This window comes from Patescibacteria group bacterium (assembly GCA_041667185.1).
Taxonomy (GTDB): Bacteria; Patescibacteriota; Patescibacteriia; order SG8-24; family SG8-24; genus JBAYFM01.
Genome location: JBAYFM010000001.1, coordinates 56,692 through 113,531, shown reverse-complemented (window position 1 = coordinate 113,531; position 56,840 = coordinate 56,692). Strand labels below are relative to the sequence as shown.

The 56,840-nt window shown below is 60.8% G+C and carries 55 protein-coding genes (2 of these 55 only partly in view); 10 read left to right on the top strand and 45 right to left on the bottom strand.

The features are described 5' to 3' along the window. The 3 genes in view from WCT10_00570 to WCT10_00560 are tightly spaced (at most 26 nt apart) and all read right to left on the bottom strand, a layout consistent with a single transcriptional unit that may run on beyond the window. Positions 1-1,337, bottom strand: the 5' portion of a protein-coding gene (locus tag WCT10_00570) for a hypothetical protein (GenBank protein MFA6603316.1). Its footprint begins 1,228 nt before the window's first position; the window shows 1,337 of its 2,565 coding nt (coding positions 1-1,337); the start codon lies at positions 1,335-1,337; its stop codon lies off the left edge, out of view. Between the two features lie 26 nt (positions 1,338-1,363). Beyond that, entirely contained in the window at positions 1,364-3,478 is a 2,115-nt protein-coding gene (locus tag WCT10_00565) for a hypothetical protein (GenBank protein MFA6603315.1), read from the bottom strand. A 21-nt stretch (positions 3,479-3,499) separates the two neighbouring features. Continuing rightward, positions 3,500-4,291: a hypothetical protein gene (locus WCT10_00560; GenBank protein MFA6603314.1), complete on the bottom strand. Its 792-nt coding sequence runs from the start codon at positions 4,289-4,291 to the stop codon at positions 3,500-3,502. A gap of 230 nt (positions 4,292-4,521) precedes the next feature. Here WCT10_00560 and WCT10_00555 point away from each other — a divergent pair, with 230 nt between their 5' ends. Further along, the gene (locus WCT10_00555) at positions 4,522-5,178 is read left to right on the top strand and encodes a hypothetical protein (GenBank protein ID MFA6603313.1); all 657 of its coding nucleotides are present in this window, start codon (positions 4,522-4,524) and stop codon (positions 5,176-5,178) included. Between the two features lie 215 nt (positions 5,179-5,393). Here WCT10_00555 and WCT10_00550 read toward each other — a convergent pair whose 3' ends face one another. The 15 genes from WCT10_00550 to WCT10_00480 form a co-directional block, all read right to left on the bottom strand. Beyond that, positions 5,394-5,975: a hypothetical protein gene (locus tag WCT10_00550; protein MFA6603312.1), complete on the bottom strand. Its 582-nt coding sequence runs from the start codon at positions 5,973-5,975 to the stop codon at positions 5,394-5,396. 125 nt (positions 5,976-6,100) lie between these two features. Continuing rightward, positions 6,101-7,222 (bottom strand): molecular chaperone DnaJ, encoded by a 1,122-nt coding sequence (gene dnaJ / locus WCT10_00545; protein ID MFA6603311.1) that lies wholly within the window; start codon positions 7,220-7,222, stop codon positions 6,101-6,103. A gap of 94 nt (positions 7,223-7,316) precedes the next feature. After that, positions 7,317-7,601: a DUF3467 domain-containing protein gene (locus tag WCT10_00540; GenBank protein MFA6603310.1), complete on the bottom strand. Its 285-nt coding sequence runs from the start codon at positions 7,599-7,601 to the stop codon at positions 7,317-7,319. 137 nt (positions 7,602-7,738) lie between these two features. After that, entirely contained in the window at positions 7,739-9,664 is a 1,926-nt protein-coding gene (gene dnaK / locus WCT10_00535) for a molecular chaperone DnaK (GenBank protein ID MFA6603309.1), read from the bottom strand. Between the two features lie 48 nt (positions 9,665-9,712). Beyond that, positions 9,713-10,240: a nucleotide exchange factor GrpE gene (locus tag WCT10_00530; protein ID MFA6603308.1), complete on the bottom strand. Its 528-nt coding sequence runs from the start codon at positions 10,238-10,240 to the stop codon at positions 9,713-9,715. A gap of 5 nt (positions 10,241-10,245) precedes the next feature. Continuing rightward, a complete protein-coding gene (locus WCT10_00525; GenBank protein ID MFA6603307.1) occupies positions 10,246-10,959 on the bottom strand; it encodes a DeoR family transcriptional regulator in 714 nt (237 codons plus the stop codon). Positions 10,960-11,249: 290 nt separating this feature from the next. Then, a complete protein-coding gene (locus WCT10_00520; protein MFA6603306.1) occupies positions 11,250-12,533 on the bottom strand; it encodes a hypothetical protein in 1,284 nt (427 codons plus the stop codon). 322 nt (positions 12,534-12,855) lie between these two features. Continuing rightward, positions 12,856-15,636 (bottom strand): ATP-dependent Clp protease ATP-binding subunit, encoded by a 2,781-nt coding sequence (locus WCT10_00515; GenBank protein ID MFA6603305.1) that lies wholly within the window; start codon positions 15,634-15,636, stop codon positions 12,856-12,858. After that, positions 15,633-16,022, bottom strand: coding sequence for a hypothetical protein (locus WCT10_00510; GenBank protein MFA6603304.1), 390 nt, complete (start codon positions 16,020-16,022; stop codon positions 15,633-15,635). Before WCT10_00510 ends, WCT10_00515 begins: the two co-directional genes overlap by 4 nt. Positions 16,023-16,119: 97 nt before the next feature. Further along, positions 16,120-16,473, bottom strand: a complete 354-nt coding sequence (locus tag WCT10_00505; protein ID MFA6603303.1) for a hypothetical protein — start codon at positions 16,471-16,473, stop codon at positions 16,120-16,122. Between the two features lie 5 nt (positions 16,474-16,478). Then, on the bottom strand, positions 16,479-17,387 hold the full coding sequence (gene rsmH, locus WCT10_00500; protein ID MFA6603302.1) for a 16S rRNA (cytosine(1402)-N(4))-methyltransferase RsmH: 909 nt from the start codon (positions 17,385-17,387) through the stop codon (positions 16,479-16,481). Positions 17,388-17,403: 16 nt separating this feature from the next. Further along, positions 17,404-17,835 (bottom strand): division/cell wall cluster transcriptional repressor MraZ, encoded by a 432-nt coding sequence (gene mraZ, locus WCT10_00495; protein ID MFA6603301.1) that lies wholly within the window; start codon positions 17,833-17,835, stop codon positions 17,404-17,406. A gap of 273 nt (positions 17,836-18,108) precedes the next feature. Next, positions 18,109-18,570, bottom strand: coding sequence for a hypothetical protein (locus WCT10_00490; protein MFA6603300.1), 462 nt, complete (start codon positions 18,568-18,570; stop codon positions 18,109-18,111). 10 nt (positions 18,571-18,580) lie between these two features. Beyond that, complete coding sequence (locus WCT10_00485) at positions 18,581-19,777, bottom strand: hypothetical protein (GenBank protein ID MFA6603299.1); 1,197 nt, start codon at positions 19,775-19,777, stop codon at positions 18,581-18,583. Beyond that, positions 19,774-21,057, bottom strand: a complete 1,284-nt coding sequence (locus tag WCT10_00480) for a UvrB/UvrC motif-containing protein (GenBank protein ID MFA6603298.1) — start codon at positions 21,055-21,057, stop codon at positions 19,774-19,776. The genes WCT10_00485 and WCT10_00480 overlap by 4 nt, the downstream gene beginning before the upstream one ends. A gap of 217 nt (positions 21,058-21,274) precedes the next feature. Here WCT10_00480 and WCT10_00475 point away from each other — a divergent pair, with 217 nt between their 5' ends. Beyond that, entirely contained in the window at positions 21,275-22,000 is a 726-nt protein-coding gene (locus tag WCT10_00475; protein ID MFA6603297.1) for a hypothetical protein, read from the top strand. Positions 22,001-22,055: 55 nt separating this feature from the next. Here the strand turns inward: WCT10_00475 and uvrA are convergent, their stop codons facing one another. Next, on the bottom strand, positions 22,056-24,590 hold the full coding sequence (uvrA, locus tag WCT10_00470) for an excinuclease ABC subunit UvrA (GenBank protein ID MFA6603296.1): 2,535 nt from the start codon (positions 24,588-24,590) through the stop codon (positions 22,056-22,058). A gap of 126 nt (positions 24,591-24,716) precedes the next feature. On the opposite strand from uvrA, the gene WCT10_00465 reads away from it, so the two are divergent. Both WCT10_00465 and WCT10_00460 read left to right on the top strand, forming a co-directional pair. Then, positions 24,717-25,121 carry a hypothetical protein gene (locus tag WCT10_00465; GenBank protein MFA6603295.1) on the top strand — a complete coding sequence of 135 codons (405 nt, stop codon included), beginning with the start codon at positions 24,717-24,719 and terminating at the stop codon, positions 25,119-25,121. After that, positions 25,114-25,311 carry a hypothetical protein gene (locus WCT10_00460; GenBank protein MFA6603294.1) on the top strand — a complete coding sequence of 66 codons (198 nt, stop codon included), beginning with the start codon at positions 25,114-25,116 and terminating at the stop codon, positions 25,309-25,311. Before WCT10_00465 ends, WCT10_00460 begins: the two co-directional genes overlap by 8 nt. Positions 25,312-25,419: 108 nt before the next feature. Here WCT10_00460 and uvrB read toward each other — a convergent pair whose 3' ends face one another. Next, the gene (gene uvrB, locus WCT10_00455) at positions 25,420-27,501 is read right to left on the bottom strand and encodes an excinuclease ABC subunit UvrB (GenBank protein MFA6603293.1); all 2,082 of its coding nucleotides are present in this window, start codon (positions 27,499-27,501) and stop codon (positions 25,420-25,422) included. 167 nt (positions 27,502-27,668) lie between these two features. Further along, positions 27,669-29,702: a prolyl oligopeptidase family serine peptidase gene (locus tag WCT10_00450; GenBank protein MFA6603292.1), complete on the bottom strand. Its 2,034-nt coding sequence runs from the start codon at positions 29,700-29,702 to the stop codon at positions 27,669-27,671. Between the two features lie 270 nt (positions 29,703-29,972). Here WCT10_00450 and WCT10_00445 point away from each other — a divergent pair, with 270 nt between their 5' ends. Next, positions 29,973-30,818 carry a hypothetical protein gene (locus WCT10_00445; protein MFA6603291.1) on the top strand — a complete coding sequence of 282 codons (846 nt, stop codon included), beginning with the start codon at positions 29,973-29,975 and terminating at the stop codon, positions 30,816-30,818. A gap of 55 nt (positions 30,819-30,873) precedes the next feature. Here WCT10_00445 and WCT10_00440 read toward each other — a convergent pair whose 3' ends face one another. The 12 genes from WCT10_00440 to WCT10_00385 form a co-directional block, all read right to left on the bottom strand. Further along, positions 30,874-31,272, bottom strand: coding sequence for a hypothetical protein (locus tag WCT10_00440; protein MFA6603290.1), 399 nt, complete (start codon positions 31,270-31,272; stop codon positions 30,874-30,876). 11 nt (positions 31,273-31,283) lie between these two features. Then, positions 31,284-32,630: an MBL fold metallo-hydrolase gene (locus WCT10_00435; protein ID MFA6603289.1), complete on the bottom strand. Its 1,347-nt coding sequence runs from the start codon at positions 32,628-32,630 to the stop codon at positions 31,284-31,286. A gap of 96 nt (positions 32,631-32,726) precedes the next feature. Beyond that, the gene (locus tag WCT10_00430; GenBank protein ID MFA6603288.1) at positions 32,727-34,070 is read right to left on the bottom strand and encodes a glycoside hydrolase family 1 protein; all 1,344 of its coding nucleotides are present in this window, start codon (positions 34,068-34,070) and stop codon (positions 32,727-32,729) included. Between the two features lie 238 nt (positions 34,071-34,308). Next, positions 34,309-34,743: a rhodanese-like domain-containing protein gene (locus tag WCT10_00425; protein ID MFA6603287.1), complete on the bottom strand. Its 435-nt coding sequence runs from the start codon at positions 34,741-34,743 to the stop codon at positions 34,309-34,311. Positions 34,744-34,847: 104 nt separating this feature from the next. Beyond that, a complete protein-coding gene (gene typA, locus WCT10_00420) occupies positions 34,848-36,668 on the bottom strand; it encodes a translational GTPase TypA (GenBank protein MFA6603286.1) in 1,821 nt (606 codons plus the stop codon). A 253-nt stretch (positions 36,669-36,921) separates the two neighbouring features. Further along, entirely contained in the window at positions 36,922-37,371 is a 450-nt protein-coding gene (locus WCT10_00415) for a hypothetical protein (GenBank protein ID MFA6603285.1), read from the bottom strand. Between the two features lie 144 nt (positions 37,372-37,515). Continuing rightward, on the bottom strand, positions 37,516-38,280 hold the full coding sequence (locus tag WCT10_00410) for a thioredoxin domain-containing protein (GenBank protein ID MFA6603284.1): 765 nt from the start codon (positions 38,278-38,280) through the stop codon (positions 37,516-37,518). A gap of 153 nt (positions 38,281-38,433) precedes the next feature. Then, entirely contained in the window at positions 38,434-39,015 is a 582-nt protein-coding gene (locus WCT10_00405; GenBank protein MFA6603283.1) for a YbhB/YbcL family Raf kinase inhibitor-like protein, read from the bottom strand. Positions 39,016-39,083: 68 nt separating this feature from the next. Then, positions 39,084-39,353, bottom strand: coding sequence for an acylphosphatase (locus WCT10_00400; GenBank protein MFA6603282.1), 270 nt, complete (start codon positions 39,351-39,353; stop codon positions 39,084-39,086). Positions 39,354-39,483: 130 nt separating this feature from the next. After that, complete coding sequence (locus WCT10_00395; protein ID MFA6603281.1) at positions 39,484-40,401, bottom strand: L,D-transpeptidase; 918 nt, start codon at positions 40,399-40,401, stop codon at positions 39,484-39,486. A gap of 229 nt (positions 40,402-40,630) precedes the next feature. Beyond that, entirely contained in the window at positions 40,631-41,263 is a 633-nt protein-coding gene (locus tag WCT10_00390; protein MFA6603280.1) for a phosphoribosyltransferase family protein, read from the bottom strand. A 102-nt stretch (positions 41,264-41,365) separates the two neighbouring features. After that, positions 41,366-41,791, bottom strand: coding sequence for a hypothetical protein (locus WCT10_00385; GenBank protein MFA6603279.1), 426 nt, complete (start codon positions 41,789-41,791; stop codon positions 41,366-41,368). Between the two features lie 133 nt (positions 41,792-41,924). Here WCT10_00385 and WCT10_00380 point away from each other — a divergent pair, with 133 nt between their 5' ends. Continuing rightward, the gene (locus WCT10_00380) at positions 41,925-42,392 is read left to right on the top strand and encodes a hypothetical protein (protein MFA6603278.1); all 468 of its coding nucleotides are present in this window, start codon (positions 41,925-41,927) and stop codon (positions 42,390-42,392) included. A 349-nt stretch (positions 42,393-42,741) separates the two neighbouring features. Here the strand turns inward: WCT10_00380 and WCT10_00375 are convergent, their stop codons facing one another. Next, positions 42,742-44,565, bottom strand: a complete 1,824-nt coding sequence (locus WCT10_00375; GenBank protein ID MFA6603277.1) for an adenosylcobalamin-dependent ribonucleoside-diphosphate reductase — start codon at positions 44,563-44,565, stop codon at positions 42,742-42,744. A gap of 169 nt (positions 44,566-44,734) precedes the next feature. Next, positions 44,735-45,211, bottom strand: coding sequence for a hypothetical protein (locus tag WCT10_00370; GenBank protein ID MFA6603276.1), 477 nt, complete (start codon positions 45,209-45,211; stop codon positions 44,735-44,737). 108 nt (positions 45,212-45,319) lie between these two features. On the opposite strand from WCT10_00370, the gene WCT10_00365 reads away from it, so the two are divergent. The 3 genes from WCT10_00365 (at position 45,320) to WCT10_00355 (ending at position 46,901) form a co-directional block, all read left to right on the top strand. Further along, positions 45,320-46,051 carry a DUF6390 family protein gene (locus WCT10_00365; GenBank protein MFA6603275.1) on the top strand — a complete coding sequence of 244 codons (732 nt, stop codon included), beginning with the start codon at positions 45,320-45,322 and terminating at the stop codon, positions 46,049-46,051. Positions 46,052-46,129: 78 nt separating this feature from the next. After that, a complete protein-coding gene (locus tag WCT10_00360; GenBank protein MFA6603274.1) occupies positions 46,130-46,486 on the top strand; it encodes a four helix bundle protein in 357 nt (118 codons plus the stop codon). 43 nt (positions 46,487-46,529) lie between these two features. Beyond that, positions 46,530-46,901, top strand: coding sequence for a hypothetical protein (locus WCT10_00355; protein MFA6603273.1), 372 nt, complete (start codon positions 46,530-46,532; stop codon positions 46,899-46,901). 80 nt (positions 46,902-46,981) lie between these two features. Here WCT10_00355 and WCT10_00350 read toward each other — a convergent pair whose 3' ends face one another. From WCT10_00350 to tgt, 10 genes are all read right to left on the bottom strand, one after another. After that, positions 46,982-47,398 carry a cytochrome b5-like heme/steroid binding domain-containing protein gene (locus tag WCT10_00350; protein ID MFA6603272.1) on the bottom strand — a complete coding sequence of 139 codons (417 nt, stop codon included), beginning with the start codon at positions 47,396-47,398 and terminating at the stop codon, positions 46,982-46,984. Between the two features lie 108 nt (positions 47,399-47,506). Next, the gene (locus WCT10_00345) at positions 47,507-48,034 is read right to left on the bottom strand and encodes a peroxiredoxin (protein MFA6603271.1); all 528 of its coding nucleotides are present in this window, start codon (positions 48,032-48,034) and stop codon (positions 47,507-47,509) included. Positions 48,035-48,049: 15 nt separating this feature from the next. Next, on the bottom strand, positions 48,050-48,466 hold the full coding sequence (locus tag WCT10_00340; GenBank protein MFA6603270.1) for a transcriptional repressor: 417 nt from the start codon (positions 48,464-48,466) through the stop codon (positions 48,050-48,052). 135 nt (positions 48,467-48,601) lie between these two features. Further along, positions 48,602-49,894: a Ni/Fe hydrogenase subunit alpha gene (locus WCT10_00335; protein MFA6603269.1), complete on the bottom strand. Its 1,293-nt coding sequence runs from the start codon at positions 49,892-49,894 to the stop codon at positions 48,602-48,604. Between the two features lie 8 nt (positions 49,895-49,902). Beyond that, positions 49,903-50,397, bottom strand: coding sequence for a hypothetical protein (locus WCT10_00330; GenBank protein MFA6603268.1), 495 nt, complete (start codon positions 50,395-50,397; stop codon positions 49,903-49,905). A gap of 12 nt (positions 50,398-50,409) precedes the next feature. Next, entirely contained in the window at positions 50,410-51,648 is a 1,239-nt protein-coding gene (locus tag WCT10_00325; GenBank protein ID MFA6603267.1) for an FAD-dependent oxidoreductase, read from the bottom strand. A gap of 9 nt (positions 51,649-51,657) precedes the next feature. Further along, on the bottom strand, positions 51,658-51,936 hold the full coding sequence (locus WCT10_00320; protein ID MFA6603266.1) for a ferredoxin: 279 nt from the start codon (positions 51,934-51,936) through the stop codon (positions 51,658-51,660). 63 nt (positions 51,937-51,999) lie between these two features. Then, positions 52,000-54,357: an amino acid permease gene (locus WCT10_00315; protein ID MFA6603265.1), complete on the bottom strand. Its 2,358-nt coding sequence runs from the start codon at positions 54,355-54,357 to the stop codon at positions 52,000-52,002. Between the two features lie 103 nt (positions 54,358-54,460). Beyond that, positions 54,461-55,495: a tRNA preQ1(34) S-adenosylmethionine ribosyltransferase-isomerase QueA gene (queA, locus tag WCT10_00310; protein MFA6603264.1), complete on the bottom strand. Its 1,035-nt coding sequence runs from the start codon at positions 55,493-55,495 to the stop codon at positions 54,461-54,463. 8 nt (positions 55,496-55,503) lie between these two features. Then, positions 55,504-56,640: a tRNA guanosine(34) transglycosylase Tgt gene (gene tgt, locus WCT10_00305; GenBank protein ID MFA6603263.1), complete on the bottom strand. Its 1,137-nt coding sequence runs from the start codon at positions 56,638-56,640 to the stop codon at positions 55,504-55,506. 168 nt (positions 56,641-56,808) lie between these two features. Between tgt and WCT10_00300 the strand changes: the two genes are divergently transcribed. Continuing rightward, positions 56,809-56,840, top strand: partial view of a hypothetical protein gene (locus WCT10_00300; GenBank protein MFA6603262.1) — the start only. Its footprint extends 544 nt past the window's final position; only the first 32 of its 576 coding nucleotides appear in the window; the start codon lies at positions 56,809-56,811; the stop codon falls past the right edge of the window.

The window sequence follows — 56,840 nt, the reverse complement described above, 5'->3', positions numbered from 1 at the left end:
GCGGAGTAATAACCGATATTGGCATCGTCCCAATAATCCGAATAACCGTAGCCGGCGCGGAAAGCGCCTTTCACGGGAATCCACATCAACCGGAAACCATTGCCTGATGTCGGCGTGGCTCCGACGTTGCCGCTGAACAACACCGACCCTCCCTGAACCTCGAACGCGGGGTTGCCGGCGGCCGGCGTCGTGCCGCCCACGACCACGATACCGCTATCCTTGACCGTCAGTTTGGTATTCGCGCCGACATCGCGCAGCTGCAGGATATCCTTGCCAGCCGCACCATCGACAATGAGGGCGATGTTGGGATCCGCGATGGCGTGCGCATTGCCGGAAGCGTCAACGAAAAGACCGCCGTCAACCGACAATTTTTGCTCAGGCGTCGTATCACCGATGCCGACATTCACGCCGTCATCCGTAATGGTCGAGTCACCGAGGGTTGAAACACCCGTGAACTTGGCGACCTGATTCGTCGTGCCATTGCCGCTCAGACCAGACGCGAAGGTCTGCCAGGTCGCTATACCGGTCGCATCCGAGGTCAGGACCTTGCCGGCACCGGCGTCAGTCGCGAGCTGCAGAGCAGTCAATTGAGCGAGGCCATCGACGATCAGATTGAAAGTCCCGCCGCCCCAGTTGCCTAAATTCAAGATCGAAGGACCAGCATCATCAACGCGAATCGCCTTGCCAGAGGGCAGATAGATGTCGCCCTGGCCATTGGCGGTGCTGGTCAAGACAAGATTGCCAGCCGTGGACTTGATGTCGCCCTGGACGATGGCCGAACCGGAGTCGCCGCTCGGCAAATTCTTCTGGATGAACGGAGTATCGCAAGCGCAGGTCGAACTGTTGAAAATAAAACCCGGCGAGCAGGAAGTCACCATGCAGGTGTTATTGCCGCTGCAAACGCTCTGGCCGGACGGACAACCCATCTGGCTGCACTGACCGGTGAAGACGCCGTTCACGGGACAACCGGAGGTGCCGGAGCAGGACGCGTAGGCGACCGAAGTGGCCGCGGTGCAGTTGGGAACGCTGCCGCAGGGATAACCGGTATTGCAAACGAGCGGGCAATTCGCCTGGCCGCAGTCACGCTTCTGCGAATCCGGACACATGGTCTTGGCGTCCAGGTAGCAAGAATAATTCGGGGCCGAACCGCAAACCGCTTTGCTCGGAGTCGAAGGACAGCTGAACGGCGTGGTCTTCGGACTCCGATTCTCGGCGCGACAGGCATCCAGACAATCCCACTCCGCCGCCGCCGGAACCGGCAAAACCGCGAATCCAGAGAGGGTCAGAAGACCCGTGATGAGAAAGGCTGTCAGACGCGGAGATGACGGATTAGCCATAGGATCGGAGTGAAAAATTGATGAGATCAGGGTTTGCAACAGGCGACCGGCAAAGCGACAGCGCAAGAGGTCGCATAACCGATGCCGCCGTTCGCATCGAAGGACCAGAAAGCGCCGTAACCGGTCGATGTCGTCCAACCATTACAGTCGTTGACGGCTGGCGCGGTAAAGCCCGGCGGACCGGAAGCGACCCAAGCCGACTGGCCGACGAAGAGCGACCATTCGGCCGCGGACAGACAATAAGAGCTGCGCAGAACCTCGTCCGGCGTGCAGACATGCTGTTTCTCATCCGGTTCGGCGCCGCGGCAAATGGTGTCCAGACCTTTGTATCCGCCCTGGCTGCCGTTATAGGCCGCCGCGGTCAGCTTGTAGATCTTGCCGCCGGTGCATTCGTCAGCCGCCAGCATGTAAGCCCAGTCGGCATTGCCGGAAGCATCGCTCTGCATGACGAAACCGTCAGTGGTGGGTTTGGCCAGTTTGAACTTGTTGGCGGACAGCGTGCCATCGGCCGCTGAGATGCGCACGGCGTTCTTCAGATCGTCGGTCACGCCGAGATTGACGTTGCGGAAAAGAAGATCCTCTGTGGCGTCATCCATGCCCATGTACCACTGCTCGGCATCGCGCGCGCGGTCAAGCCGCAAGCCGGTCCACACTTTGGCCAAGGGCGGGCCGGAAAGACGGGTGATGGGCAGGACGGCTTCGCTGCCGCTGATATCTAGGCGGAAACCTGGCGTTGTCTCGCTGATGCCGATCCGGGATCCGTCATTATATAAGAAACTATTCTTGATCCACGCGGCCCCGTCATAACGGAGCGTGTCGCCGGCCGCGGCCGTTTCCGGCAGACCGACCAGATTCTGCCAAGTGCCAAAACCGTTCGCATCCGAAGTCAGAACATATTTATCCGCGGCGCCGCCGGACATCTGAAAACCCTGCATAGCGACGGTTCCCCGAACATCAAGCTTCTGATCCGGCGTGTCGGTGCCAAGACCGACATATCCGGCCGTGCCAGCCGCACTGCTGATGACCAGATCGTTAGTCGTGGCGTTGCGGCGGATGATGAACCGATCGTCAAAGGTCTCGAGTCCCAGGAACCACTTCTCCGCTTTCTGTCTCGCGAGCGACAGGCCGGTCCAGAGAGCGCTGCCGGTATCCTGATTCAGGCGCAGGATGACGCCGCCGGTCTGACCGAAGATGTCGAGGGTTTTTTCCGGAGCGACCGTACCGATGCCGACATTGGCCGTATCATTGGACAACAGGGTTGAGGCGGTCCAGTTGGAACCGTCGTAGCGCAGTGTAGCATTCGCAGCCGCGGATTCCGGCAAGCCGAGCGGCCAATAGTCGCGGCAGACCGGAGCGGTCTTGCCGAGACACAACCGATCGGTCTCCAGAGTTTCAGGTTCCGTCGTAAGATCGCCGCTCAGCGTCGAAATGCCGTTCGCCATGAGCGAGCCGTAGACGACCGCTCTGACGCCGGTCGCGCCGGCGCCCCAGTTGCCGATGTTCAAAATAGTCTCCCCCGCACCGTCGGCACGAATAGCCTTACCGTCAGAAAGAGTCAGATCGCCGGCTGTCAGAGACATGTTGCCCGCGATCTTGATATCAACATCCTGCGGCACGACCGTGGTCGGCAGAGCATAAGAGGCTTTGGTCAGGACATACTTCTCCACACATTTCTCGGTACAAGGATCGTACACTGCCGGCGACGGACACGAAGCGCTGGTCGTCGCTTTACAAAGATCGCCGGGGCACATCGTGAAACTGGCCTTGCACCCGCCGCAAACCATAGTGTCGTCCGCGGCGCTGCAGACCGAAACCTTATTCAGAGGATCGCAAGTCGCATTGCTCTTCTGGCAGATGTACGCGCCGGAGCAGCTGTTCGGTTTATCATCCGGGCAACCGCAGGCGCAGGTGCCGCAGATCAGCTTGGTCTTCTGGGTGTCGGGCGCGATGGGACAGGTCGGCTCCAGCTGACAGGTATTGCCGCACCAGCGATTGGAGCCGGTGCAGCTGATGGCTCCCGTCGGATCCGTGGCGGGACAAACAAAAGCGCTGGCCGGAGCCATGACGACGAAAACCGAACAAACCATTGTTCCGATAATAACGGCGGCTTTGGCGGCGAGATGATCGGTCAGACGCTTCATAGACAAATAATGGTTTGATGCTCAACGGCAGCAAGCGAAAACGACATCCTGGTTGCAGGTGGTCAGGAATCCCTGGCCGCCGTTCGACGACTGGAACCGCCACATGCGTCCGAGATGATTCGCTAGTTTGGATTGCCAACCCTGGCAGTCGTTGGCTGGCGCCGTGTAACCGGGAGGTCCGTCCTGGATCCAGGCTTCCTGTCCGTTGATGGCGACATCCTTGATCTTCGAACCGGCGCCGGCGCACTTGATGCTGTTCAGGATCTCGGCGGTCGCGCAGACGTGGGCTCCGGCGCCGAATTGCGGCACGCACAAAGTGTTGGCCGTGAAATAACCGCCGGCGGTGTCGTTCAGATTGCCATTGAATTTGAGAGTGGTGACGCCGCGGAAGACGGGACCGAAACAGCCGCTCACGGAAAGATTGCCGTCGCGGTCGAGGGAGGCGCGGTCGGTCCAGACGCCGGCGTCCGAAGTCTGCAGGAGCAGCAGGCGGTCGCCAGCGTTCATGTTCGCGTAGGGCGCGAAACCGTAATAAAGATTCTGGCCGCCGAGGTTCTTGCCCAGATCGAGGCCGATGTCGCCGACGGAAATGCCGACGGGTTTGCCAGCCTCAGCCGGACCACCGCCGTCAATCTCGATCGCGGCCGCGGCCTGCTTCGCGGTGGTGTCGGTGCGATTCCAGACCGTGACCGGAATGTTGCCTTCCGGCGGCTGGGCGCTGGGCGGATTGAAGGTGGCGGCGAAGACGGAGCTATCGCTGGCACCGAACAAGATCTGAAAAACCGCAGCCGCAAACACGAAAACAACCGCCATCAACGCGATGTGAGATCTTTTTCCTGCACCCCCCGGCTTATTGTCTCGTTCCGACATATGACGACATCCGATCTTGCCTCAAGACCGGCTCTTATCTGAGTGGCTCTACTATATCATATGGACGAGCCAAAAAGCAGGCGCATCATTTCAGTTATCCACAATCTTATTCGAGCCTCAAAAAGAGCCGGTGGTATACTGAAATCAATCTGAATCTTAAGCCGGATCTATCTATGCAAAATTATAAGTCTGCGGTGGCCGCGCTGGTCATTGGCGCGCTGGTCATTGGCGGAGCCGGCGGTTATTACCTGGGCCTGAACAAAGCCAGCGCCTTGGCCGCTGTTGCGACTAAGAACAAAATCCAGGAACTGGAAGCCAACTGGCTGAAGGTACAGGGTCTGGATCTGCAGCAAGGACAACAGAAAGTCGAAGTGAAACTCATCAACGGACGGATAGTGACCGTCGGCCAGGACTATCTCGAGATCGAAACTTCGACCGTGCCGACGAATCCCTTTGCCGACCCGCTGCCAGCCAAGCGGCGCATCACGCTCGCCGAGGGCGGCAAGGTCCTCCTGGTCTCGCTGAAGTCGGACAAAGAGATCGCGGGAGAGCTGGCGGCCTTCGAAGCGGCGCAAAAGAAACTACTGGCTGAATCGCTGAGCGGCAAAATTACGGAACCGCTGATCATACCGTCGAGCGAGAAACTGACGGAGATCGCGATCAAGGATCTTCAGGCGAACACCAACATCCAAGTCGTGGCCAGCCAAGACATCGAGTACGCGGAAACGATCAAAGCCGTGGAAATAAGAGTGGCCGCCGCCGCACTGGAAGAGATCATCGCGCCGCCCAGCGCGCCGCCGGCTGCCCCGGTTGAGGAAAAAGTCCCGTAAACATTACCGCCGGACGCTGACCGAAGCGAACAAATATCTTGATCAGCGAATAGCGTCCCTCGCGGACGCTATTTGTTTTCAGGCGGACTCGAAGCGAGAGTCGTGATACGAACAGCTGGTGCGAGAATGAGACTGCGCGGTAAAAATCTGGCGCGTCTCGCCCAAGCAAAAAACCCGCGGCGAGCGGGTTCGGTCGTATGTTTTTGGTCGAGCGCTCAGTCCCCTTTCAACGTCACCATCGCCATGATCGGAGCGACGATCCAGATGAACTTGCCGCCATCGGAAAGGAAAAGCGAACGGGTGAACGGCGCGAGATGGCTCACGGCGTCGGCGGGCAGGAGCGAAAGCGTGATGCTCACGAGCAGACCGACGTGCAGGATCGAGAACGCCAGGACCTGCCACCATTTGCCGGACGCGAGATTCGAAAAAGTCTTGAGCAGCACCGAGCGCGACAGGAGGAAGAACAGCAGCACGAAGATGCCGACGAAAGCGCCGATGCGGAAAGCCGCAATCTGGCCGCCGGCCCTGGAGAAGCGGAGCTGGTCAATGAACGGCGCGTTCGAAACCACCGCGAGCGCCATGTAGATGGAGACGAGGATCACGACGATGCGGTCGCGGCCGAGCGACAAGCCGTAGAGGAACACCGTCACGACGAAGAACAGGACGATGAACAGGTCCCAGGAGGGCGCCGACCAGTTGATCTGGTTGACATAATCAGCCGTAGCGTTGCCGACTTTGACGACTTCGGCGACGACGTCCGGCGAATTGGTCACGACTTCGGCTTGGAAGAGAAACATGGCTGTTGGATGCGCCAATTGATTCAAGTATCTGAATTATACCATCTCCAGGCAGCCTTGGCTATACCGAAAAGCGGGCTGACGCCCGCCTTATTTGCCGTCGTTGCCGCTCGCGACGCGCGCACTTACAGATCCTCCCACTTTTCCAGCAGCCGGCGCTGTTCGCGGGTGAGCTTTTTGGGGATAGCGACCGTGACAGTGACCAGATGGTCGCCGCGACCGGAGCGGCGCAACAGCGGGACGCCCTTGCCGCGCAGGCGGAATTCCTGGCCCGGCTGGGTGCCGGCCGGAAGTTTCAGTTCGACCTCGCCGTCCACGGTCTCGACGCTGACCGCGCCGCCGAGCGCGGCCTGGGCGATCGTGGCCTCGAAGCGGCTGCGGATGTCGGCGCCGTCGCGGGTGAAGCGAGGATCGGCGGCGACGCGCAGGTTGAGATAGAGATCGCCGGAGCGCGCGCCACGCTTGCCAGGTTCGCCCTCGCCGGTAACGCGCATCACCTCGCCGTCCGAGACGCCGGCCGGGATCCTGACACTGAGTTTCTTCACGCCTTTGACGATGCCGTCGCCGCCGCACTGGCGGCAGGCTTTCTCCGGCGCGCGACCGGCGCCGCGGCACTTGGGGCAGGTCACGGCGCTCTGGAAGTTGCCGAGAATGGTCCGTTGAACGGTCATGATCTGGCCGGAACCGCCGCACTGGCTGCAATCCACGACCTTGCTCCCCGGCTCCGCACCGGAACCATTGCAAGTATCGCAGGGCAGATGCTTGTAGACCTCGAGGTCGCGCTCGGCGCCGAAGACGGCTTCGAGGAAAGTGAGGCTCAGATCCATCTCGATGTGCCGGCCGCGGGATTCACGGCGGGTGCGGGTGTGGCTGCCTCCGCCCGCGGCGCCGCCGAAGATGTCGCCGAAAATGTCGCCGAGGCCGCCCATGCCACCGGCGTCGCCGAAATCGAACTTGATGCCGCCGGGGCCGCCGAAGCCCTGGGAGAAATCGAAACCGCCGAAGCCGCCCGGTCCCCCGCCGGCCGCGCCGGCCTTGTAGGCCTCGTGGCCGAACTGGTCGTACTTGGCGCGCTTGTCCTTGTCGGAAAGCGTCTGGTAGGCCTCGTTATACTCCTTGAATTTCTCGGCGTTGCCGCCCGGCTTGTCCGGGTGCCACTGGTGCGCGTGTTTGCGAAAAGCGCGCTTGATGTCTTCTTCAGAAGCGTCTTTGCCGACCCCTAGAGTTTCGTAGTAGTCCTTGGACATGGGCTTGGAGTGTAGGAGCGCGGGAGTGCGGGAGTGATGGAGCTCTTAAGAAGTTTGGGCCTCAGCGCTCCAGTACCCCCCCCCACTTCAGCACTTACTTCTTCGTATTGAATCCGACCTCTTCCTCACTAGTCGTGCCTTTCGCGACCTGGGCGAGCGCGGTCTTGAGTTCGCCGAACTTGGCCTCGTAATCGGCCAGCTGTTTCTGCAGGAGCAGCATCAGCCGCTTGGCGTGCTTGGGCGACAACATATACAGCCGCGCCGGTCCGCCCGACATCATAAGCAACTGGAACTGCTCCTCGTCGTAATTGACGATCGTGTTCATGAGCGCATGCGCGTGGCCGTCAATCGGGATTTGTTGTGGTTGGGGGTCGGACATAACAAGTTAGTGATCAAATTAATGAGCTGTTTAATCAGAGGTGTCCGGTGACACGGGCCGAGCCAGAAGGCGGCTTCGGTGCCAGGCACCCGCGGGGAGCCAGGCACCTCGCCGCGCTATGACCTGCCTGCGGCAGATCACTTCTTCTCCGTGAACTCGGCGTCGATGGGGCCTTGTTTGTCATCCTTCTTCGGCGGCTCCCCGGCTCCCGGTTGCGCGCCCGGCGCGGCGCCGGCGGCACCCGCGGCCTTCGCGGCCTCGGCTTCTTTCTGATACATCTCCCCGCCGACCTTGGTGGCGACGTTCGTCAGTTCGTCGGCGGCTTTCTTGATGGCTTCCTTATCAGTGCCGTCCTTCACTTTCTTCAAAGCCTCGACTTTCTCCTCGACCGACTTCTTATCGGCCTCCGGGATCTTGGCGCCGTACTCCTTGAGCATCTTCTCGGTCGTGTAGATCATCGTCTCGGCGTTGTTCTTGAGTTCGACCAGCTCCTTCTTGGCCTTGTCCTCTTCGGCGTGGAGCTCGGCCTCCTTCTTCATCCGCTCGATCTCGTCCTTCGAGAGGCCGGTCGAGGCGGTGATGACGATCTTCTGTTCGCGCTTCGTGGCTTTGTCCGAAGCTTTGACGGACAGGATGCCGTTCGCATCAATATCGAAAGCGACCTCGACCTGCGGAATGCCGCGTGGCGCGGGCGGGATACCATCGAGGATGAAGCGGCCGAGCGTCTTGTTGTCGGCGGAGAAATCGCGCTCGCCCTGCAGCACGTGGATCTCGACCGAACTCTGGCTGTCAGCCGCGGTCGAGAAGACCTGCGACTTCGAGGTCGGGATGGTGGTGTTGCGATCAATGAGTTTGGTCATGACGCCGCCCAAGGTCTCGATGCCCAAGGACAACGGCGTGACGTCGAGCAAGAGCACGTCGCGGACCTCGCCCTGCAGCACGCCGGCCTGGACAGCCGCGCCCAAAGCGACGACCTCGTCCGGATTCACGCTAACGTTCGCCTTGCGGCCAAAGAATTTCTCGACGGTCTGGATGACGAGCGGCATGCGCGTCATACCGCCGACGAGCACGACTTCCGACAGATCACCGACCGCGAGCTTGGCGTCGGCGAGCGCTTTCTTGCACGGCTCCAGCGTCTTCTCCACGAGGTCGCCCACGAGCTCCTCGAGCTTGGCGCGGGAAAGCTTGATCATCAGATGTTTCGGGCCGGCGGCGTCAGAGGTGATGAACGGCTGGTTGATCTCGGTATCCATGGCGGTCGACAGCTCGATCTTGGCCTTCTCGACGGCCTCCTTGATGCGCTGGACCGCGAGCACGTCCTTCGAGAGGTCGATGCCCTCGGACTTGCGGAACTCGTCGATGACCCATTTGATGAGGCGCTGGTCGAAGTCGTCGCCGCCGAGATGAGTGTCGCCATTCGTGGACTTCACCTCGACCGTGTCCTCGTTGATCTCGAGCACGGAGACGTCGAAAGTGCCGCCGCCGAGATCGTAGATGGCGATCTTGCCGCCCTTCTTCTTGTCGAAGCCGTAAGCGAGCGCCGCGGCGGTCGGCTCGTTGATGATGCGTCTGACGTTCAGGCCCGCGATCTCGCCCGCGACTTTGGTCGCCTGGCGCTGGGCATCGTCGAAGTAGGCCGGCACGGTGATGACGGCTTCAGTGATCTTCTCGCCGGTCTTCTCTTCGGCGTCGGCTTTCATCTTCTGGAGCACCATGGCGGAGATCTCCTGCGGCGTGTGTTCCTTGCCGCCCATCATGACCTTCACGCCGTCGCCGGCCTGGGTGATGCGGAACGGCAAAAGTTTGGCCTCATGCTGAGTCTCGGGGTCGGTCCAGCGGCGGCCGATGAGGCGCTTGATGGAATACAGGGTATTCTCCGGATTCACGACCGACTGGCGCTTGGCGAGCTGGCCCACGAGGCGTTCGCCGGTCTTGGTGATGGCGACGACCGACGGCGTGGTGCGGGCGCCTTCCTTGTTTTCCACGACCTTGGGCTGACCGCCTTCGATGATGGCCATGCAGGAGTTCGTCGTTCCGAGATCGATACCGAGGATCTTTGGCATATTGATGATGGATCGTTAGTGGTGGCTATGGGGAAATTTTCATTATTATCATTCCGCGACGATGACCTTGGCCGCGCGCAGGACGCGATCGTGGAGCCGGTAGCCGGTCTCGAGCACTTCGACGACCTGGCCCGAGGCGACCCCTTCCTGTCGGCGCGTCATCATGGCTTCATGGAGCGCCGGATCGAACTCGGCTCCCGCGGCTTCGATCGCCGTGACGCCGGCTTTCTTCATGACTGTCTCGAGCTGCTGTCGGATCCGGTCCACGCCGCCGACCCACTGCTGGAGTTGCGCGACGTCCGGCGGTCCGCCATCAGCGCCGGTCGGCAGCCCTGCGGCCGCCTTGCGGAAACTGTCGAGCACGGGCAGGAGTTCGGCGACGAGCGAGCCACAGGCGAACTTCGTGAACTCCTCGCGCATGCGTTCCATGTCTTTCTTCAGATTCGCGTAGTCGGCGTTGGCGCGCTTCCAGCCGGCGAGATTGTCGACGGCTTCGGCGCGGGCCGATGTCAGCTCTTGGCTATCATCGGCTGCTGACGGCTCCGAAGCGGCGTGTGGTTGCTGTTGCTCTTCCATAGATATTATTTTTTGGACAAAAGATCGCGGATGAAATTCGCGAGCGCCACGTTGGCGTCGTAATCCATACGCTGGGCGCCGACGATGCCGAACAGCCCCTCGCCCGCCTCCGGCGATTCGAGTTTAGTGAGGACGCAGCTCAGCCGGTCGCCGAAAGGATTCTCGCGGCCGATGAGCACCGAGACGCCGGACGAGAGCCGACCGGTCGCTTCGGCGACGACATCGTCGATATCATCGATGACCTTGGAGAATGCGACCGGCAGATCGCCGTCGCGCGATTCCGGTTTCTGGAACAGGTTCGAAAGGCCGCAGAGATAGGTCCGGTCGGGACCGAAACTCAAGAGCACCGCCTCGTCGGTGAAGCCGGAAACGGTCCGCGTGAATTTGCGCACGGCCTGCTCGAAACTCTGTTCGAGCTCACGCACAGCCTCGACCATGAGCTGTTGCTCGTTCTTGGGCACGCCGCCGCGGCCGACGAATTCCTGGACGTAATAACGGTAACCGCGCTCGGTCGGCACGCGGCCGGCGGAAGTGTGCGGCTGTTCAAGCAAGCCCGCCTGCTCCAGTTCGGCGAGGTCGTTACGGATCGTGGCCGGCGAGACGCCGAGATGGTATTTCACGACGATCGTCGAAGAGCCGACCGGTTCGGCCGATTCCACGTACTCGCGCACCACGGCGCGGAAGACCCTTTTTTTGCGCTTGTCCGCCTGATCTGGCATAGGCTCGCCGAGTTAGCACTCGATACCTCTGAGTGCTAATCAGGATATATCGGGGCGGGAAAGGTGTCAATAAGAGGAGTTGGGAGTCAGGGAGAGACGGAGTGCGGGAGTACAGGAGTGCTGAAGTGCAGGAGTACAGGAGTACAGGAGTGCTGGAGTACAGGAGTGCTGGAGTGGTGATACTCCCCCACTTCGTCTCTCCCTGACTTCGTCTCTATAAAAAAATCGGGCGCGTCCAGAGAGGAACGCGCCCGAAAGCCTATCTTATCTTACTGACCGCTGTTGCCGGCCTACTTGCTGCCGGACAAAGCCTTGATCGTCAGATCAACGATCTCGTCTTCCGTGAGAGCGACTGCAGCCGCGCGCGGATTAGCCCGGAAGGCGTTCCCGAAAGCGGTGCGATACTCCGCAAGATACATCGCTTGAACCTCGGCATTCTGGCTGTTCGTGAACATCAGATGTCCGGTGTTGCCGAGCTGGTCCTGCTGCGCCTCATCAAGCTTCACGCCCTTGCGCACCAGGTCGAGGCGGCGGATGGCTGCGGCGACCTTGCCGAGCTCGATGCCCTTGGTCGAAACCAGGAACCGGCCAGGACCGTAAAACTGGATGGTGACGTCAGCCTTCGGACGCTCGCCGATCTGCCGATACGGCCGGCCGCGATGTCCCTGCGACTCGTTGCCGAAGCGAGTGACCGCTCCGAAGCGCGACGAATCGGAGGACCCGTAGACGATCGCGATCTGGCGGCAGACCGTCGCGCCTTCGACCTCTTTGCTGTAGGCCGTGCGCACGATCTTGGTCCGCTTCAGATAATCCCGAGCACCGAGATCCCACTCTTTCTCCATGGCGTCGAGACCGGCCTCGACCTCCTCGCGGAACTCAACCGACTCTTTCTCGGCCGCCGAGGTGTCGAACCCGCCAGCTTCGCCGAACGCGAGGTCGGAAAACGCGCCGTGCACGATCTCGTCGGCCAGAAACAACTGCCGAACTTCCGCCATCGGAATGTCGCGATCCCCGTTGAGATGCTTCTCGACGAGCAGACGCCCGATGCTGCAAAAAGCAGTGTTGGCCAATGCGACCACATACTCGGGATAGCCGAAGTACATCAGGTTCCAGCCCAGCACGACGTTGCGCAGGTGGCGCGGCGTATGCGGTGTCTGGCTCTGGCGATACTTCTGGTCGCGGACGATGTCCTGACCACTGAGATCGTTCTGCGAGATGACGCTCACGATCGGCAGGAGTTCCGGACGGTTCTTGTCGATCTCGGCGTAATGCACGAGGAGATCGAGCGAACTCATCGAATTCCGGAGAAGGCTCTGCTTGCCGTGCTGGTCAAGCAGACCGCCGCCGCAATCCAGGAACAGGTAGCCACGAGCCTCGAGCTCTTCGACCGTGAGATCCATCTCGGTCTTGGACCAATCGTCGGCCGAGAGCGGACCCGCCGGGATGAACTTCAGTGCGGGGCAGTCCTCGACATCGAGGCGCTCGCGCACGCGTTCGTCGCTGCGGATCAGGTGGATCATGAACAGGACTTCGAGATCAGGACTCAGATGCGCTACCAAAGTATGCTTCTTCATCGGACGCTCCTTGGGCCAAAAAGCCCCGCCGGTCTACCGGCGCTCGGTTTTCGGGACAACACGCACCATGCGCGCTGTCCGGCTGTTATCACTATCTTTCAAAGATCATTCAACAAGCTTTGAGCTTGAAGAACTAGATAAAATAGCATAAAAGAGGCGTTTTGTCAATCCCGGCGGGAGTTCCAGAGTCAGGGAGAGACGGAGTCAGTGGAAATATAAAATTTGGCCGAAACATGGTAAAAAACGGCGGCTGGAGGCCTCCGTTTTATCGTTCATATACGATCGCTCCGTCTCTTCGTCACTCCCTGACTCCGTCACTTACTCACAACCTCGCCGCTTTCTCCACCCGGATCGCGCCGTCTTTATCCAAAATGATGCGATCGCGGCGGCCGAGCTTGCCAGCAAGCAAAGCTTCGGCGATGACGTTGTCCACCTTGTCCTGAATGACGCGACGGAGCGGCCGCGCACCGAAGACCGGATCGAAACCGGCGGCAGCCAGATCCTTGACCGCGGCGTCCGTAACCTCGAGGGCGATCCCCTTTTCATTCAGCCGCTTCGCGACCTTGGCGAGCATCAGCCGCGCGATCTGTTCAATCTCCGGCTGCGAGAGGGGCGAGAAGACGATGATGTCGTCGAAACGATTCAGGAACTCCGGCCGGAAATAGGTCTTGAGTTCGCGGCTGATCAGACCTTCTTTCACGGCCGCCACGGCCGTGCCGCGGCGCAGCTCGTCCTGGAGATACTGGGCGCCGGCGTTCGAAGTGGCGATCAAAATGACGTTGGTGAAATCCACGGTGCGGCCCATGTTGTCCGTGAGCCGGCCGTCGTCCATCACCTGCAGGAAGACGGTCAGGATGTCCGGGTTGGCTTTCTCGATCTCATCGAGCAGGATCAGCGAGAACGGCTGTTTGCGGACCGCCTCGGTGAGGATGCCACCGGCCTGGGCGCCGGCCGGTTCGCCGACGAGCCGGTACAAGGACTGCTTATCCTGGTACTCAGACATGTCGAGCCGGATCATCGCCTCCTCGTTGCCGAAATAGACCTCGGCGAGTGTCTTCGCAAGCTCGGTCTTGCCGACGCCCGTGGGACCCAGGAACAGGAAGTTGGCGATCGGCCGGGTCTGTTCGCGCAGCTCGGCGCGGGCGCGGCGCATGGCCGAAGCCACGGATCGCACGGCCGCCTCCTGGCCGATGATCCGCTCATGCATGCGCGCTTCGAGATTCAGGAGCTTGTGCGATTCTTCCTCGGTCAGGGTCTTGAGCGGGATGTGCGTCTTCTCGGAAATGACGCCGGCGACGTCGTCGCGCCCGACGACCGCGTTCGCGCCGCGCGCGGCTTTGGCCGCGGCCGCGGCCTCGCGGGCCATGAGAATGCCTTTCTCCGGCAGGAACTTATCGTTCAGGTAGCGGTCGGCGAGCGTCACGGCGGCCTCGACGGCGTCATAAGAAAAATAAACGCCGTTCTGATACTCGATGACGCCGATCTTGGCTTCCAGGATCCGGATCGCTTTGTTCACGTCGGTCTCCGGCAGTTCCAATTTCACGAGCGAGCGGCCGAGCGGCGAATTCTCGATCGCGGAAGAATATTCCCGCGGCGTCGCGGTTGTGATGGCGAAGAAATAACCCTTGGCTAATTCGTTCGCGAAGACGCGCGACAGGTCCATGCTGTCGCCGGAACCAGCGGTGATCCCGGTCATGCCGGCCACGTCCGGGACCGCGAGCACGATATTGCCGGCGCGCGCCACTTCGTAGAGCGCGTTCAACAGCCGCTCCTCGGCCTCGGCCGCGCTGGCTCCGGACACGAGCTGCGCCACGTCGAGCCTGAGCAGCCGCCGATCCTGCAGGATCGCGGGGACGTCCTCTTCGACCATCATCTGCGCCAACCCCTGGATCAGAGTCTCCTTGCCGACGCCGGATTCGCCGACGATGACCAGGCTGCGATGACCGCCTTCCATGATCCGGAACATCGCCTCGAACTCCGGGTCGCGATCGATGACCGGCGCGAAATGCCCGTAAGCCGCCGCGAGCGTCAGGTCCCGGCTGATGCTGTCGAGATACGGCGTCGCGACCGCGGTCATGGCGCGGTTCATCGCCGTCTTGGGTTTGTTCTTGGCGGCCGAAGAGAATCGGCGCAGGCGCCGCACGATCAGATCATTGACCCGGATCCAACTCACGACATTATCGATCTTCGCGGCGTCGACGCCCAGATCGAACAGCAATTCCTGCAGCGAGGCGTCGCGGCGGAAGACGGCCAGGAACAATTCGAGCGGGCCGACTTCGGGCTGGTTCTTGTTGAAAGCCTCGGCGTAAGCTTCGAGCAGGCACAGCCGCACGGTCTCGGAAATGACGGTCTGCTGCCGGTCGACCGGTAACTGGCCGAGCATCCGGCTGACCTGATCCTGGAACCTGGCGAAATTCAAGCCGAGCCGGCCGAACATCACGGAGACCTTCACGGTCGAAAGCAGAGCGCCGAACACATGAACCGGCCGCACTTCGGCGTGGCCGAGCCGGCGCGCCAGCAAAAAGGCCGCGTCAACCGCCTGGCCCGCCTCGCGGCTGTAGGCCCGGGCGACGTCGATCCGATCGGCGCGCCGCAGTTTCGCGACGCGATCCCAGTCCCAGGACGACGCCAGCAGGATCGCTTCCGGCTCGACGGCGGCGCGGCCGGGCCGGGCGCGTTCGCGCTTCCGAACCTGTCCGCGCTTGGCGGCCGCCGCGACGCGGCGATAATACAGCAGGCAAGCGCACAAAGCGCCGGTCCAAAAACCGAGAAGATGCCGATGCGGCAACTCCCAGAAATACCAAGTGAACCAATCCGCGGGCTGGCTGAGACGCGCGAGCCACAACAACAGGACCAGGCCGCCGAGCGCGGTCAGACCCAGAAGAAGATCAAAAGCGAGATCGAGCGCGCCGCGCAATTTCGCCAGCCTGATCGTGAAACCGTCCACGCGGCGGCCCCAATACAGGAACAGGCCGGCGTGCGGCAGGCCGGATCCGAGACCGCGGCAGGCCGGACAAGGCCGGAGGCCGTCCGAAGCCCGGCCGGAGCAGCGCGGGCAGACCAGTAAGTCGGAAACCTCGATGGTTTTCTTTTCAGCGCTCATGGTTTGGCGTCTTTGATCAGGCCGACGATCTGGATCCCCAGTCCGTAAACGATGACCGCGGGGATCGCGAGCCAGAGCAGGAACAACGCGGCCATGATCGCGCTCAGGATCGCCAGGACCGCGGAATAAAAAATGATCATCACGAGCCGTATGAAGAAACTGATGATCCGGCTGGCGAAATCGTACTGGCCGTACATCGGCCGGAACAGGTTCTTGAGCCACACCCGCACCCCGAAAGACCTCGCGAAGCCGCCGACGACGCCGGCCGCATGACGCGCCATCCTCCAAGCGCCGGCGGTGTACCACCAGACCGGAAAATAAAGCAGCGACGCGACCGCGTCGACCGCCAGGATCCGGATCGCTAGCAAGGCATTGGAGACGACCATAGTGAGCTTTACTTATTTAATATTATAACAAAAAAACGCCCGGTTTTGAACCGGCGTCGGCTGACTGGCTGCTTGGCCGCTGGCTGATGACTAATGGCTACTGGCTATTTAAGGCGACAGCGCCGGCCGCGCCATTCAGATATTCGACCTTCGAAACCGGAACGAAACCGAGTTCGAGCACCTGGCTCTCGATATTGCCCATGGTCTGGCGGCCAAGGATCTCGAAATCGAGCCGCTTGCGCTGTTCCTCCAGATCGGCGATGCGGCGCTCGATGGCGCCGAGGCGGAAACCGTAGGCTGCGGATTGGTTGTTGAGGGCCAGATAACCGACGAACAGGGAAACGACGGCGGCGAAGATGACGATGTTCATGACCCGGAAGTTACCGAACCAGAAGGGCCAGCCGCTCAGGGCCGTCTGTGCCGTTCTCTGGTTGTAACGATGGTCGGTCATAACCGTCAGATCTTGATAGCAAGGCGTAGTTTGGCGCTCCGCGCGCGCGGGTTGGCCGCTTCTTCCTCCGGTCCGGGCGTGATGGGTTTCTTGGTCAGGATCTCCCAGGTTCCGGCCCGCTCCCCTTCGGCGAAGAATTGTTTGGCGATCCGGTCTTCGAGAGAATGAAAAGAGATCACAGCGAGCCGCCCGCCGGGAGCGAGCCGCCGATCGAAGACCTCGAGCGCGGTCTTCAGGTTGCCGAGTTCGTCGTTCACGGCGATCCGCAGGGCCTGGAACGTGCGCGTGGCGAAATGCAGCCGGCCGCGCCGGTAGTCGCCCGGAACCGCCGAGGCGATGACCTCGACGAGTTCGAACGTGCCCACCAGATGCTTGCGCCGCCGCGCGGCCACGATAGCCTGGGCGATGCGCCGAGCGTAGCGTTCTTCGCCGTACCGCACGAAGATCTCGGCCAGTTCGTCCGCGCTCCAGCCGTTGACGATGGCCGCGGCCGTCAGCTCATCGCGATCGTCGAACCGCATGTCGAGCGGCCCGTCGAAGCGGAAGCTGAACCCGCGCGTTGGATCGTCGATCGCCAGGGACGAAAAACCCAGATCGAGAAGCGCCGCGTGAACCGGCCCGAAGTCACGGGAGAGGAGGACCCGCTCGGCGTTCCTGTAGTTCTCGCGGACAAGCATGGCGCGCGAACCGAAACGTTCGAGATGTCTCCGGGCCGCTTCAAGCGCCGCTTCGTCAAGATCGAATCCCAGCAGCCTGCCGCCGGGCGACGTCCTCTCGAGGACCGCCGCGGCATGACCGCCGGCTCCGACCGTGCAATCGACGACATTATCGCCGGCTTGAAGCCTTAAACCTTCAATCGTCTCTTTCAAAAGAACGGGAACGTGCCTCTGAACCGAATCATCCGCCGCGACCATAACGCGCCCGCGGCGATCAGACGCTGATACCGCCGAGCCGCTCGGCGATCTCGTTGGAATTCTTCTCCGTCTCGGTCTGATACTTCGTCCAAGCGGCCTTGTCCCAGATCTCCAGGCGATCGTAGAGCCCGGTGATCACGGTGTCCTTGGCGAGACCGGCGAAACGGCGAAGATATTCCGGCAGGATCACCCGCCCCTGAGCATCCAGTTCGGCATCCATGGCGCCGCCGAGGATCTGGCGGGAGAAAGCGCGGTTATCGGCCTGGCTGAACGGCAGGCTCGCGACCTTCGCGGCCAGCTTCTTCCATTCGGCGAGCGAGTACACAAAAAGGCAGCTATCAAGCCCCTTGGTCACGACCGCGCCTTTGCGAAGTTCAGCGCGAAATTTGACCGGAATGGCCAGCCGCCCTTTTTCATCGATAGTGTGCTGATATTCGCCGATGAACATGGTTTTGGATTTTTGTGCAGCAGCCGTGCTTAAAAGTTTTTATCCACAGCTGCTTTTATTCCTTCTTATCCCCACTTATCCCCACTTTAAACCACCTTAGTTCTAGTATACACCAATATTCCCCACGCAACCAGATGAGGAGTCGAGGTTGTGGAAATCCTTAAATCCCGAAGCGCAAGGTAAAGACTATTGAAAAATAGCTAAAATAAATACAGAGGCCGGACAGCCTCCGCATCAGCGAATATTCAGGATTTTATCTCTCCCCCGCTCCGTTCACCTTCCCGCTCCCGCGACCCAAAACCATGACGCCGCCGCGACAAGAAATTGCAGCGCGAGGCCGGCGGCGGTCGGAATTTTTTTCTTGATGATCCCGTGCGCCAACCCGTGCCAATCTTGAAATGGCCCGAACAGGCGGCGCTGGAAAGTCTTTTCCAGACCCCACATGAAATCCGGCACCGTGGCGCCGACGGCTCCGGCCAGGATCGTCCAGTCAAAACCGCGCGCGACAAAAACGATCGCGAGAATCGCGGCGACGAGCAGGAAATCCACGCCAGCTAAAAAAACGAAACGTCTGATCCCGTCGCGGGCCGTGGCCCAGCGACCGAGGCTCTCATCGCCGTGCGGCACGGCGTCAGCAAGATAATGCGTGAGCCAGCCGAGAAAAAAAGCCGGCAGCGGCGAACCGGTCAGTGGCGCGACAGCGGCGCCGATCGCGGCATGGGCGATGAGAAACATACAGGCGCGTTCAAATGACTTTCAGATCGTAGTGGAGCAGGAAGATGACGAACAGGACGCAGTTCAGCGCGGCGCTCGCCATGATCATCAAGCGATGGCGCTGCCGCAAGCCTGACTTTTCGAAGGACAAGAGCACTAATAAAAACCAGTACGGCAGGATATCCAACACGTAGCGCGGACCGAACTGCCAGAAACCAGTGGTGAAATACGTCAGGTAGACGGCGAACGGTGCGAGCGAAGCGACGAGGGCGGCGATGAATTCCGGCCGGCGGCGATCAGCTGTCCAGGCGTACAGAAAGACCGGAGCGACCACAAAAACACTGACCCCGTAAGGATGGACCAGCGGCAGCCAGCCGTAGAGTTCCGGCAGCTTCAGGAAATAAAAATAAAAATTGCGCAGGAAATAAACGGCGTTGAATAAGCCGTAGCGAGCCACGTGCCAGGCCTCGCGGCCAGCTGGCAACAGGAAATGGTCCTTGTGGCCGGTATCGAACCAGCCGCCGAAACGGCCATAATTGTAGGCCGCGGCGAGCGTGATCGCCGCGAGAGCCGGCAAGGCGAGCCAGGCCAGACGGCGCAGTTTTTCGCGACGGCCGCGGCGGGCCAGGAGTTCGAGCAGGATGAAATAGAAAGCTCCGATCCCGGCCGTGAGGCGGGAGAGTCCGGCCAGGCCAGCCAGGAGGCCGACGAGCCAGGGGCGATTCCGGCCGCGTGTCTCCAGCACGGCCGCGAGCACGAAAACAGCGGCCACAGTATTGCCGAGATACCAGGGTCCGTTGATCGAGATGACGCCGATGGTCATGGAACCGAAACCGAAGAGACAAGCGAAAAGAACGGCGTCATCGTCGTTGAAGCGGAGACGCCGCGCGAGCAGGAACGCCAAGCCGAGCAGTGCCAAAGACGCCAGGATCTGCGCGACCTGCTGCAGATTTTCTTCAGCGACGAAAGGGGTGAGCGGCATCATGAGCACGGCCGGCAGCGGTTCGAGCGGCCAGTAGAAACGACCATCCTTCATCACGATATCGGTCATCCCCGCCTCCCCGAGCTTCTCCGCCGGGATATCCAGACGGCCGGCGGCGAAGGAATTGGCCAGCCAGACGAAATGGCGATTGGGCGACGACAGGAACAGATTGAAACCCGCGATCCACATAATCATGAGCGCGGCCAGGACGACCGACGAGCGGCGTTGGAACGTGAAGATCTTCATACGGCCGGCAGAAATTCCTTGGCGCGGCGACGGCGATGGAACGTGATAGCGAAACGATGCGCTTCATCGCGGACGCGCTGGAAGAGCGGCCGCACCGCGGCCGCGAGACGCGCCAGTTCGTGGTCGCCGTGGTCGTAGATCAGCTCGTCGCGCTTGCGATCCGGGCCTTTGGCGACGCCGATGACCGGCAGATCGAGCCGATGGCGTTTGAGCACCCGGCGGGCGGCGGCGACCTGCGCGGCACCGCCGTCAACGAGCATCAGATCCGGCAGCGGCCAGCGTCCGCGAGGCGCGCCCGCTCCCCCGCCTCGCCGCGGCGGCGCATGGCGGAAGCGGCGTTCAAGCACTTCTGCGAGCATGGCGACATCGCCGGCGTCCCGCTCCGTCCGGACGATGAAGCGGCGATACTCGGTCTTGCGCGGCCGGCCGTCCTCGAAGACAACTAAGCTGCCGACCGCCTGCCGACCGCCGATGTTCGAAATATCATAACCCTCGATGCGGCCGAAAGCGTCGACGAACTGGTCGAGACCGGCGTCGCGGCGGCGCAGGACGGCGATATCCTGGATGTGGCCGAGCTGGCGCAAGCGGTTGCGCAGCGCGGCGGCCTCTTCGTAATTTTCCGCGGCCGCCGCCACCCGCATCGCGCGTTCGATCTCGGCGAGCACCCGGCTGCGGCGTCCGTCGAAGAACAGGAACAACTGGCTGATGATGCGCCGGTAATCGCGGGATGAGATCTCGTCGGTGCAGACCCCAGGGCACAAACCGAGATGGCGATAAAAGCACGGCCGCTTCGCGCCCGGGCGGCAAAGCGTCCAGGGAAACACGCGGCGCAGCGCGTCGAGCGCGGCCTGGACGTCGCTCGCGCTGTCGAACGGTCCGAAGACGCGCAAAAACTGCCGCTTGGGCATGCGCGCGAGTTCATGTCCCCGGATCATGACCGGCCGTGGGAACGGCTCGCGGGTGAAAGCCAGGTGGATGTAGCTCTTGTCGTCCTTCTCCAGGATGTTATACGGCGGCTGGTATTTCTTGATGAGCCGCGACTCCAGGACCAACGCTTCGATGGTCGTCGGCGTCGGCAGATAATCAATGCGCCGGATGAGCGTGACCATCTTGGCGATCCGGGCGTCAGCCGGGCGGACGAAGTAACTCGAAACGCGCGACCGGAGCGAGGTCGCCTTGCCGACATAAAGCAGCCGTCCGCGTTCGCCTTTCATCAGGTAAACGCCGGGGACAGCCGGCAGCTCGCCGCCCTTGATCTTGATATCGTCGGGTATCGCCATAGGTCGTCCGACTGGAACTGGAACCGCCGGTTCAGGCCGGAATCAGTCCATATTCCCACGAAAACCGGCCTGGTTCAACACGAAACGATGGATGAACCGGCCCAGACGGCAAGACCGCCGCGGGCCGCAACAACCAACACTGGCGGCGTCATCTTGACAAAAGACGCCATTTAGGCTTAAATATATCGTCCATGTCGGACATAGGAGGGTGACCAAAATGTTCCTTTACAAAGCACCGAGCCATCTCGCCGTCATGGCGATCTTCCTGGTGCTCGTCAGCATCGGAACTTGCGTCGTACTCGCCGTTATCCGACGACGCCAGCGCAGCAAAAGAATGTGGGCGCTTCAGCGCGCCCGCGAACTGGTGCGGCGCATCCGCCAGGCGGCCAGTTCGAAAAACCTCGAACAAGTGATACAGGTTCCCGTACTCGTCAAGCTCGTGATGAACCTGGCTGAACGCGAGGGTTTCGAGTTGTATGAGACTGGAGCCAGCCGGCGCACGCTGGGGATCCTCTCCTTGCAGGCTCGCCAAACGGTCAAAAACGCGCCGACAAATGCCGCTGGCGACAACGTTCGCCGGCAATTACCTCTGTCCCGAGCACCGTCCTTCCAACCCGTCGCCGCGCCCAGCTTTACGAACCCGAGGGTCATCATCCCTCCGGAATCGCCGGCCGGACCAGTCATCGCCGCCGACGGACCGACCTATATCGACGACTCGGAGATCACGGTCATCGCAGCGGCGGAAGACGACTGGTCGGACGTCTGGTCTGACAACCAGCCGGACACAACGTTCACGGTCAAACGCTTCCCCGTCGCCACGGACACAGTGGTCGCGCAACGGATCTTGCCGCGCCGCAACAAACTGGATCACGAAGCCGGCAATCTGCCGGCGCCGGAAAAGATCGACGAACTCTTCGAAAACCTGATCCTTCGGGATAACTGATAACAGGCGCTCCGCTCGGAGCGCCTGATTTTTTTATTTCGGGTGCTGGCGGCTCTTACAGTTTCAGCGTCCGCTTGAGATATTTCGCCGTATGCGAATCGCCGTATTTGGCGACCTCCTCGGGAGTGCCCGTGGCCACGATCCGGCCGCCGCCGTCACCACCCTCCGGGCCGAGATCGATGATGTGGTCGGCAGTCTTGATGACGTCGAGATTGTGCTCGATGACCACGACGGAATTACCGCGCTCGACGAGCTCGTGCAGGACCTCGAGCAGGCGGCGGATGTCCTCGTAGTGCAGGCCGGTCGTCGGTTCGTCGAAGAGGTAGAGTGTGCGGCCAGCGGAGCGCTTCGACAGCTCGAAGCCCAGTTTGATGCGTTGGGCTTCGCCGCCCGAGAGTGTCGTCGCCGCCTGGCCGAGCTCCAGATAACCGAGGCCGACGCGATTCAGCACGCCAAACTTGTCGTGGATGAACGGGATATCCTCGAAGAATTTATCCGCTTCTTCGACGGTCATGGCCAGCACCTCATGGATGTTCTTGCCGCGGAATTTGACTTCCAGCGTCTCGCGATCGAAGCGGCGGCCGCGACAGACGTCGCAGGTGACGTAGACCGTCGGCAGGAAATGCATCTCGATGGCGAGCGTCCCGTTGCCTTCGCAATTCTCGCAGCGACCGCCAGGCACGTTGAAACTGAACCGGCCGGGGCGGTAGCCGCGCAGCCGCGCTTCTTCGGTGGCGGCGAACAGCTCGCGGATATGAGTGAACGCGCCGGTGTAAGTCGCCGGATTCGAGCGCGGCGTGCGGCCGATCGGCGACTGATCGACGAGCGCGACGCGGTCGAGATACTCGAGGCCGAGGATCTTGCGGTGCTTGCCGACCTGGTACTGGGTGTGATTCAGGCGGTTGGAGAGCTCGTTATAAAGGATCTCATTCACGAGCGTGCTCTTGCCCGAACCGCTGACGCCCGTAACGCAGACGAAGCGGCGCAGCGGCACCTCGACGTCGACGTGCCGCAGGTTGTTCTCCGCAGCCCCGAGGATCTTGATGGAGTCGCGGTTCTTCGTATGGCGGACGGCCGGCGTCGGGATACTCCGCTTGCCGGTGAGATACAGGGCCGTGAGTGACTTCGGATTCTTCAGGACCTCCGCAAGCGTCCCGGCCGCGACGATCTCGCCGCCGTGCTTGCCGGCGCCGGGGCCGAAATCGACCAGGTAATCGGCTTCCAAGATGGTGTCCTCGTCATGTTCGACGACGACGATAGTGTTGCCGGCGTCGCGCAGCTCCTTGAGCGTCGCGAGCAGCCGCTCGTTGTCGCGCTGGTGCAGGCCGATGGTCGGCTCGTCGAGCACGTAGAGCGCGCCAACGAGTTTCGAACCGATCTGCGAAGCGAGGCGGATGCGCTGGGCTTCGCCGCCCGAGAGCGTGCCGGCCGTGCGATTCAGGGTGACGTAATGCAGGCCGACGTCGTTCAGGAATCGGAGACGGCCGCGGATCTCCTTCAGGATGACCTCGGAGATCTCAGTCTCGCGCTCCGTGAGGCCGAGTCCGACGATGAATTCCGCCGCGTGGCCGATATCCAGAGCCGCGAATTCGACAATGCTCTTGCCGCCGACGCGGACGAACTGGCTTTCCTTGCGCAGGCGCGCGCCGCCGCAGGCCTCGCACAGGTCGGTCGAAAAAAAATCCTTGACCCCGAGACCGTGGCAGGCCGGACAGGCGCCGTAAGGGCTGTTGAATGAGAATAACCGCGGCTCGATCTCCGGAAAAGAGAACCCGCAATCCGCGCAGCTGAACTCGCTCGAGAGCAGGCGTTCCTCGCCGTCGGAGTGGACCGCCTGGACCAGGCCGTTGCCGTGCTTGAGCGCGATCTCGACGGCCTCGGCGATCCGGGCGCGCAACTCCGCGCCGCCGGCCGCGATCGTCTTGACGGCAAAACGGTCGACCACGAGTTCGATCGTGTGCCGCATGTTGCGATCGAGCACGAGGCGCGTCCGCAGCGACCGCAGCCGGCCGTTGACGCGGACGGTCGAGAAGCCGTTGTTATAGAGATCGTACAGCTGCTGGTGGTACTCCCCTTTCCGGCCGCGCGCCAAGGGCGCCAGGATCAGCAGTTCGGCGTCCTCCGGCGGCGTCGGTCCGAGTTTGGCCGCGGCTTCGGCGGCTTCCTTGGCGATCAGGTCGACCATCTCCTCGGCCGTCATCTTGCGGATCGGCTTGTCGCAGCTCGGACAGTGCGGCCGGCCGATGCGCGCGTAGAGCACGCGTAGGTAATCGTAGATCTCGGTGATCGTCGCGACCGTCGAGCGCGGATTGGCCGAATGCGCTTTCTGGTCGATGCAGATGGCCGGCGACAGGCCCTCGATCTCGTCGACATCCGGCTTGCTCATCTGGCCGAGGAACTGGCGGGCGTAGGCCGACAGCGACTCGACGTAGCGGCGCTGCCCTTCGGCGAAGATGGTGTCGAACGCCAAAGACGACTTGCCGGAGCCCGACAAACCGGTGAAGACGATCATTTTGTTGCGCGGCAGCGTCACGGAAACGTTCTTCAGGTTATGCTCGCGAGCGCCGCGGATGATGATATTTTCCTGCATAAGTTTGGTCAGAAACCGGCCGGACCGGCAGCGGAGTCTTGCATTTTTTTGCCAGTTAGGGTAGTATAGTCCGTTCGACCGGGTAACCGGGCGATAATGTTCCTTGCAAAAACAAAGGAGTGAACGATGGTGAAAACCTTGGAGAAGCAGCTGATGCTGGGAATCGCCACTGACGTGATCAACCACTTCTACGCCGCCCAGGCCGAACTCGAGGAAACGCGCCGGGCCGACTTCGCCGGCATCGCCGAACGGCTGCGGGAAGCCCGCCGGATCATCGGTCGCCGCTGCGACCTGGACGAACCGTTGGCCGACGACGAACCGCGGACCGGCATCTCGCGCGAGAGCATCCTGCGGCAGATCAGCGAAGATGTCGCGCGCCTCAACGAATTCATGGAGGCGGCGCTCGTCGCGGACGGCCAATTGTCGATGGATTCCGCCCGCGTCTTCCGGGTGATCGCTCTCGATCTCGACAATCTGCTCGCCGCCGAACCGCTGGTTTCCGCCGGCAGAAAGACGAAGACCCGTGACTGATCCCGACCTGCGCAAACTGACGGCGAGGGAACTCATCGTCCGGCTGAAGGACCTGCAACGGACCTTCGAATCCGGAGAGTGGACCGTCGACGGCGTCCGCCAGATGCTGATCGAATCCAGGTCTATCCGCACCGAACTCCGGCACCGCGGCCTGACCGATCTCCAGATCGAGTGGCTGTTCGCTGGATAGCCGACAACTCAAGTCTTGCCCCGCCTTTTTGGCGGGGTTTTCTTTTTCTTCCGCGAGGCGGCGAACGCATGTGCTTTTCCGTCGTCTGATGAAAGGAACGCCTCCGGCTTACCGCCTGCCCCTATGAGCGGGATACGCTGCCGCCCGCCGGGACTTCCGGCGCGGCAAAGAACCAGTGTCGGTTCCGCGCCCTCCGCCTTTCTCAAAAATCTTCCGCAATTCTTTCAGCTCGTCGCGCAACACGGCCGCCAGCTCGAACTCCAGATCCTTGGCCGCGGCGCGCATCTGTTTCTCCTTCTCTTCGATGATCTCCGCGAGCGGCCGATCCTCCGGCGCCGCCTCGATCTCCAGGATCTGTTTCGCCAGTTTCTCGTCTTTCCTGGCCAGTTCGCCCATGATGTCGTGCACGGCTTTCTTGATCGTCCGCGGCGTGATGCCATGCGCGGCGTTATAAGCCAGCTGTTTGGCGCGGCGGCGATCAGTCTCGGCCACCGCGCGCCCGATCGAACCGGTGATCTCGTCGGCGTAGAGCACGACCTCGCCGTTCACGTTCCGGGCCGCGCGGCCGATGGTCTGGATGAGCGAGGTGTCGCTCCGGAGGAAGCCTTCCTTGTCGGCGTCGAGGATGCCGACCAGCGTCACCTCCGGCAGATCGAGGCCTTCGCGCAGCAGGTTCACGCCCACGAGCACATCGAAGACGCCGCGGCGGAACTCGGTCAGGATCTTCACGCGATCGATGGTGACGATGTCGCTGTGGAGATAGCTGGTCTTGATCTTCTTGTCCTTCAGATATTCGGTCAGGTCCTCGGCCATTTTCTTCGTGAGCGTCGTGACGAGCACGCGCTCATGTTTCTTCACCCGCTCTTCGATGCGGCTGATGAGGTCGTCGATCTGGCCGGGCGCATCCCCTTGCGCCGTGACCGGACGGATGGTCACGAGCGGATCGATGAGGCCGGTCGGCCGGATGACCTGTTCGACGACAGCCGCGGAAACCCGGCGCTCGTGATCGCCCGGAGTAGCCGACACGTAAACGGTCTGCGGGATGCGTGCCGCGAACTCTTCATAACGCAGCGGACGATTGTCAGCCGCCGACGGCAGCCGGAAACCGTATTCGATCAGGGTCTTCTTGCGGGCCTGGTCGCCATTGGACATGCCCGCGAGCTGCGGCACGGTCACATGCGACTCGTCGATGAAGACGAGCAGGTCTTCGGGAAAATAATCCAGCAACGTTTCCGGCGGCGAACCGGGAGCGCGGCCGGACAAGGGCCGCGAATAATTCTCGATGCCGTGGCAATAACCGACCTCGGCCAGCATCGCCAGATCGAAATTCGTGCGCCGCTCCAACCGCTCGGCTTCAAGCAGCTTCCCATCTTTCTCGAACACCGCGAGTCGCTCCTTGAGCTCGGCGCGGATAGCCTGAATCGCCCGCTCGCGCTCCGGTCCGGAAGTGATGAAATGCTTGGCCGGGAAGATCCAGTATTCCTTGGCCCGCTCGCGCTGTTTGCGCGTGACCGGATCGATGATCAGGATGGCGTCGACGCGGCCGCGCTTCAGCTCGACGCGGACAATGATCTCTTCGCTCGCCGGCATAATCTCGACGACGTCGCCGCGCGACCGGAACGAGCCGCGCTTCAAGTCCGAGGTCGTCCGCTCGAACTGGGTCTGAACGAGGTGGCGCAGGAGTCCGGCGCGGTCGAGTTCCATCCCGATCTCCAGCCGCACGTGCATTTTCTTATAGACCTCCGGCGCGCCGAGGCCGTAGATGCAGGATACGGACGCGACGATGATGACATCGCGGCGCGTCAAAAGCGCCTGCGTGGCGGCGTGCCGCAACCGATCGATCTCCTGATTGATCATCGCCTCTTTCTCGATGTAAGTGTCGGACGTCGGCAAGTAGGCCTCCGGCTGATAGTAGTCGTAGTAAGAGACGAAATATTCGACGGCGTTCTTCGGGAAATACTGGCGGAACTCGTTGCAGAGCTGGGCCGCGAGCGTTTTATTATGAGCGATGACGAGCGCCGGACGGGCGGACCGGGCGATGACGTTCGCCATGGTGAAGGTCTTGCCGGAACCGGTCACGCCAAGAAGCGTCTGGTAACGCAAACCCGCGCCAACGCCGCGCGTGAGCTGTTCGATGGCCTCAGGCTGATCGCCCGCAGGCTGGTATTTCGAACTTAACTTGAAATCCATATGATATGCCCAAAGGCCCCCTGCCTTGGCGCACTAGGGGGTCGACGGAGCCGCTATTCTTATGTCCGGAGAGTGAGGTTAACACAGCGCAACCGACCGGTCAACCTGTTACCGCTCCCGCGCAACAAAAAAGAGCGGTCCGAGAGGACCGCCCTGGTGGCCGACTGTCACCACTTGATGCCGAGCCGGTCGAAGATGAAACTCCATTCGTCCGCGGCCTGCTCCACATACTTGGAGACGGCGCTGGCGCCGCCATGCCCGGCTTTGAGTTCGACCCGCAAATAGATCGGGCCCTCCGAAGCGTTCGCTTCCTGGAGACGCGCGGCCATCTTGTACGAATGCATCGGATGGACGCGATCGTCGTTATCCGAGGTCGAGATGAGCGTGGCGGGATATTTCTCGCCGTCGCGCACGTTGTGATACGGACTGTACGTCAGCAGATACTGCCGCATGTCCGGATCATCGGGATCGCCGTAGTCCGGGATCCAGTACACGCCCCCGAAGAACAGGTGGTAGCGGAGCATGTCAGTGACCGGCACCTGAGCGATCGCTGCCGCCACTAGATCCGGGTGCTGCGTGATGGTCGCCATGGTGAGCAGGCCGCCGTTGCTGCCGCCCTCGATGGCGAGGCGCTCGCGCCGCGTGTAACCCGAGTCGATGAGCCACCGCGCGGCCGCGGCGAAATCATCGAACACGTTCTGCTTGTTCTTCTTCATGCCAGCCTCGTGCCAGGCAGCACCGAACTCGCCGCCGCCCCGCAGGTTGGCGATGGCATAGACGCCGCCATGCTCCAGGAACGGCACGACACTCTTCATGAACGACGGGGTCAGACTGATGTCGAACCCGCCATAACCACAAAGCACCGTCGGCCGGTCGCCATCGCGCGCGAGTCCTTGCTCATGGATCAGGAACATCGGGATACGGGTGCCGTCACCAGACGGATACCAGACCTGTTCCGTGACCAGGCGCGAAGTGTCGAATCCGGCTTCGGCCCGGGCGAAGACCGCGAGGCCGTCCGTCCGGAGATCGAGCCGATAGATCGTGGGCGGCACCGCGAACGAATCGAAGTCGAAGAACAACTCTTCACCTTCCTCTTCGTAAGCGAAACCACCGACGCTGCCGAGCGTAGGCAGCGCCACTTCCCGCACGAATCGGCCGCCGAGATCGTACTGGCGCAGGACCGTATGGACGTCCTCGAGCGTGCCGACGAACAGCTTGTCGCCGACGAGGGCGTGGGACTCGATAACGCCCGCGCCCTCGGGGATGAGGACGCGCGGCGCGGTACCGCCAGCCAAGGCCGCTTCGATCTCCAGTTCCAGGATCCGCCAGCGCGGCGCGTCCTGGTTGGAGAGGAAGTACAGCCGGTCGCGATGGATCGAGACCGTGCAATACGTTCCGGGACGACGATCGACGATGCGTGTGAAAGCACCGTCAGAAGCCCGCAGATCGCGCAGCCAAACCTCGTTCCATTCGCGGCCAGCCTCCTTATCTTGGCCGTAGACCGTGACCAAGAAATAATGACCGTCTTCGGTCGGACCACCGCTGACCATATCTTCCTTGTCGCGGCCTTCGCCGAAGACGACCGGATCGTCCGGCCAGGCGGTGCCCAGCGCGTGGTAATAGAGCCGCTTATGAAGCTTGGCTTCTTCCATGGACGCGCGGGGGTCGTGTTTCGCATACCAGAAACCGGTGCCATCGACGTTCCAAGCGCTGAAAGCCGGATAGAAGTCATCAGGAATCGTGTCCGCGAACTTCTCGCCGGTCAGCACGTTCAGGACGTGCAGGGACCGTTTGTCATTGCCGGCCTGTGACAGACCGTAAACGAGCAAGCCGCCGTCGGGTGACGGCGCCCAGCTCGACAAGGTCACGGACTTATCGGCTGAGAAGGTATGCGGATCGAGCACGACGCGCGGCTCGCCGGTCAGACCGTCCTGGACATACAGGACATGCATGTCCTGGCCAGCGGAACGTCTGGTCGTGAAATAGCGTCCCTGATACGGGTACGGCATACCGACCGTGTCCAGCGCGAACAATTGCCGGAACCGCTCGCGCAGACCATCTCTCATCGGCAGCTGGCGGAAATATTCCTCGGTCCGTTCTTGTTGCGCCTTCAGCCAGTCCTGAACCCGCGGTGTCGCGTTATCTTCGAGCCAGCGATAGGGATCAGTAGCCTCGATCTCGGCGTTCTCTTTTTCGGCCATGGCTCTGTCTCCTGTTCGGTGATGGGGATCGGATTTTCTAAAGAACCACTGGGACGACGTTAACCATTCGCGAGCTATCTGTCAATTTGGGGACTGTCCCGGGGTTGAAATGGCGGCGCTGAAATAAGCCATTTTTTTGTTGATGTGCGTCCCTCTTCAGTGTTTACGACCGGCGGCTGCGCGAAATTGACACTACGCCCCGGGCGCGATATCCTGCGGTATCCGGATTTTCTGTCCGAATCCCGACGCTCTTTGCCAAGGAGGCGACCGATGGAATTCACAGCTGATTTCTGCCGCCGGATCTGGGAGCTGACCGACGCCCAAAAAGAATATCGCCGCAAACTCAAACGCGCTGAAGGCCACCGCTCGCGCCTGAAGAACGAACTCGACGCACTGCGCTCGAAGATGGGTTTTCGCGAGAAGTATCTGGCCGGCTGGTTCGGCGGCAACAGAGGGTTGACCGCGGACTATCAGCGGACCGTCGCGGAGGCCGTCGAGACCGACAAACTCGCTCTGCGCTACACGCAAGAGATCGAGACCGCGGCTGAACTGGCCAAAAAAGCGGCAATCGACCACCTCGCCAAAACAGATCCGGACTTCGCCCGTCTGAACGCCGCCCATATCCTGGCGACAAACGCTGCGACAACAGCCGAGAGTCTGCTCCACGCCATCAGCACGGCCGTGCGAGAGGTCGACAAAGCCTCGAATTGCGAGACGTTCGATCTGTTCTCGAAGAGCAAGATGGTCAGCGCCCTCTCTCATATCGAGACCGAGGAAGCCAAGAAAGCGATCCAGCGGGTCAACCGCCGACTGCGCCACTTCCAGGAAGAACTGGACAAGTACCGCGATCTGGCCGACACGGCCGCCAAGATCGAGGTCGAACTGACCCTCCCGGACGACACGCTCGATCTGATCTTCGATCTCAGTCTCAACGGCAACTTCGACTTCCTGAGCCTCCTGAACCTGAACCGGCTCGCTGAAGCCGGCTCAGGCCTCGCCGAGATCCGCCAAAAGGCTGCCGATGCGTTGGTGCTGATCTCGAAAAAGCAAGTCGAACTCCAGATTCGCCGCGATCAGGCCATCGCCGACGTCATCGACGCCGCGCTGAAATCCTGACGCGCTCGCGCAAAAAAGCCGCCCCGGCTCCGGGACGGCTTTTTTCTTGATTCGCTCAAAATTTATACTCTTCCAACACCCGTCTATGTTCCGCGGAAATATGCGGCGTATTTCGACTCCCTTTCCTACTCACATAACGAAAAACATCGGGGAGCTTCTTAAGCAAACGGTCATGATTATAAAGATAATACGTGTCTGTGTCCTTATCATGAAATGCTATCCAGATATTTTTACCGATATATTTTTTGTCGAACGAAAATCTACCCTTAACCTGGACTTTCAAAAAAGTTTTTTGGTCGACATGGATAGCCACAGCATCTGCGCCCTGCCAGTCATCGCTCAACCGAACTGCATTGAACCCATAATCCGCCAATTTCGCGGCAATTTTTTGAAAATTATAATTTTCTCGCTGCCTTGAATTCAATTTTGAATACGAGATCTTTTTTAACTTCATACGTATTCCCATTAGATCTCAATCTCCTGGTCCGGCGACGGGATGGCGACATCGATCCCCTGCCGCTCCTTGAGCATATCCGCCAGCGCCTCCATGGCGGAAAGTTCGCCATGGTTCAACAGGATCCTCTTCGGCTGCGCGCTGCCGCCGGTCGCCCAGCGGATCAGCTTGGCCTGATCGGCGTGCGCCGAATACGAACCGATGATGTCGACCTTCGCCCGGACCATGATCTCCTCATGGTCGATGACCACGTGATTCGCGCCCTCCATGACCTGGCGGCCGAGCGTGCCAGCCGACTGGAAGCCGACGATCACGAGCGTGTTGCGGTCGTTGTTCAGGTACTCGACGAGATGATGCATGATGCGCCCGCCATGCATCATGCCGCTGCCGGCGATGATGATCTTGGGCGGAGCCACGGAAGAGATGGCGGCGGACTCGTCCGGCTTGCGGGTGACCTTGAGTCCGGGGAAATCGAAGAAATTGTCGCGCTTGGCGAGCTCCTTGGCCGCGCGGTTGTAATATTCCGAGAACTGGTGGTAGATCGGCAGGACCTTGATCGCTAGCGGACTGTCGAGGAAGACCGGGATCCGCGGCACTTCATGATTCTCGACCAGGCCGTTCAACTCATAGAGGATCTCCTGCGTGCGTTCGAGCGAAAAAGCCGGCACAAGCAGCGTGCCCTGGCGCTTGACGGTGTCCTTAATGGCCGCCTTGAGCCGCTTCACCCGCTCGCCCGGCGCGTCATGCAGCCGATCGCCATAGGTGGATTCGAGCAGCACGATATCGGACGGCGCCGCGTCGACGGTCGGCCGCAGGATCGGCACGTTATCATTGCCCAGATCGCCCGAGGCCGTCAGCCGGACGCCGGCCGCTTCGATCTCGAGGAAGGCCGAGCCGAAGATGTGCCCAGCCTCGCGGAAACGGAACTTGAAATCACCGGCGATGGCGATCTCGGTGTCATAGGGCATGCCATGGACCAGCTCGTAGGCCGGCCAGATGTCATCCAGAAGATAGATCGGTTCTTTCTTGTGGCGTCGGGCGTCATCTTTCATGACCTTGGCCGCGTCGACCCACATGAGCTTGGTCAGCGCCTTGGTCGGATGCGTGGCAAAAGTGCGGCCAGAAAAACCCGCTTTGACCAGTCTGGGAAAACGGCCGATATGATCGATGTGGGCGTGGGTCAGGATGACGGCATCCAGGCTTTTGGGGTCGAATTTGAACTCGTCGAGATTGCGTTCATGCGCCACCGACGCGCCTTGAAACAGGCCGCAGTCGATGAGCACCCGCGTCCGGCCGGTATCGATGAGCGTGCAGGAACCGGTCACCTCCTGCGCCGCGCCGTAGAGCGTCAGTTTCATATGGTCATTATATCATCGATCGAAGATTGAAGGAGAGACGACACGAAATAAAATGACGGCTCCGCAACTCCAGCACTCCCTGACTCCGTCTCTTCATCACCACCTGATCCCGTGCCCCGTGAACTTGAGCAGCTGATGCGGCATACCGTTCGCCCGGCAGATGTCCTGATAGATGTAAGCGCTGCGGCGTGGCGTCCGTTGGCCATTAGCGTAATCGATGGCCACGAGGCCGAAACGGCCGGAGTAGCCTTTTTCCCATTCGAAATTATCCAAGAGCGACCAGTGGAAATAACCGCGCACATCCACGCCGGCGCGAATCGCGTGGTAGATCTCCATGATGCCGGCGACCAGGAGCCGCGGCCGCTTGCTGTCGTCAGCGTTGGCCACGCCGTGCTCGGTGATGTAGATCGGCAGCTTGTAGCGTGCCATGTTCATGATCGCCTCGAAGATGCCCTGCTGATTGATCTCCCAGCCCAGATCGCTCACGCTGCGGTTCTCTGTGTGCACCTCGTAGAAGAACTGCGAGACCTTCCAGGGAACGTATTTGACCCGGTAATGGAAATAATAATTGATGCCAATGAAATCATGGCGCCCCTTGGTCCAGATGAAGAACTGCCGGTTGAACACCCGGTCCGCGAACCAGACGAACACTGCGTCGACCAACGAGCCTTTGCGGTACGGCTCGAACGTGATCACGTTCTGCGAGATGCCGACGAGCGCCCGGCGGCCGGGGCGGTCGAGGCGGCGATGCAGGGTCTTGTAGGCCGCACGGTGCGCCTGGACCAATTTTTGGAAGACCCGGAAGGTCGACCAGCCGGAACGTTGGCCCGGCGGCCAGACGCCGATGGTGTAGGAATTTGACAGGTAGACCATCGGCTCGTTGATCGTGACCCAGACGTCGACCAGATCGCCGTACTCCGCGGCCAGTTTCTCGACGAACCTGGAGAAGAGCCGGACGGCATCGCGCGCCTGCCAGCCGCCCCGCGCCGCGAACCATTGCGGCAGCGTGAAATGCCAGGCCGTGAGCATCACTTTCATGCCGCGGCGTTTCAGCGATTCGAGCACTCGCCGGTAATGGACGAATTCGTCGACGTCCCACTGCCCTTCCTGCGGCTCCAGCCGCGACCATTCCACCGACAAGCGGTGCGCGTTCTGACCGAGCTCCGCGGCCAGATCGAAATCCTGTTCGTAGCGATGGTAGTGGTCGCAAGCCTTGCCGGAAACCGTCCTGTCCACGATATGCCCGGGGATCTTCTCCCATCCGTACCAATCGTTCAGCACATTGCCGCCCTCGACCTGATGCGCCGAGGTCGCGCTGCCCCACAAAAAACCATCCGGAAACAACCGCGTTTCGTGGTTGTGCGGCCGGACCTGGGGCAATTCTGAGAGATAATCCAGCCCTTGGAGGCGATTTTCGGCTGTAACAGCAGCGTCTGACATATGACAAGCTATTCAAATTATAGCACTGCTAGGGCCCGGATTCAATTTCGCGAGTTCTCTAAAAATGCCGTTTCTTGGCTGAACAAAAACAAAAAAACGCCCTCGGAAGGGCGCTTAAAATCGACCTGACACTCGCAATGACGTTATCATATTTCTGATGTTTTGTCAAGAGTCTTTGACAAAACCAGCTTGTACCGGACTAACCACGCTCCCCTGCCGCCCACGGCGGCGGCTCAACTCACATCAGCGGCTCGTTGTCCTTGCCCTCGGGATCGATCTCATTCAGTTCATCGCCGACGAACCCGGATTCCTCAGGCGTCAGCTCGACCAGTTCCGGCTCAATCTCGAGCGGCGCGATCTCGCACCAGCGGTCGATACCGCCGGCCAGGAACTCGACGTTGCTGTAACCCAGACCGGCCAACTGCTCATGCAAGCGCTCGATCTCGGCTTCCTGCGTCGGACCGACCACCACGACCACCTTGCGCTCCTTGTTCGTAAGCAGGTTCGGCAGATTGGTCTCAAGCTCACGCGCCGGGACATGGATCGAATCCGTGATGTGCCCAGTCTCGAAATCAGCCTCATCGCGCACGTCCAGCACGATATGCTCCAACTCGCCGGTGCGCAGCTTCTGGAGATGTTCGCAAGTGATCTTTTTGGATTCTTGGTTGGTCATAGGATAACGGTTACAGGATAATTTTACCACGATGCCGACCTCCCGACCAGCAACAAAGCAGCTAGCGGCTGCCAACCACTAGCTGCCGGCTGATTTGTGATTACTTATTCTTTGCTGGCGTCGCGCTCGGAACGCTTGCGCGCCAGATGATCCAGGACCGTCTTGCGGATGCGGACGTTCTTCGGCGTCACTTCCACCAGCTCGTCGTCGCTGATGAACTCGAGCGCATCCTCGAGACCCATGGTGCGCGGCACGTCCACTTTGGCGCTGCCGCCGTCACCCTTGGAACGCATATTGGAAAGCTTCTTCTCTTTGCAGACGTTCACTTCGATATCATCCGATTTGGCGTTCTGGCCGACGACCATGCCGGCATACACCTGCACGCCCGGACCGACGAACAGCTGGCCGCGCTCCTGAGCGGCGACCAGGCCATAAGTGACCGTCACGCCGTCCTCGAAAGCGACGAGCGAACCGTGAGCGTTGGCGTCAAAATCACCCTTGTAATCCTCGTAGCCGAGGAACAGCGAATTCATGATGCCCAACCCCTTGGTGTCGGTGAGCAGCTGGGAACGATAGCCGATGAGGCCGCGGGTCGGAATGGTGAATTCCAGATAGGCCGTCTTGTTCTCCACGCGCATATCCGTCATCTCGCCGCGGCGCTGGCCCATCTTCTCGATGACCACGCCGACGTGCTCCTCCGGCACCTCGATCGTCACCTGTTCCACAGGCTCAAGTTTGCGGCCGCCCTCTTCCTTGAAGATGACCTGGGGCTTGGAGACCTCCAGTTCGAAACCTTCGCGGCGCATCTTCTCGATGAGGATGGCGAGGTGCAGCTCGCCGCGGCCGGCCAGAGTCCAGCGATCCATGGATTCGGTCTCGAAGCGGCGCAGGGCCACATCGGTCTCGAGTTCGCGCTCCAGCCGCTCCTTGATCTGCCGCGAGGTGGTGAATTGGCCTTCCTGGCCGGAGAACGGCGACGTGTTGATGCCGAAGGTCATCTTGACCGTCGGTTCTTCGATGGCGATGATGGGCAGCGCCTCGGGGTGCTCGACATCGCAGATGGTCTCGCCGATGGACACGTCCGGAATGCCGGCCACGGCGACGACGTCGCCGGCGTAAACCTCGTCGCGATCCACGCGCTGCAACCCCTCGAAAGACATGACGCCGGTCAGTTTGACCTTCTTCATCTTACCGTCGCGCGCGATATGCATGACCTCCATACCTTTGCGCAGCGTGCCGGAATACAGGCGGCCGATGGCGATCTTGCCCTTGAAATTGTCGTAAGTCAGATTGACCGTGAGCATCTGCGGCGGCTTGTCCATCTCCGCCCGGGCCGGTTTGATGACCTCGAGAATGGTGTCGAACACCGGCCGGATGTCAGTCATCTTGTCGAGATCCGATTCCAGACCGGCCAGACCCTTGACGCCCGAAGCGTACAGCACGGGAAAATTGGTCTGTTCGTCCGAAGCGCCGAGTTCGACGAACAGGTCGAAGGTCTTGTTCAGCACCCATTCGACGCGGGCCTCCGGCTTGTCGATCTTGTTGATGACCACGATGATCTTATGGCCGGCTTTGATGGCGTTCCGGAGGACGAACTTGGTCTGCGGCATCGGGCCTTCCTTGGCGTCCACGAGCAGGATGGCGCCGTCGACCATGCGCATGATGCGCTCGACCTCGCCGCCGAAATCAGCGTGGCCGGGAGTGTCGATGATGTTGATCTTGACGCCCTGATATTCGACCGCGGCGTTCTTGGAGAAGATCGTGATGCCGCGCTCGCGTTCCAGATCATTGGAATCCATGATCAATTCACCGCCGACGTCCTTCTTCAGGGCGTGCGATTGCCTCAATAACGCGTCGACGAGCGTGGTCTTGCCATGGTCGACGTGGGCGATGATGGCGATGTTGCGAATTTCCTTGTGATCCATACGTTATCTGCGGCTAGGCCGGAGTCCCGCGCGCGGCGGCGGGGCGCGATCCTTTGGCTATAATATTCGACGTGCGCTTGAGTATAGACGAAACGGCCGAAAAAGTCAACCGTGGCGCGGCCGAAAAACGCGCTAATTGAAAATAAAAATGAGGCTGAGGAGCCTCATTCGAAGACCAGGCTGGCTTGAAAGGCGATTTTTCGAGCTGTCCATGATGATCCGACGGCAAAGCTGGAAAAATCCCGCTGCCGGATCAGATCCGTTCGAAACGGTGTCTTCCCAGACCATTCTCGAACATCCGGACATGCTGGCCAGCGCCGACGAAAACCGGAAGGATGGCGTTGACCTCGTGCAAGCGGCCATCGGAAAAATGGACGCGGTATACCGGCTGATTGTCAGGGGTGATGCGGAACGCCTCGACGCGGGCCACTTCCCCTTCGGCAACGACCGCTTCGAGCAGTTTGATCTGCCTGTAAACAGCTGTGGTCCGACCGACGCAGCTCCTCATCAGGATCATGCCGCCCACGAACACCGTCAGGATGATCGCAGGCGCTACCGATCCCGGTCGCTGATCGCTGGTGGCGAAAAAGATGGCGCCAAGGCTGACGCCGGTCACCAGATATGACGCTAGGGTCGCGATCAGCCAGCACACGCGTCGGCGCTCAAGTCGTTTCGCTGTCGCGCGCATTTCCGCGAGTTCCATGTGGTTCTCCTTTGGAATGGTAAAGAGCTGTTGGCAAAGTAACGGCAAAGACACTGACCGTCAAGCGACACCCCCCTCCGCCAAGATAACAAACCGACCCGGCGCTGGGCCGGGTCGGTCGAAGGTCACGCGGATCGTCTCGCTCTATTTCAGCACACTGTCGATCATGCCAGCCACGCTCTCGTAAGGCAGGGCGCCCGGGATGAGCTGCTTGCCGCCGTCGGCGGTCAGGATGATCGTTCCGGGAGTACCGCTGATGCCAGCCGCGCCGCCGGTCGTGCGATCATTGTCGATGCGAGCCTGATACTTGCTGGTTTTGACGCAGCTGTCGAACTTGGACTTGTTCAGCTTGAGCTCGACCGCGATCTTGTCGAAGAGAGCGGTGCCGATGTTCGCCTGGTCGGCAAAGATCTTGTCGGCGAACTCGAAGAACTTACCCTGCTCCGCGGCGCATTCCGCGGCGTTCGCGGCCGGCATGGCGAAGGGGTGGAACGACAGCGGGAAATGCCGATAGACCCAGCGGACCTTGCCCTTGTAATCAGCCATGACCTGCTGCATGGTCGTGTGGAATTTCTCGCAGTAAGGGCACTGGAGATCGGTGTAAGTGATGAGCGTGACCGGAGCGTTGACGTCGCCGAGAACATGATCATCGCTCGTGACCGGAGCGACCTCGCCGACCTGTTCTCCCGGCTGTTCGGCCGGAGCCGCGGCCTGATCGTTGACGTTGGCGGCAGCCGGAGCCGGCTGTTTATTCTCCGCCGGGACGATATTGCCCTTCAGGACGATGGACAACAGGATGAAAAAACCGATGGTGCAGAAGACCAAGATTCCGCCGACGATGCCCAGGATGAAACTCATCTTCGGCGAGAGCGTCAAAGCGCGGGCCGACTGCTGTTCTTCGTGGATCATAAAGCTGTAAAAAATAAATAGAATCCCTTGATTTAACTCAGTTAAGCCGGCCGATGAGACCAGCGATAAGCCATAATAACCTTTTTTTGGCTATCAGGCCAGACGATTTATCCCCACATCAGGCGGCTGACGCTCCGCCCGGCGGCCGAGAATTCATGGCTGCCGCCGGTAAACCCCGATGAGACCGGCTTTGTCCAAAATATGATCCCGCATGGCCGCTTCCAGCTCTTTCACGCCGGCTGCGGCGGTCAGCTCCAATTCCGCGTCCAGCGCGTACGCCTGGAAAAAATAACGATGCTCCCCGCTCGGCGGGCAGGGACCGCCGTAACCCGCGCGGCCAAAATCAGTCAGGCCTTCGACCGCTCCTCCCGGCACGGACTTCTCGCCGATCTCGACGATATCGGCGGCGGGAATATTCCAGACCGTCCAATGGGTCCAGGCGCCGGCCGCGGCATCCGGATCGTCAACGATGAGCGCCAGCGTCCGGGCTTCCTCCGGCACGCCGCTCACGCGCAACGGCGGATTGATGTTCTCCCCGTCGCAGGTGTACCGCGCCGGGATGGCGCCATCCTGCTCGAATTGCGGACTGGTGATCTTCATATGACCGCTGCCGATGATAGGATTAATGGTCTTTTTCGCCGCCGTCCCGCTGACCGCCGCCAGGATCGCGACGCCGGCCAGACCGACGAGCAGGATCGCCGCGGCGACCAGGATCCTTTGCTTGCGCTCGGTCATATTCGGAAGTTCCCCCTGCTTTCATCTTATATATAGGATAGCATGACGGCCCCGCCAGCCGAAGCCGTTCACAAGATGCGGAACTGCGTCAGGCCGACGACTTCGCCCTCCGTCACGACCGCTTCCTTGACCGTCGCCTGCTCCGGCCCGCGCTGGCACCAGGCTGCGAAAGTCTCGAGCGCGGCCGCTTCCCCTTCGACCGCGACGCTCACACTGCCGTCGGATTCGTTCTTGACGTGGCCAGCGAGCAGCAGCCGCTGCGCCAGCTCTTTCGCGGCCAGACGAAAATAGATGCCCTGGACCCGGCCGCGGACCTTGATGTCATAATGTCTGGCCATAGACTCATCGGATAGCGCCGCAAAAATAACGCGCCGCCAAATTTTCTCGCTGAAGAAATGATAACGGCTGCGAGACGATTTGGCCAGATAAAAAAACCGCCCCTCCCAAAAAGGGCGGGGGCGGAAAGACTCAGTCGAAAGAACTCACGACGCTCACGGGGATGCCGATCTCCGCCCAGGCGAAGATCTTTTTGGCGTCCTCGAGAAGCAGGCGCACGCAACCGTGCGAAGCCGGCGAACCGACGAGATCGCCGCCATGCATCCAGTAGGCCGAACCGCGGAAATTGACCGCGTAAGGCATCGGCGCGCCACCGTTCGGTTCCGGATATTTCGATGACTTGGCGTCGATCTTCTTGGCGCGGACCTTGGTGGTGCCGGTCGGCGTCCGGTAGTTCTCGCCATGCGGACCGCGGCTGAGACGTCCCGAACTGATCGGGAACGAATCTCTGAGCTGGCCGCACTCATAAAGTCCGACGAACTGGCGCTTGAGGTCGACCAGGATGAACTTGACCTGGCCCTTCGCTGGTTCGTAGCGTTGCGGCAGCGGCGTGTAGACCTCGCCCTCGGCCAGCTGCGGCACGCGGAGCTTGTGTCCGGCGTGAGCGAAGCGCGGGTCGAGCCGGTTGAAGCGCGATACGTTCACGGCCGCGGAGCCGTAAAGATACTCGAGCACGTTCTGGCCGGCGGCTTTGGCCGCGTCGCGATCCTCGCGCGTGATGACGTAATCGGTCGATGTCGGCTCAGACCTCGGACCATTGTCGCAGCACTGGTCGAGACACTGCTCGGCCTCCGGCGGACAGACCGCCGATTTGGCGGACGCGGCTTCGAAGGAAGCGTCGCTGGCCGGAGCGGCCGCGGCGACATCCAAGTCGGCGAACGCGACGGTCGCGAGCAGCGACTCGTCCTGATAGTCCGAAGACGACGCGCTCGCGGTGCGATCGCAAACGAGGCTGGTCTCCAGGACCAGATCCCCGCCGGACGCGTTCTGAGAGCCGCAAGCGGCGAAGACGAAACTGCACCAGCAGACAACGCTTGAGCGCTTGATCATGGCAAACCTCCCGTGATGACGGCAGATGTTAAGGATCGGGGCGGCTTTTCAGCCGCTTAAGCTGATGTCACGCTGATTCAAAGCGGACAGGACAATGTAGCCTAAAAACCGGCTTTTGTCAACGCTACTGTACAGGCAGCCGGACCTTGGTCTGGTTCGGGCAGCGGGCCGCCAGCAATAAAATAACGCCTTGCGGCGTAACTATGCTGAAAAAACATGATCTTCAGACCTAATCCGACTGGGGATGCAACAAGCGCATGACAGCGCCGTCATCGACCTGGTCGAATTCTTCATAAAACGAACCGATGGCCTGGAACGAATCCGGCCGCTCAAGAGCGATGACTTCATCGGCAACCGACCCGATCCGGGCCAAGGAATCTGGCGGACCCACCGGTACGGCCACGACGATCCGGCGCGGCTGCCGGGACCTGACCGTGGCGATCGCGGCCAGCATGGTGAAACCGGTGGCGACGCCGTCATCAACGATGATGACCATCTTGCCGCGAAGATCGAGCGGCGGCAGGCCGGCGCGGAACTTGCCGAGTCGCCGGGCGGCCTCGGCCGTCTCTTTCTTGATGATCGCTGCAAGCTTGGCTGGATCGTACCCGGCCCGCTCCGCTTCGTTCCAGACCACCTGACCAGCTTCAGTGACGGCTCCGATCGCGTACTCTTCGTCGGACGGCGCGCCGATCTTGCGCGGCACGACGATGTCGAGCGGCGCGTCCAGGGCGTCGGCGACGACCCTCCCAGGCACGACGCCGCCGCGCGGCAAAGCGACCACCGCCACGTCCGGCTGGCCGGCGTACTTACCGAGAGCGGCGGCTAATTTGACTCCGGCCTCATGCCGGTCAGCGAAAACCATACTTACATTCGCGTGCTGCCAGACTCTCGACGAGGCCGGCGCAGCCTAAGTAAAAAGCCGCCTTGAACGCGGCCCCGGACACTATCGGACGACTCTCGGACATCAGACTCGGAATTCAATATTCGCTTCCCAGTAGCCGAGCTGGTTCTTGTGGACACCCTCGGGCGAACAAGCGGCGGTCTTGATCTCTTTCTTCAATTTAAGGCCACCTTGGCCCAAAAAGTCGCCCTCGACCTTCTTGTCGGTGATGAGCGCCAAGCGCAGGCCGGCATAGGCTTCTTTCTTTTCCGCGGCCAATTTGAGCGCTTCGTTGAGCAGCGCGATCAGGATCTGGGTGAAATCAGCGGCTTCGACCGTGAAATGGCGCTCGCGATCAGTGGCTGGCGGCGTCCCATCTTCGGTCATTTTAGCGAAATCAATGCCGCCCACGGCAAAAGCGCCCTCTAAAGCGGCCTGCAGGAAACCAGCCTTGGTGGTGGCCACGACGCGGATATCGGACTCGCCGGGTTTAAGGTCGAACTTCTTCATGAAAATATTATATCATTTCCGGACGGACTTTTGAAGAGCGCTTGCTGCCTCTCCCCCGGCTGAACGATTGACTTTCCAAATCTCAAATATTAGGATAGCCTCGTCACTGGTACTTTCACAAAAGGAGTGAACCATGTTCCGACAGATCATCTTGATGTCAGTCATCGCCGCTTGCTCAATGAGCTGTCTGACAATGCAAGACGTGGCGAAGAACCAAGCGGCTACAGACGCGATCCTGCAGGGCGAACACCAGCTCCGCAAGATAGCGGAACGCACCGAGACCAGTTCGCGGGCAACGGGAGGATTCTTCCTCTTTGTCGGCAGCTACGGGTCTTCGTCACAACAGCAGGTGATCGTGCGATTCGCTTGGCAGATGCCGGACGGCATCTACGCCATCTCATCACTACCGCTCGAGAGGATCCGCGTGAAGCTGGACAACGCCGCCGCGGTTCCGACCATCAGATTCAACTGGGAACCCTGTGGCTATGAAGGACCGACGATCCAGACACTGATGGATGACCACGTCCAGTATGCGGTCGTGACCGTCCGGGAAAGCGACTGGCCGATCGACATCAACCTGCCGCTCGAGAAGCCGGAATAACAGCGGCCGAACACCTTCTCATTGAACGCCCTCTGCGGCGTTCTTTTTTTATCGCTGCCCATCACAAACTCGAAAATAATATGCTCACCAAATGAATGTCTGATCGTCATGTTGTGGCCGTAAAGATCGCGTTCATCGTGGAAGAATAGGCGAGTTGCGGAGTCAGGGAGAGATTAAGTGTGGGAGTGCTGGAGTACTGAAGTTCTGAAGTGCTGGAGTTTGATCTCAAACCTTCAGCTCTCCTGCACTCCCGCACTCCAGCACTCCGCCGTATAGCTCGCGAGCGACACGGCTCCGTCACGTCGTTCGCGAACGACGTGGCTCCGTCTCTCCCGCACTTCCCCACTCCTCACGTCGGCATATACGCGCACACGCCGGCCGGACAGCCGCCGGCGTATTCGCTGCCAGCGCCGACGAGGTCCTTCTTGCCGCCCGCCGCCGCGCCGGTCGTGAGCACCTGATTCGTCTTGCTGCCGTCGCGATAGACGGTGATGCCTTTGCACTTCAATTTCCAGGCCTCGAGATAGGCGTTGCGGACCTCGGCTGGCGAGGCGGTCTCCGGCAGATTGATGGTCTTCGAGACGGCGTTGTCGGTGTGGCGCTGGAAAGCCGCCTGCATCCGGACATGATGCGCCACATTGATCTCGTGCGCGGTCCGGAAGATCCGCTTCTCCGCGGCGGACAGACCCTCCACGTCCTGGACCGAGCCATTGGCCGCGACGCGGAGTTCAAGCTCGGTGTTCCAGAGGCCGCGTTTTTTGGCGACCTCGCGGAACAGCGGCGTGGTCTCGACGAGATGCTGACCCTCAAGGACGTGCCGGACGAAAGAAACGGCGAACAACGGCTCGATGCCGGATGAACAGCCGGCCAGGACCGAGATCGTCCCCGTCGGCGCAATCGTCGTGATCGTGGCGTTGCGCATCCGTTTCGCTCCCCGCTTCTGCCAGAGCGAACCGCGGAAATTCGGGAAGCTGCCGCGCTGCCGGGCGAGCTCGGCGGAAGCGGCGTGGCCCTCGCGCTCGATGAAGCCCATCAAGCGGTCAGCGAACTTCAACGCCTCATCGGAATCATACGGAATGCCGAGATGGATCAGGGCCTCGGCGAAACCCATGATGCCCAGACCGATGCGGCGATTGTCTCGGGCGGCGGCGGCGCACTGCTCCAGCGGGAAACGATTCGCGTCGATGATGTCATCAAGGAAACGGACGGCGTCGTGGACCAGCCCTTTGAGCCGGAGCCAGTCGAATTTGCCGCTGAGCGGTTCGCCTGCGACCAGTTTCGACAGGTTGATCGAGCCGAGATTGCAGGACTCCCAGGGATGGAGCGGCACTTCGCCGCAGGGATTGGTGGAAGCGATCGGACCGATGTGGCGCGTCGGGTTCAGACGGTTGATCGCGTCGATGAAGAGGATACCCGGGTCGCCCGTGCGCCAGGCCGCGGCCACGATCTTGTCGAAGATCTCGCGCGCCGGGCGTTCAGCCGCGACCTTGCCGGTGTGGGGATTGTATAATTTGTAGTTCCGGCCGGCGGCGACGGCGCGCATGAAAGCGTCCGTGACCGAGACTGAAACGTTGAAGTTGCGCAGGCATTCGTCATGCAACTTAGCCTCGATGAATTCCAGGATGTCCGGATGGTCCACGCGCAGCACGCCCATGTTGGCGCCGCGGCGCTTGCCGCCCTGGCGGATGACGTCGGTCACGGCGTCGAAGATATGCAGGAAGCTGACCGGGCCGGAAGCGATGCCGCCGGTCGAACGCACGAGATCGCCGCGCGGCCTGATCTCGGAGAAATCGAAGCCGGTGCCGCCGCCAGACTTATGGACCTCGGCCGCGGCTTTGAGCGCGTCAAAAATACTGTCGACCGAGTCCTTGATCGGAATGACGTAGCAAGCCGAAAGCTGGCCGAGCGAGGCGCCGGCGTTCATGAGCGTAGGCGTGTTCGGCAAGAACTCGCCGTGCGCCATCATGGCGTAGAACAGATTCTCCCAGTTGCGGGCCTCGGCCGCCGTCGCGCCATAATGCCGTTCCTCGACCGCGATCACCCGCGCTACGCGGCGGAAGAGCTGGGCTGGAGTCTCGATCAGTTTGCCTTTCGAGTCCCGCAGCAAATATCGCGACTCAAGCACGAGCCGGGCATTGTCGCTGATCAACGGAATGATGTCTTCTGGGGACATAGAGAAAGAGTGCGGGAGTGAAGGAGTGCGGGAGACCTGATTTGTGATCCACCCAGCACTTAACTGTATTTTACCACACTCCCGAACCCCCTGCTTCTGCACTCTCCGACGCCTGAACAAACAACCCGGCTGATGAGCCGGGTTGTTCCGATATCTTATCTGACGCTGCCTAGGCCTGCGGCGGTGCTGGCGGCGGAACGACCGGAGCCGCGGCTTTGTCGGAGGCGACCCGCTTCAGACAGGAAACCAGCGAGAAAACGAAGACGATGATGAAGAAAACGAAACCATAGGCGCAGGTCGAGAGTCCGAGGAGGCCGAACGACTTGAAGCCCTCGGTGAACCAGACCGCCATCTCGCGCACCGTGAAGGAGCCGGAGAAGATCATGCCCATGACGGACACGATCAGGTTCAGCCTGATCGGCCAGCGGCCGGCGGCTTTCTTGGCGAAAGCGATGACCGTGGCGACGAACATGGTCGAGAACATCGCGAAGCCATAATAACAGGCCGGATATCCAAGGAAGGTCGGACAGGCTTCTTTGAAGGCGCAGATGCCGCTGAAGAACTTGATGCCGCTCAGATAGCCGGAGAACAGGACGCCGGCGAGCGTGAGGGGCAGGGCGATCTTAAGATATTTTTCAGTTGTCATAATTAAGGCGGTGATTAACTTCTACAGTATACCCTGAGGCCGGATGTTGTTCAATGCTGGACCGGATTAGTGTAAACTGATCGCGTTAACTACTGGCTAAGCAGACCTATGGACGGAGTGCTCCGCTGCAGCCGCTACGCTTTCGGACCGAATCGCCTGCATTATTGCGGACCTGACGCCAATCAGGAGATTTTGGCGTACATCAACGAAGGTGCGACCGATCCCGGACTTGCGGCGCTGATGCGCGGTTTCGCCACGATGTTCCCCTATCTCGCGACTATCGCCGCCGCGAACGGTGTCCGCGACCCCTTCGACGACCGCGTGGTCGAGGCTTACTGGATCGGCAACGAACTTCTGGAGAATGTCGGCAAACAACGGTTGCACCGCCACCTGGCCGAGAACCTGCAGATGAAAAAGAAACTTGATGCGCGTTCGTTCGAACTGGTCGAGGACAAGATCGCCAAGGGTGCCATGCCGCATCACTCCTTCCACGTACTCGACATCTGGAAGCGGACCGGGCATTTACCGATCGCCCACACGCTCGAGAGCATGGAAGAATGCCGCATCAGCTGGGGCAAAGTGCTGGAAGTTGACGGTCCGAATATCATGATCGAGACCGAACCACTGCTCTTGATCAGCGGTAAACTGGCGCTCGGCGAGCCGGCGAAACGCCAGGTCCGGCGCAGCCTCGAGGCGCGCTCGGACATCGAACAGATCCAGCCTGGCGAACTCGTGAGCGTCCACTGGGGCGTGCCCTGCGAGGTGATTTCCGAAGCGCAGGCGGCCCAATTGAGGAAATACACTCTACAACACATTGCCCTCGCCAATAAGACGATCTGACCAAGTGCTGAAGTACTGAAGTTCTGGAGTGCCGGAGATTTGACTATTTTAGACAGGTGGGGCAACGTCCGGCGGCGTATGACCGATAGTGCTCACCGCAACCTTCGCGTCTGGAAAGAGGCCCGCGCCTTGTCCTTGTCGATCTACCGGGTCACCAGCTCCTTTCCGATGACAGAAAGATTCGGACTTACACAACAGATTCGACGCTCAACAACATCAGTCGGCGCCAATATCGCTGAAGGCTACGGACGTTCCGGTAAAAAAGAGTTCAAAAATTTCCTTTCCATCGCTCGCGGGTCGGCGAAAGAAACCGAATACTTTCTTCTCCTGGCCAAAGACCTGGGATTCTTATCAGAAACCGAGGCGGCCGGATTGATCTGCCGCTATGAGGGTCTTTGCGCTGGACTGGCGGCACTTGCTAAACAGGTCGGATAACTCAATCTTCAGCACTCCAGCACTCCCCAACTTCAGCACTTTTATGATCGTCTATATTTTCGGAAATCCCGACCTACCGGAAGATTCCCTGCCGCTGAAACTTATTCCAGAACTCCAAAAACTCCGACCGGACGTTGTTTTTGAAATAAAAGATCCGAATGAAGAGTGGGAGGTGCCGTCGGAACTGACCGTCATCGACACAGTCGTCGGCATCGCCGAACCGCGCATCTTCGCTTCCCTGGACGCCTTCGCCGCCGCGCCACGCCTCACTACGCATGACTTCGACGCCTACGCCAACCTGAAATGGCTGCAAAAACTCGGACGACTGAAAAATCTCCGCATCATCGGCCTGCCGCCAGGCATAGAGCTGCGGAAAGCGCTCGACTTCATCCGAAATTCGCTGATGAATGGCTGACCCGGGCCGCACCACCGTTGCGATAACCTAAAAGACCGCGTCGGAGCGCGGTCTTTTCGTCGGGCGGCAATTATCCGTGGCTACGGCTTATACGTTCCGATCTCGTAATTCTTCATGTAAGCCCTGGCCTTGTCCGAATGCGGCGTTCCGGAACCCATCGGACGGGTCTCGAAAAGGACCGTCGCGTCCCGACCGCAACCGGCGTAGACCGCCTCCCGGCCGGGATGCTTCGTGGCGTAACCGGAAACATCGTAGACGATGCCGTTGATGGCGAGCCAACAATCATCCGGCGTCTTATGTTTCGCGACCTCAGCCGCAGTGATTTCCCTCGCTGAAGCTTGATCCGGCGCATTGGCTGCCGGAGGGACGGATAGAGCGGCAACGGCCGCCGGACGCTCCGTTGTTTGCGTCCTGACCGTTGTCTGGCCGGCACAACCGGCGCCAACTAAAAGTACGGAGCCGGCGAGTACCCCTAACAAGACAAAACTATGTTTCATAAGATAGATGAATTTAACCTTTCGACCCGAGCCGAAGCAACGGGTCGCCGATGACCGGCCGCTAGCGGCCCAATCACCGGTCTCACGACAAGCATTTTGGCAAAACCCTTATTTGGCTTTGCCGAGCGTTTTTTCTCCGTCCTTCCAGTCGAGCGGGCAAAGTCCGCCGCTCTTCAGGGCCTGCAGGACGCGCAGGGTCTCGGTCACCGAACGGCCGACCGCCGAGGCCGATACGACGATGTAGCGCACGATCCCCTCCGGATCGATGATGAAGAGTCCGCGCTCCGCGGAACCATCATCGGCATTCAAGACACCGTAAGCATCGGCGAGTTTGAGCGCCGTATCGGCCAGGACCGGATACTTCACCTCCGGCAGGTCGCGCTCGAACCAGGCCTTATGCGACCACTGAGAATCGGTCGAGGCGGCGACGATCTTGGCGCCGAGCTTCTCGAATTCATGCTCGTGCGCGGCGAATCCGCGTAATTCCGTCGGGCAGACGAAAGTGAAATCGCGCGGATAAAAGAACAGGACGAGCCAATGCCCGCGATATTCGGACAGGCTGACGGAACGGAATTCGCCGGTCTGGTAGGCCGGTACGGCCTTGAAATCCGGCGCGGGTTTTCCTAGGATCAACATATTTTCGCTGATGCGTTAATGGACGTAATAGACCAAGAGGATGCTGTCGACCGAACCAGCCTTCACTCCTTTGGGGAGCGGCAACGGCCCGCGAACATCCGCGTCCCGGAGCGTGTCCGAGCCGAGGCTATAGACATGCGCGTGGACGCCGGTGTTCGCGTCGAACCGGGAGACTCCCCCGCCGATCCGGAACTCGCGGACGAGGCCGAGGCTGGAGAGCAGAGCCAGATTCTTATAGACCGTAGCGAAGGACAGATCGGGCAGCCGCCGGCGGATCGCGACGTGGAGCTCCTGCGCCGTAGGATGGCGGTCGGTCGAGGCGACAGCCTCGAAGACAGCGCGTTTCTGCGGCGTGAGCGGCAGGCGGCGGCGCCGGCACTCGGCCTCGAAGCGCTTCACCCTGATCGCGATCTCGCTGGGACTCATTGGCATATTATTCCTTGTGGATAATCATTATCCATTATGGATCGCGAACGAAAAGCTGTCAAGCGCCGGACCGCCGGCGAAGACTAAAACGATCGCGCCAGCGGCGCGGTCGTCATGATTCTAAGATGCGGGCGGATCAGGCTACTCCTCCCACTTCAACTTCAGGAAGTGCGCGGCGCAGGACATGCACGGGTCGTAGGCGCGGACGAGTTTCTCCATTTCGTGGATCATCTCTTCCTGGCTCATCTTGTCCAGGTTGTCCTGGATGAGCTTCCAAACATCCTCCTCGATGTTCACCTGGTTCTGGTTGGTGGGCACGATGACCTCGCCTCTGACCACATTCCCCTTTTCGTCGGTCTCCACGCGATGATAGAGCGTGCCGCGCGGCGCTTCGACGACGCCGATGCCAACGCCAGCCTTGTTCGGCATGCGCACCAGCGGTTCAGCCTTGAACTCGACGGTCTTCAGGACGTCCACGGCCCGGTCGAGGCAGTGCAGGATCTCGATGGCCTGAGCCAGATTGTTGTAGAAGATGTCGGTCGAGGGGAAGAGTTTCAGTGTTTCCTTGAGCGACTCTTTCGTCTTCGCGTGCAGCAGGTCCTTGGCCAGATTCAGGCGCGCGAGCGACCCGACCATGTAGGATTTGCCTTCATGTTTGTAAGCCGAAGCCTGCGAATACGGCAGGACGACGTGTTCAAGATGATCGCGGAAGCCGGACTCCGGCACGACGTGGCCGAAGCTGTCATGGATCTCGCCGTCAATGAATCCGAAATGATCCTTGGGCACGAGCGCCATGTAATTGGTCTTGCGATCCAGATGGAATGGCGCTTTTTCGAAGATCTCGACCGTGCGCAGGACCGCCGGACGGACCGACTCGAGCAGTTTGATCGCTTTTTCCACGCCGGCCTTGTCCGGGAACTTCAGGAAGCCGCCGAGCGTCGGATAGACCGCATGGACGGAACGTCCGGCCACGAGCTCGGCCAGGAAATTGCCGGCGGCCTTGATGTCGAAAGCGTCGTGCAGCATCTGATGCTGGACCGGGTCGTTCTCGTCGAACTCCAGCAATGCGTCCTTGCCGACGATGTCCGGCAAGACGAACAGATAGAGATGCAGCGCGTGGTCACGGATGTTGAGCCCGCACATGGTGAGCTCGCGGAGCAGCATGGTCTGCGGCGTAGGCTGTAGATCGAGCGCGTGCTCGCAGGCTTCGATGGCGCACAGGAGATGTGCGTTCGAGCAGGTGCCGCAGATACGCGCCAGGAGCTGCGGGATGGCCATGAGCGGCTTGCCCTCGATGCCGCGCGTGTAGAAGCGCTTGAACTCGGCGATCTCGTAGCGGACCGACTCCACTTTGCCGTCTTTCACTTTGACGTTGACGTTCGCGGCGCCCTCCACCTTGGTGACGTGTTCGAGACTCAGGTCGAAAGTATGCATAACCGGTTCTACTTAGCGCCCCGGAACTGGCCGACCAGCTGGTCGACCGCGGCGAGGAATTTTTTCGGATCCATCGGACAGCCGCCGACCTCGGCATCCACCTTGATCACCTCGGAGAGTTTGCGGACCTTGGGCGAGGCGGCGAAACGCGCGAGCAGGAATTCGATCTCCTGCTTCTGCTCGTCGGTGAAAGCGTTGCGTTGGGCCGAAGGCATGCCGGTGCAAGCGCAGGCGCCGACGGCCACGACGACTTTGGACAAGGCGCGGATCTCCTCGGCTTCCTTGGCCTGCTTGTCCGACGCGATGGCTCCTTCGATGAAGGCAATATCCATCTCATCGAGCACGTTCTTCGTCTTCAGGACGCGGGCGTGGCGAAAATCGAAGATCTTCTTCCACTCCTGCCAGTGGTCGTTCAGGAGTTCCGTGAAAACGATCGTGCTGTCCTCGCAACAGGAGAAAGAGAACCAGCCGATGCGGATCTTGGGCTGTTCGGTGGCGGCCATAAAAAATGTCGGTTACGACAAAAGCGATTTGAGATCGAAATTCGTGTCCGCGAGCTCCGAGTAGCGGCCGGCGACGTCCGTCTGTTTCTCGATGAGTTTCGAGATCGGACCGATGTCCGCGGTGCGGTTCATGAGGGTCGCGCCGACGATGCGGTTGTCCTTGAGGAGCAGCCGAGCGTAGGAATTAGCCTCCGGCGATCCGCGCGGTACGACGTCGCGGCCGGCGCCGGGCGGCGCCACGGAGCCGATGAAGGCGATGCTCAAGCCAAGACCGCTCACGGCATAGAAGGTCACGAGGCGGTAGGGTTCATGGCGTCCGGACATGTTGGCGCCGACGGTGCGACCCTGCGACTGGGCGTTGCTCCAGCTGCCGAACTGCGTCCGCTCGCCGAAGATCAGGTCCTGGTACTCAGCGCAATCCCCCGCCGCCCAGATGTCCGGCGCGCTGGTCTCGAGATATTCGTTGGCGACGAGGCCACGGTTGGTCGCGAGGCCGGCGGCTTTCGCGAAATCGAGCGGGCAGACGCCGCCGATGCCGACCGAAACGATCTGACAGGGAAGTTTTTCGCCACTCTCCAGGATGACGCCCTCGACCCGCTCGCCGCCGTAGGCTTCAGTCACATATTTGCCGCGCACGATCTTCACGCCGGCCTTCTCCAGGGCTTTCTCGATCATCTGGCCGGAACCGGCGTCAAGCACCGGATCCCAGTAATGCGGTTCGCGGATCACGAGCGTGGTGTCGAGGCCGGAAGCTTGGAAAAGTTCGCAGACCTCGAAACCGATGGCGCCGCCGCCGATCACGACCGCCTGTCTGGCAGTCTTCACATCGGCCGTGATGCCCTTGAAGTCGTCGAGCGTCCGGACGTAATGTATACCCTGTTTGTCGGAACCAGGCACAGTCCAGCGCCGGGCGCGGATGCCGATGGCCAGGAGTAATTTGTCATAGCCGAGCATCGTGCCGTCATCGAGGATCACCGTCTTGGCGGCCGTATCCAGTTTCGCGGCCGTGCGCCCAGCGATCAGATTCACGCGATTATCGCGATACCATTCCTCTTTTTTCAGCCAGATCTGGTCGGCCGGAACCTTCCCCAGGAAATAATGCAGCTTGGAGATCATGATACGCGAATAGAACCGGTACGGCTCGTCGGAGACGATCGTGATCGCGCCAGTCGCGTCCTGTTTACGAATGGTATCGGCGGCCGTGGTCCCCGCGACCCCGCCGCCGATGATGAGATAACGGGTTTCGGCCATAGCCGAAGATTATTCCGGGAAGATCTGCTTCCCCTCTTCGTCGTAAAGATAGATCGCTTTGACCGGGCAGGACTGGGCCGCGGTCAGAAGCGTGTCGTCGTCGACGGTCGGGTCCTCGAGAAGCGCGCGCTCGACCGGACCGGACAGGCGCTGGCCGTCCTTGAGTTTGTAGACAGCCTTGTTGTCGGCGTCGAGTTCCATCGCGCCCGGAGCGGCGATGACGCAGGGCGAAGCCCCGATGCAGAGGTCGCGTTTGACCTCGACTTTGGCGATCTTGCGAGCAGCCATAGTTTTTTCACGTTTAAAAAAGATTATTTAAAGCCGACAAAATTATACCACAGGCTGAAACTGCTAAACAGGCGGCGCGGGCGGCAGATTCTTCGGCCGGCGCGCCAGGAAATCGCGCAACCGCTCGCCGAAAGCCTCGGCCACCGTCTGGTGGGCTTTGACGATCATGAGCGACGAGCCTTCAAGATGTTTGGCCAGCGACTCCGGGATCCGGCCGAAACGGATGTCTTTGAGGAACTTGGGTTTGGAAGCCCCGACAATGACCAAGTCGGCGCTGACGCTGTCCACTTCTTCGATCAGTGCCTTGGTGATGGAACTGGAACTCGTGAACTTGATATCCTGGACATCCTGTTTTTGAAGACCCAAACCGCCGAGCACCGCCGTCGGGTCGGTCTTGAGATAGACCGGCACCTCTTTGCCCAGGACGCAGAACAGCTCGGTCTTGGGATGGTATTGGGCGTTGAGCGCCGAGTAGATCTCGCCGATCAGTTTCAATGATGGATTCTTGCCCTTGGGATTCGCGGCCAAGATGATCGAACTCACCGGCTGCGGATCCTTGAGGACCAGAAGATCGCAATGAGCCTCCCGCAGGATACGGTCGATCTTGCTGCCGAAGACCGTGCCCTTGACCCGGGTGTAACCCTTCCAGGAGAGCATCAGCAGGTCGCAATCCTCCATCTTCACGACCTCCAGGATCGTGTCGGTGATATCGCGTCCGACCATGACCAGGTTGTGGAAATTGATGTCATGATCGAGGCCGGGGGTCTTTTCATTGAACTCTTCGACCCAGCGCTTGATATTGTCGAGCATCTGGCGGTCATGGGTCATCGTCGCGCCGTCGAGCAGCATCAGCGGCTGCGGCACCTCGTGGACCATGAGGATGATGATCTCCCCTTTCATGCGGCTAGCGATGACCACGGCGGTCTCCAGGCGCTTGGCGATATCTTCGAAGGTCGCGGTCGGCATGATCGGCAACAGGAGCCGCTGGCCGGTCTTCGGACCGATACGGACCTGTTCCTCGTAGACGATCTCGGCCTCGAACTGCTCGCGGCCCTTGCGCGCGGCGTAGGCGAAATAATTGACGAGGCCCAAAAGTATCCAGACCATCGTCACGAGCCAAGCGGTCAGGTTGGTCTGGAGCATCGTCGCGGCCAGGAAGACATACAGCACGATGGCGAGGAGCGGCGTGACCGGAAAGAACGGGATGCGATATTTCCAGCGTATGTCCGGAAACTTGAGGTGGATGGTGATGCCGGCGAGGTTCAACTGCAGGAACAGGAGCACGAACAGCAGCGAGGCCGCGCTCGCGACATCGAAGAGTGGCAGGGCCACGACCATGACGGAGACGAGCAGAGTCGAGACGATGACCGCCAGATCCGGCGTGAAGTTCTTCAGATGGACGCGGGACATCCGGGACCAGATGTTGTTGTCGCGGGCCATGGCAAAGGCGACGTGGCTGGCCGAAAAGATCGTCGCGTTCAGGGCGGCGAGATTGGCCAAAAAGCCGCCGATGGTCATGAGGACGGCGCCCCAGGGCATGAAGGCTTCGGCCGCGCGGACGATCGCGCCTTCGCCGAAGCCGCTCAACACCTTATGGACCGCTCCGCCCTCCGCCGGCGTGGCGCCGATCACGACGAAACTGACCAGGATGTACAGGATCGAGACGACGGCCCAGGAAGTGATCAGCCCGACCTTCAGGTCGCGTTCCGGATTCTTTGTTTCCTCGCCGGCCTGGACCTGGATCTCCGAACCCTCGAAGGCGATATAGAAAAACGCCGTGGCCGCGATGACGCCAAAGAAACCATTCGGCAGGAACGGCGAAAAATTGGCGAGTGGATGGGCCGCGGCCCCGATCTTGGCGAAACCGCTTGCGATGAAAACCGCGAGCACGGTCAGCAGGCCGCCGGTGATGATGATGCCGGCGTTACCCATGCTCTTGGTGCCGCGCCAGTTAAGATAACCGAAGAGCAGAATCAGGACGACGGCCAAGACTTTCATGAACGAAGCGACGCTGATGCCCGGATCGAAGCCGACCATGCGCAGTAGTTCGTAACCGTAGTAGGCCAAGCTGAGGGCGTACGTGCCGCAAGCCGCGGCGTGGGCGAACCAGCTGAGCCAGCCGGACATGAAACCCTGGAAGTTGCCCAGCCCTTTGCGGACCCAGAGATAACCGCCGCCGGCCTCCGGAAAAGTGGTGCCCAAGGCCAGGTACATCTGCAAGTTGAGGAAGGCCACGCTGGAGCCGAGGATCATGGCGAGAAAAAGTCCTGGTCCGGCGAGACCAGCGGCCGGTCCGAGCAAAGTGAAGATACCGCCGCCGATCAGGCAGCCGATGCCCATGAAAATGATGGATCCGGGTCCGAGCGTGCGGGCCAGATGAACTGGCTGAGCGGTCGTATCAAGCGGTTTTTCTGCTTCCATAGATTTCGCCGGGCTGGTCGGCCCAGCGCTTTATCAGGAACAGTATATTACAGAATGACCGAATAAGGTATCTCCGCAGCCCCGACCAGCTGACGACCGGACGTCAGACGATCAGCATGCCGTCGCCGAACGAGAACAGGCGGTATTTTTCCGCGATCGCCAGCCTGTATAATTTCCGGACCTCGCGGCGGCCGGCGAAAGCCGAGACCAGCATAAGCAAGCTCGAACGCGGCACGTGGAAATTGGTGACGAGCGCGTCCACGAACCGGAACTTCGCGCCCTCGCGGATGAAGAGGTCGGTGTCGCCGCGGAGCTGGCGGAGACGGCCGCGGTCGTCCGCCGCCGACTCGAGCGTCCGGACCACGGTGGTGCCGACGGCGACGATCGGCCTCCCCTGCCGCTTGGCGCGCTCAAGGAATCTGGCCGTCGCCGGATCGATCTCGTAGCGCTCGCGATGCAGGCGGCCGCGGCGCCAGTGATCTTCCGTGACCGGCGCGAAAGTCCCGAGCCCGACATGCAAGGTCACGAACCGCGCGTCGAAACCGCGCCGGCGGAGCTTGGCGAGCAGCCGCCCGGTAAAATGCAGCGAAGCCGTGGGCGCGGCGACCGACCCGCGGCGTTTCGCGAAGACCGCCTGGTATTTCTCGCGCGCCTGGGCTTCCGTGAGCGGCGAGTCTTTTATGTATGGCGGCAGCGGGGTCAAGCCGTGACGTTCCAGGAGTCCCGGAAAACGCGCCATGGGAAAAAGCGGCCGCAGCAGATAAAAATTCGCCTGCTGACCGGTGATCTTGAAATGATGGCGCGCGTCGAGCGTCAGCGTCGAGCCGATCTCCAGCCGGCGATCGGCCATGAACCGCAGATCGCGGCCGGCGCGGTCAACGTAAAGCAGGACGGCTTTGCCGCCCGTCGGCTTGCGGAGCACCAGCCGTGCGGGCACGACCTTAGTCTCATTGAAGACCAGCACGGAACCGGGCGGCAGCTGGCCGGGCAGATCGAGGAAGCGCGCGTGAACGATGTCTTTTTTGGCGCGGCGATAGACCAAAAGCCGGGCGGCATCACGCGGCGACGCCGGCTCCTTGGCGATGAGCTCCGGCGGAAAATCGTAATCGTACCGCTGCAGCATTTTTTTCAGGCTCAAAGCGACGCTCACAACAGGCCTTTCTTTATCCGCCGCCGGATGTCGGCGACCAAGCCGTTGAAAAAATGCAGATTATGGCTGGTGAGCAGCACCATGCCGGCGACCTCTTTGGCGCGGATCAAGTGACTCAGGTAGCTCCGCGTGTGCTCAGCACAGACGAAGCAGCCGCAACGCGGATCGAGCGGCCGGCGATCCCTGAGAAAACGGCTCTGGTTCAGATCGAGACGGCCATTCGAAACGAAGGCTGTGCCGTGGCGGGCGTAATGGGTCGGCGCCGTGCAATCAAAAGTGTCGGCCCCGGCTTTGACGATCGTGACGAGATCGTCGGGATGGCCGATGCCCAGCAGGTGCCGCGGTTTCGCTTCCGGCAGTTCGTCCGTGACCCAGCGGATCATCCGGCCCATCGCTTTCTTGTCGTCGCCGAACTCGCCGCCGATGCCGAAACCGTTGAAATCCAGTCCGGCCATGAACCGCGCGCTCTCGCGCCGCAGATCCTCGAAGCGGCCGCCCTGCACGACGCCATAGAGCGCCTGCCGCTCCCCTTTCTTCGCGGCGAGACAGCGCGCCGCCCAGCGGTGAGTGAGCGCGAGCGATTTTTTGGTGTAGGCCTTGTCGGCCGACGGCGCCGTGCACTCGTCGAACGCGAAAATGATGTCCGCGCCGAGCGCCTGCTGGATGCGGATCGATTCCTCCGGCCCGATGAACACCTTGCGCCCGTCGATGTAGGACGTGAACCAGACCCCGTCCTCGTCGATCTTCAGGAGGTGCGGCTGCTGGCCGCTCTTCACGCGCTTCGCCGAACCGGGCTTGGCGATCTTGCCGACGCCGAGGTCGCGGCCGAAGCCCAGACTGAACACCTGGTAGCCGCCGGAATCGGTCATGAGCGGCCGCTTCCAGTTCATGAACCCGTGCAGCCCGCCGCCGCGCTTCACCACTTCCTCGCCGGGTTTCAAGTGCAGATGGAACGTGTTGCAGATGAGCAGCTGGCAACCGGCCTCCTCGACCTGCCGCGAAGTGAGCGTCTTGACCGTAGCCTGGGTGGCAACCGGAACAATGGCCGGGGTCTCAACCTCGCCATGAGCCGTCTTCAGGATGCCGAGCCGGGCCCGGCTATGCCGCGAACGCTTCAAAAGTTTGAATTCCATAACGCATTGACCCGGGAAATATACCAATTTCAGCATTAAGCGCAATCACGGCCACTGCCTCGGCCTGATCCTCAGGGTTGACTTTAAGGCCAAAACAGGTTACGATCAACCCACAGTATTTAAAGATTGAAGAGCTGATACTAAGCTAAAATAAGCGCTATTATCAGTATGGCCGCCAAAAAGCTCAAGATCGTCGACGG

What these genes read in the sequence shown, in the direction of transcription:
- WCT10_00565 (MFA6603315.1), bottom strand. Translation starts at nt 3,478, where the DNA reads ATGAAGCGTCTGACCGATCATCTCGCCGCCAAAGCCGCCGTTATTATC.
- WCT10_00560 (MFA6603314.1), bottom strand. Translation starts at nt 4,291, where the DNA reads ATGGCGGTTGTTTTCGTGTTTGCGGCTGCGGTTTTTCAGATCTTGTTC.
- WCT10_00555 (MFA6603313.1), top strand. Translation starts at nt 4,522, where the DNA reads ATGCAAAATTATAAGTCTGCGGTGGCCGCGCTGGTCATTGGCGCGCTG.
- WCT10_00550 (MFA6603312.1), bottom strand. Translation starts at nt 5,975, where the DNA reads ATGTTTCTCTTCCAAGCCGAAGTCGTGACCAATTCGCCGGACGTCGTC.
- dnaJ (MFA6603311.1), bottom strand. Translation starts at nt 7,222, where the DNA reads ATGTCCAAGGACTACTACGAAACTCTAGGGGTCGGCAAAGACGCTTCT.
- WCT10_00540 (MFA6603310.1), bottom strand. Translation starts at nt 7,601, where the DNA reads ATGTCCGACCCCCAACCACAACAAATCCCGATTGACGGCCACGCGCAT.
- dnaK (MFA6603309.1), bottom strand. Translation starts at nt 9,664, where the DNA reads ATGCCAAAGATCCTCGGTATCGATCTCGGAACGACGAACTCCTGCATG.
- WCT10_00530 (MFA6603308.1), bottom strand. Translation starts at nt 10,240, where the DNA reads ATGGAAGAGCAACAGCAACCACACGCCGCTTCGGAGCCGTCAGCAGCC.
- WCT10_00525 (MFA6603307.1), bottom strand. Translation starts at nt 10,959, where the DNA reads ATGCCAGATCAGGCGGACAAGCGCAAAAAAAGGGTCTTCCGCGCCGTG.
- WCT10_00520 (MFA6603306.1), bottom strand. Translation starts at nt 12,533, where the DNA reads ATGAAGAAGCATACTTTGGTAGCGCATCTGAGTCCTGATCTCGAAGTC.
- WCT10_00515 (MFA6603305.1), bottom strand. Translation starts at nt 15,636, where the DNA reads ATGAGCGCTGAAAAGAAAACCATCGAGGTTTCCGACTTACTGGTCTGC.
- WCT10_00510 (MFA6603304.1), bottom strand. Translation starts at nt 16,022, where the DNA reads ATGGTCGTCTCCAATGCCTTGCTAGCGATCCGGATCCTGGCGGTCGAC.
- WCT10_00505 (MFA6603303.1), bottom strand. Translation starts at nt 16,473, where the DNA reads ATGACCGACCATCGTTACAACCAGAGAACGGCACAGACGGCCCTGAGC.
- rsmH (MFA6603302.1), bottom strand. Translation starts at nt 17,387, where the DNA reads ATGGTCGCGGCGGATGATTCGGTTCAGAGGCACGTTCCCGTTCTTTTG.
- mraZ (MFA6603301.1), bottom strand. Translation starts at nt 17,835, where the DNA reads ATGTTCATCGGCGAATATCAGCACACTATCGATGAAAAAGGGCGGCTG.
- WCT10_00490 (MFA6603300.1), bottom strand. Translation starts at nt 18,570, where the DNA reads ATGTTTCTCATCGCCCATGCCGCGATCGGCGCCGCTGTCGCGCCACTG.
- WCT10_00485 (MFA6603299.1), bottom strand. Translation starts at nt 19,777, where the DNA reads ATGAAGATCTTCACGTTCCAACGCCGCTCGTCGGTCGTCCTGGCCGCG.
- WCT10_00480 (MFA6603298.1), bottom strand. Translation starts at nt 21,057, where the DNA reads ATGGCGATACCCGACGATATCAAGATCAAGGGCGGCGAGCTGCCGGCT.
- WCT10_00475 (MFA6603297.1), top strand. Translation starts at nt 21,275, where the DNA reads ATGTTCCTTTACAAAGCACCGAGCCATCTCGCCGTCATGGCGATCTTC.
- uvrA (MFA6603296.1), bottom strand. Translation starts at nt 24,590, where the DNA reads ATGCAGGAAAATATCATCATCCGCGGCGCTCGCGAGCATAACCTGAAG.
- WCT10_00465 (MFA6603295.1), top strand. Translation starts at nt 24,717, where the DNA reads ATGGTGAAAACCTTGGAGAAGCAGCTGATGCTGGGAATCGCCACTGAC.
- uvrB (MFA6603293.1), bottom strand. Translation starts at nt 27,501, where the DNA reads ATGGATTTCAAGTTAAGTTCGAAATACCAGCCTGCGGGCGATCAGCCT.
- WCT10_00450 (MFA6603292.1), bottom strand. Translation starts at nt 29,702, where the DNA reads ATGGCCGAAAAAGAGAACGCCGAGATCGAGGCTACTGATCCCTATCGC.
- WCT10_00445 (MFA6603291.1), top strand. Translation starts at nt 29,973, where the DNA reads ATGGAATTCACAGCTGATTTCTGCCGCCGGATCTGGGAGCTGACCGAC.
- WCT10_00440 (MFA6603290.1), bottom strand. Translation starts at nt 31,272, where the DNA reads ATGAAGTTAAAAAAGATCTCGTATTCAAAATTGAATTCAAGGCAGCGA.
- WCT10_00435 (MFA6603289.1), bottom strand. Translation starts at nt 32,630, where the DNA reads ATGAAACTGACGCTCTACGGCGCGGCGCAGGAGGTGACCGGTTCCTGC.
- WCT10_00430 (MFA6603288.1), bottom strand. Translation starts at nt 34,070, where the DNA reads ATGTCAGACGCTGCTGTTACAGCCGAAAATCGCCTCCAAGGGCTGGAT.
- WCT10_00425 (MFA6603287.1), bottom strand. Translation starts at nt 34,743, where the DNA reads ATGACCAACCAAGAATCCAAAAAGATCACTTGCGAACATCTCCAGAAG.
- typA (MFA6603286.1), bottom strand. Translation starts at nt 36,668, where the DNA reads ATGGATCACAAGGAAATTCGCAACATCGCCATCATCGCCCACGTCGAC.
- WCT10_00415 (MFA6603285.1), bottom strand. Translation starts at nt 37,371, where the DNA reads ATGGAACTCGCGGAAATGCGCGCGACAGCGAAACGACTTGAGCGCCGA.
- WCT10_00410 (MFA6603284.1), bottom strand. Translation starts at nt 38,280, where the DNA reads ATGATCCACGAAGAACAGCAGTCGGCCCGCGCTTTGACGCTCTCGCCG.
- WCT10_00405 (MFA6603283.1), bottom strand. Translation starts at nt 39,015, where the DNA reads ATGACCGAGCGCAAGCAAAGGATCCTGGTCGCCGCGGCGATCCTGCTC.
- WCT10_00400 (MFA6603282.1), bottom strand. Translation starts at nt 39,353, where the DNA reads ATGGCCAGACATTATGACATCAAGGTCCGCGGCCGGGTCCAGGGCATC.
- WCT10_00395 (MFA6603281.1), bottom strand. Translation starts at nt 40,401, where the DNA reads ATGATCAAGCGCTCAAGCGTTGTCTGCTGGTGCAGTTTCGTCTTCGCC.
- WCT10_00390 (MFA6603280.1), bottom strand. Translation starts at nt 41,263, where the DNA reads ATGGTTTTCGCTGACCGGCATGAGGCCGGAGTCAAATTAGCCGCCGCT.
- WCT10_00385 (MFA6603279.1), bottom strand. Translation starts at nt 41,791, where the DNA reads ATGAAGAAGTTCGACCTTAAACCCGGCGAGTCCGATATCCGCGTCGTG.
- WCT10_00380 (MFA6603278.1), top strand. Translation starts at nt 41,925, where the DNA reads ATGTTCCGACAGATCATCTTGATGTCAGTCATCGCCGCTTGCTCAATG.
- WCT10_00375 (MFA6603277.1), bottom strand. Translation starts at nt 44,565, where the DNA reads ATGTCCCCAGAAGACATCATTCCGTTGATCAGCGACAATGCCCGGCTC.
- WCT10_00370 (MFA6603276.1), bottom strand. Translation starts at nt 45,211, where the DNA reads ATGACAACTGAAAAATATCTTAAGATCGCCCTGCCCCTCACGCTCGCC.
- WCT10_00365 (MFA6603275.1), top strand. Translation starts at nt 45,320, where the DNA reads ATGGACGGAGTGCTCCGCTGCAGCCGCTACGCTTTCGGACCGAATCGC.
- WCT10_00360 (MFA6603274.1), top strand. Translation starts at nt 46,130, where the DNA reads ATGACCGATAGTGCTCACCGCAACCTTCGCGTCTGGAAAGAGGCCCGC.
- WCT10_00355 (MFA6603273.1), top strand. Translation starts at nt 46,530, where the DNA reads ATGATCGTCTATATTTTCGGAAATCCCGACCTACCGGAAGATTCCCTG.
- WCT10_00350 (MFA6603272.1), bottom strand. Translation starts at nt 47,398, where the DNA reads ATGAAACATAGTTTTGTCTTGTTAGGGGTACTCGCCGGCTCCGTACTT.
- WCT10_00345 (MFA6603271.1), bottom strand. Translation starts at nt 48,034, where the DNA reads ATGTTGATCCTAGGAAAACCCGCGCCGGATTTCAAGGCCGTACCGGCC.
- WCT10_00340 (MFA6603270.1), bottom strand. Translation starts at nt 48,466, where the DNA reads ATGCCAATGAGTCCCAGCGAGATCGCGATCAGGGTGAAGCGCTTCGAG.
- WCT10_00335 (MFA6603269.1), bottom strand. Translation starts at nt 49,894, where the DNA reads ATGCATACTTTCGACCTGAGTCTCGAACACGTCACCAAGGTGGAGGGC.
- WCT10_00330 (MFA6603268.1), bottom strand. Translation starts at nt 50,397, where the DNA reads ATGGCCGCCACCGAACAGCCCAAGATCCGCATCGGCTGGTTCTCTTTC.
- WCT10_00325 (MFA6603267.1), bottom strand. Translation starts at nt 51,648, where the DNA reads ATGGCCGAAACCCGTTATCTCATCATCGGCGGCGGGGTCGCGGGGACC.
- WCT10_00320 (MFA6603266.1), bottom strand. Translation starts at nt 51,936, where the DNA reads ATGGCTGCTCGCAAGATCGCCAAAGTCGAGGTCAAACGCGACCTCTGC.
- WCT10_00315 (MFA6603265.1), bottom strand. Translation starts at nt 54,357, where the DNA reads ATGGAAGCAGAAAAACCGCTTGATACGACCGCTCAGCCAGTTCATCTG.
- tgt (MFA6603263.1), bottom strand. Translation starts at nt 56,640, where the DNA reads ATGGAATTCAAACTTTTGAAGCGTTCGCGGCATAGCCGGGCCCGGCTC.